We start from the raw sequence: 52,839 nt of genomic DNA on the forward strand, positions 1-52,839 counted from the left end.
CTGCGCGCCACCTTCTCCCGGGGGGAGAAGGGAGCGGAGTGGAGGTCTTGCCGCTGCATGGCGAGTTGCCGGTGGAGCAGCAGACCAAGGTGTTGCAGCCCGATCCGCAGGGGCGGCGGCGCGTGGTGCTGGCGACCAACGTCGCCGAGTCCTCGGTGACGCTGCCCGGGGTGCGCGTGGTGATCGACGCCGGGCTGGCGCGGGAGCCGCACTACGATCCCAACAGCGGCTTCTCGCGGCTGGACGTGACCGCCATCGCCCAGGCCTCGGCCGATCAGCGCGCCGGCCGCGCCGGCCGTGTCGCCAGCGGCTGGGCCTACCGGCTGTGGCCGCAATCGCAACGCCTGGAGGCGCAACGCCGCGCCGAGATCCTGCAGGTGGAACTGGCCGGGCTGGCGCTGGAACTGGCCGCCTGGGGCAGCGATGGCCTGCGCTTCGTCGATCCGCCGCCGGCCGGCGCACTCGCCGCCGCCCGCGAGCTGCTGCAGCGGCTCGGCGCACTCGCAGAGAGTGGTGCCATCACCGCCAGCGGCCGGCGCATGCTCGCGCTGGGCACGCATCCGCGGCTGGCGGCGATGCTGCTGGCCGCTGGCGATGCGCGCGCACAGGCACTGGCCTGCGACCTCGCCGCGCTGATCGAAGCGCGCGATCCGCTACGCCAGGGCGGCGATGCGCTGGCCGTGCGCTGGCGCGCCCTGGCCGCGTTCCGCCACGGCCGCGTGCCGCACGACGCCAACCGCAGCGCGCTGGCGGCGATCGATGCCGCCGCCAAGCAGTGGCGACGGCGCCTGCGCAGCGACGCCGCCGCGCCGGACAGCGTGGAGGCGCACGAACTCGGCGATCTGCTCGCGCACGCCTTTCCCGACCGCGTCGGCACGCGTCACCCCAGCGATCCGCTGCGCTACCAGCTGGCCAATGGCCGCAGCGTGCGCTTGTTCGACAACAGCGACCTGCGCGGCGAGCCCTGGCTGGTCGCCACCGAACTGCGCCACGAGGCCAAGGACGCGTTGCTGCTGCGCGCCGCGCCGGTGGACGAGCGCTACCTGCGCGCGCAGTTTCCGCAGCGCTTCGCACAGGAAGACGTGGTGCGTTGGGACCCGGAACGGCGCGCGCTCACGGCGCTGCGCGAAACTCGTTTCGATCGCATCGTGCTCGACTGCCGCCCCGCCGGCCGGGTCGAGCCGGCGCAGGCAGCCGCGGCGCTGACCGAGGCGGTGCGCGAATTGGGGCTGCAGGCGCTGCCCTGGAGCGAGAACCTGTCGCAATGGCGCGCACGGGTGGCGGGACTGCGCCAGTGGATGCCGGAACTGGAGCTGCCGGACCTGGGCGATACCGCGCTGCTGGCCAGCCTCGACGACTGGCTCCGCCCGGCCTTCGCCGGCAAGACCCGGCTCGATGCGCTGAGCGAGGACGAGCTGGGCGAGGCGCTGAAGGCGCGGCTGCCGTGGGACCGCCGCCAGGCCATCGACCGCCATGCCCCGATGCGCATCGCGGTGCCCTCGGGCATGGAACGGCGCATCGACTACAGCCTGGACCATGCCGGGCAGCCGCAGCCGCCGGTGCTGGCGGTCAAGCTGCAGGAACTGTTCGGCCTGGCCGACACTCCGCGCATCGCCGACGGCCGCGTGCCGCTGCTGCTGCACCTGCTCTCCCCCGGCGGGCGGCCGCTGCAGGTCACCCAGGACCTGCGCAACTTCTGGTCCAACACCTATCCGGAAGTGAAGAAGGAAATGAAAGGCCGCTATCCGCGCCACCCGTGGCCGGACGACCCCTGGACCGCCACCGCCAGCCATCGCGCCAAGCCGCGTGGCACCTAGCGGGTCTGGCGCACCGCATTCAGCGGGCAGACGAATCCGCGGCGCTGCGCTAACGCCCCGTATACGGTACGAGGGCGACACTGCAGCCCTTCATTCCTGCCAGTAGGGGACGCCCATGAGCAAGCTGACCATCATCACCGATCGCGCCCTGGATCTCGCCAGCCACGCCGGCGACAGCCTCAAGCACTTCGGCCCGCAGGCGAACAAGTGGCTGCAGTCGGGCAAGGCGATGGGCGCGCTCAAGGCGGGCGCCGCGATGGGTGCAGTGAAGACCGGCTCCAAGGTCGCGCGCACCGCCGTGCGCCGCAACCCGGCCATCGCGATCGCCGCTGCCGCCGTGGGTGTGGGTCTGCTCGGCTACGCCATCTACCGCAAGCGCCAGCGCGACAAGGGCGCGCCGATCGAAGGCAATGCGCAGCGCATCGAAGCCGCCAACAAGCGCGGCAACGTCGGTGCGCGCCGCAGCGCTGCCAGCACCCGCGGCACGCGCCGCAATGCCGCAGCGCAGGACGCCACCGAAGAGTGAGATCCGCGCACTGCCTCTGACGGCAGCCGCCGCATGCAACGCAGCGGCCGGGAGACATCCCGGTCGTTTTTTTATGGTTCGCCGCGCTTCTGCTTTTCCAACGCTGGAGCGGCTTCAGCTGCGACCGAGGCGTCACCGATGCGCTCCGGTCGCGGCTGACGCCGCTCCTGCGGGTCATTCGGCACAACACGCACTACAGCGCGCGCCAGGCCCCCGGCGCCAACCCGTCCAGGCGGTGCGCGCCCATCGCCGCACGCACCAGGCGCAGGGTCGGCAAGCCGACCGCGGCAGTCATCCGCCGCACCTGGCGATTGCGGCCTTCGCGCAGCACGACCTGCAGCCAGGCATCGGGCACGCTCTTGCGGAAGCGCACCGGCGGGTCGCGCGGCCATAGCGATGGCGCCGCCTCCAGCAACGTCACCTCCGCCCGCGCGGTTGGACCGTCGTTCAACAGCACCCCGTCGCGCAGGCGCTGCAGTTGCTCCGGTTGCGGCGTGCCCTCCACCTGCACCCAGTAGGTCTTGGGCTGTTTGTGCCGCGGATCGGTAAGACGGTGCGCCAATGCGCCATCGTCGGTCAGCAACAGCAGGCCCTCGCTGTCGTAGTCCAGGCGTCCGGCCGCGTACACGTCGGCGGGCAGGCCGAATTCGGCCAGGGTGCGCCGCGGCGGCGTGCTGCGGTCGGTGAACTGGCACAGCACGTTGAAGGGCTTGTTGAAGGCGATCAGCATCGACGGGAACGGCAGCGAACCTGCGCCGCACAGCGCGGCGCAGGCATTGTCCCATGCGCGCGCGGCGTGCCGCCTGCGCGCCGGCTCAACGCTTGACGAATTTCAGGGTCATCCGGTCGCTCTCGCCGATCGCCTGGTACTTGGCATCGTCGGCGGCCTCGTGCTGGTTGCTCGGCGGCAGCGTCCACACACCGCCCGGATAATCCTTGGTGTCGCGCGGATTGGCGTTGACCTCGCTCTTGCCGGCCAGCTTGAAGCCGGCCGCCTCGGCCATGGCGATCACCTGCGCCTGACCGACATAGCCGCTCTTGTCGTCGGCCGGCACGTCGGCCTTGGCACGGTGCTCGACCACGCCGAGCACGCCGCCGGGCTTGAGCACGTTGTAGAAGCCTTTGAACATGCCTTCGGCCTGGCCGGCCATGCGCCAGTTGTGCACGTTGCGGAAGGTCAGCACCAGATCGGCCGAGCCGGGCGGGCCGAACACCGGTGCGTTCGGCGCATAGGCCACGATGCGCGCGTGGTCGTACTGCGCCGGCGCCGCGGCGAACTTCTGCTCCAGGCCGGCGCGCGCCTTCTGCTGGTAATCGCGGCCGCGGCCTTCCGGCACGGCCGCCGGATCGACCACCGCGGCGATGTACTGCCCGCGCTCGCGCAGGTACGGCGCCAGGATCTCGGAATACCAGCCGCTGCCCGGAGTGACCTCGATCACCGTCTGGGTCGGCTTGATGCCGAAGAATGCCAGGGTCTGGCCGGGATGACGGTAGGCGTCGCGGGCGACGTTGGCGCGGTCGCGCCAGCTGCCGTCGATCGCCGTCTGCAACGCCGCGTCCGGCGCCGGCAGCGTCGCGGTGTCGGCAGGCTTGATCGCCTGCGCGGCAGGGGCGAGCAAGGCGGTGGCGACGGCCAGAGTACAGGCGCAGGCGAGCGAGGTTCGAAGCGTCATGGCAGGCATCCGCAAGAGGAGGTGGGGCGAGCCTAGCATGCGGCCCGACAAGCCCGAATGTTGCGCTCCCGTTAGCACGAATCACGCCGGCGGAACGCTGTTTTCGCGAGCATTGGCCGATCCTTCGACACCCGGCGACTATCCTGTCGCCTTTCCCCACAGTGGAGCGTTTTCCATGCTGCACACGCGCGAACTCGGCCGCTCCGGCCTGCATGCGGCACCGCTGGCGTTCGGCGGTAACGTGTTCGGCTGGAGCGCCGACGCCAAGACCTCTTTCGCCCTGCTCGATGCCTTCGTCGAGGCCGGCTGCAATCTCGTCGACACCGCCGACATCTACTCGGCCTGGGTCCCCGGCAATCACGGCGGCGAATCGGAAACGCTGATCGGACAGTGGCTCAAGCGCAGCGGCAAGCGCGACAAGGTGCTGATCGCGACCAAGGTCGGCAAATGGGCCGAACGCCCGGGCCTGTCGGCCGACACCATCGCCGCCGCCGCGGAGGACTCGCTGCAGCGCCTGCAGACCGACGTCATCGATCTGTACCAGGCGCACGCAGACGACGATTCGGTGCCGCTGGAAGCCACGCTGGCCGCGTTCGGGCGGTTGATCGAACAGGGCAAGGTGCGCGCCATCGGTGCTTCCAACTACAGCGCCGCGCGCCTGCGCGAGGCGCTGAACGTCTCCGCGCAGTACGGCCTGCCCCGCTACGAGACGCTGCAGCCGGAGTACAACCTATACGACCGCGCCGGCTACGAGGCCGAACTGGAGCCGCTGGTGCGCGAACAGGGCCTGGGCGTGCTGTGCTACTACGCGCTGGCCAGCGGCTTCCTCAGCGGCAAGTACCGTCGCGCCGAAGACGCGGGCAAGAGCAAGGCACGCGGCGCCAGCGTGGTCGCGCGCTATCTCAACGCGCGCGGCCTGCGCATCCTCGCCGCGCTCGACGACATCGCCGGCAAGCATGCCGCCACGCCCACGCAGGTGGCGCTGGCCTGGTTGATGGCGCGGCCCGGCATCGTCGCGCCGATCGCCAGCGCGACCAGCCTGGAGCAGTTGCAGGACCTGCTCGCCGCCGCACGCCTGCAGCTCTCGGCCGAGGACATCGCGCAATTGAATACCGCAAGCGAGGAAACCGCATGACCGCCCCCACCCACACCACCCGCATCGTCCTCGCCTCGCGCCCGCAAGGCGCGCCGGGCACCGACAACTTCCGTACCGAACAGGCCCCGATTGCGCCACCCGGCCCCGGCCAGGTGCTGCTGCGCAACCGCTGGCTGTCGCTGGACCCGTACATGCGCGGGCGCATGAGCGATGCGCCGTCCTACGCGCCGCCGGTGCAACTGGGCGAGACCATGGTCGGCAGCACCGTGGCCGAGGTGCTGCAATCCAATTCCCCCGACCACGCACCAGGCGATCTGGTGCTGGTGCAGAACGGCGGCTGGCAGACCCATCTGGTCGTCGACGGCGCCAGCCTGCGGCGCAAGCTCGACCCCAACTCGCCGCTGCCGCCGAGCACCGCGCTGGGCGTGTACGGCATGCCCGGCTTCACCGCCTACGCCGGCCTGCACGAGATCGGCAAGCCGCAGCCGTGCGAGACCGTGGCGGTCGCCGCGGCCACCGGCCCGGTCGGCGCCACCGTGGCGCAGATCGCCAAACTGCGCGGGGCCAAGGTCATCGCCATCGCTGGCGGCGCGGAAAAATGCCGCTACCTGCGCGAGGAACTGGGCGTGGACGTGGCCCTGGATCACCGCGCCAAGGACTTTGCCGAGCAGTTGCGCGCCGCCGCGACCGACGGCATCGACGTGTATTTCGAGAACGTCGGCGGCCACGTGTTCGATGCGGTGCTGCCGCTGCTCAACGATTTCGCGCGGGTGCCGGTGTGCGGCACCATCGCCACCTACAACGCCAACGGCGCCTTGCCGCCGGGGACGGACCGGATGCCGGCACTGATGGGCCAGGTGCTGCGCCAGCGCCTGACCCTGCGCGGCTTCATCGTCAGCGACTTCGTCAAGCTGTATCCGGAGTTCCTGCGCGAGATGGGCGCCTGGCTGGCCGACGGCCGCGTACGCTACCGCGAGCACGTGGTGGACGGTCTGGAAAACGCGCCGCAGGCCTTCATCGACATGCTGAGCGGCGGCAACTTCGGCAAGCTGGTGGTGCGGCTGGGCGACTGAGGCGACAGGTCTGAGGCAGGGTCGCCGGTGGAAGGAACTTCGGTCCCGACCCACCGAGTCACGCCCACCGACCCTCGCACGTCGCGGCTGAAGCCGCTCCCACAGGTGCAGGCACCGGCATTGTCGGGACCTGCACTGTGGGAGGGACTTCAGTCCCGACGCGCCGAATCCGCCCGATCGTGCCGCATTCCAATCTCCGCACGTCGCGGCTGAAGCCCCTCCGACATGTTTCATGACGCGGGCGATCGGCCATCTCGCCACACCGCGGCATCGACGCCCGCGGATGCAGCCACTACCATCGGACGCATCGCCGCCGCCGCCGCTTCCATGTCCGAGTCCCCGCGTCCCCCTCGCGCACGCCGCACCGCGCGTGCCGCCACCGCTCCCACCCCGCCCGAGCGCGGCCTGGCCGCGGAGCTGATGCGGCGCATCGGCGAATGCGAAGGCGATCCGAACTTCATGACCTCGCTGGCGCGCGGCCTGGCCGTGCTCAGCGCCTTCGGCCAGCACAGCCGCGACGTCAGCATGGCTCAGCTCAGCGCCGACACCGGCATCCCGCGCGCGGCGGTGCGGCGCGTGCTGTACACGCTGGAGAAGCTGGGCTATGCCGGCACCCACGGCCGCGGCTACGTGCTGCTGCCGCGCGCGCTGGGCATCGGCAGCGGCTACCTGTCCACCGCCGCGCTGTCGGTGGCGGCGCAACCGGTGCTGGACGCGCTGCGCGACACCTTGCACGAGTCCTGCTCGCTGGGCGTGCTCGACGGCGACGACCTGCTGTACGTGGCGCGTGCGGAAACCGTGCGCATCATGTCGATCGGCCTGCGTGCCGGCAGCCGCCTGCCGGCGTACTGCACCTCGATGGGCCGGGTACTGCTGGCGGCGCAGCCGGGCGACACCTTGAACAGCTATCTGGAGCGCAATCCGCTGCGCCCGCGCACCGAGCGCACCGTCACCGACCGCGCGCAGTTCCAGGCCCTGCTCGAGCGCGTGCAGCGCGACGGCTACGCGGTGGTGGACCAGGAACTGGAGATCGGCCTGCGCTCGGTGGCGGTGCCGGTGCGCAACCGCCAGGACCGCGTGGTCGCCGCGCTCAACGTCGGCAGCTCGGTGGCGCGGATGACCCTGGGCAGCCTGCAGAGCACGGTGTTGCCGGCACTGCGCTACGCGGCGCAGCAGTTGAGCCGCGTGCTGGACTGACCCGCATCCGCCCCTGCTGGGCACCTTCCTCCGGTGGAAGAAGGAAGAGCCAAAGCCCCTCTCCCCCCGGGAGAGGGGTTGGGGTGAGGGTACGGCGCGCGAAGCGCCGCGCGGATCCGGCTTGCGTGAGGCACCGTCGCAGGACCTACAGCAGGCACACTTCGTCCCGTGCACGACGCGGTCGGCGCTCAACCGTGGGCCGCCGCCATCCTCTGCCGCGACAGCAGCGCCGCGCTCAGTCCGCAGCGTTCGCGCCGCCCTCAGCCGCCTGCTCGGCCAGGATCGGCGCGGCCAGGGCGAAGGCGTGGTTGGCCGCGGGCACACCGCAATAGATCGCCGCCTGCAGCAGCACTTCCTTGATCTCGTCGGCGCTGACGCCGTTGTTTCGCGCGGCGCGCACGTGCAGCTTGAACTCTTCGTCGTGGCCGCGCGCCACCATCATCGCCAGGGTCAGCAGCGAGCGCGTGTGCCGCGGCAGGCCCTCGCGGGTCCACACCGTGCCCCAGGCGGTGCGGGTGATGAACTCCTGGAATTCCTCGGTGAACGGCGTGCGTGCGGCCAGCGAGCGGTCGACATGGGCATCGCCGAGCACCGCGCGGCGCACCTGCAGGCCGGCGGCGTAGCGTTCGTTCTCGTGCATCGGGGCGACTCCTGAAACGTGGGGAAAAACGGGTACTGGCTACTGCAGCAGGAAGCGCAGCAGCGCGTCGTTGAAGGCGTGCGGCGACTCGACGTTGCACAGGTGGCGGCCGTGCACCTCGGCATCCTCGCCCTGCGCCACCTGCGCGGCGATGGCCTGCAGATCGGCCGGCGGACACACCGGATCGTCGTGCCCGGCCACGGCCAGCACCGGCACACGGATCTCGCCCAGGCGCGCGCGGAAGTCGGCCTCGGCCAGCGCCTGGCAGCAGCCGATGTAGGCCTGCGCATCGGTAGCGCGGAAGCTGTCCAGGATCGCCTCGACGGTCGCCGGCTGCGCTTCGGCGAAGGCCGGGGTGAACCAGCGCGTGCGGGTGCCTTCGCACAGCGGCGCCAGGCCTTCGGCGCGCACTTGCTCGATGCGCGCCTGCCAGCTCTCGGCGCTGCCGATTTTGGCTGCGGTGGCGCACAGGGTGAGGCTGAGCAGGCGCTCGCCCGCGTGCAGGCCCAGCCACTGTCCGGTCAGCCCACCGATCGACAGGCCGCAGAAATGGCTGCGCTCGATCGACAGCGCATCCCAGAGCGCCACCACGTCGCCGCCGAGGTCGGCGATGGCATAGGGCGCCGGCGGGGTGGTGGACGCGCCATGGCCACGACGGTCGTAGCGCAGCACGCGGAAGTGCGGCGACAGCGCGGCAATCTGCGCGTCCCACATGTGCAGGTCGGTGCCGAGCGAGTTGCACAGGGTCAGCCACGGACGGCCTTCGCTGCCGTCGATGCGGTAATGCAGACGATGCGTGGGCAGGTCGAGGATGGGCATGGGCGGCGCTCGCAGGGAAAGTGGAAGGGGCCACGGCGGCACGCAACCGCGCGGCACCGACAAGTCTAGAACGTGGCGCCGACACTGCGGCAGACAGGCACGGCGCGGCGCCTCACCCGCGCGCCTGCGCGGCGAGCACGCGCTCGATCCACACCGCTGCCATGCCGCGCCAGCTGTCGCTGGCGAACAGCGCATCCAGATCCGCCGGCGCCAGCACCGCGGTCACCTGCGGCTCCTCGGCCAGCACCGCGCGCAGGTGCTGCTGCGTGGCCAGCGCGCGGCGCACCGCGGTTTCCACCAGCGCGTGCGCGGCGGCCTTGCCCAGATGCGCGGCCAGGGTCACCGCCACCGCCTCGGCGTAGAGCAGGCCGCCGTGGCTGTCCAGATGCGCGGCCATGCGCGCGCGGTCCAGCTCCAGGCCCTCGACCAGCACCCGCACCTGGGCCAGGCTGCCGGCGCTCAGGCGCACCAGTTCGGGCAGGGTCTCCCATTCGGCATGCCAGCCGCCGACCGCGCGCTCGTGTTCCTGCGGCAGCGCCGCGAACAAGGTCGCCAGCAGGCCCGGCGCGCGCGTGGCCGCGGCGATCGCGACCACGCAGCCGACCGGATTGCGCTTGTGCGGCATCGCCGAGGAGCCGCCCTTGCCCGCCGCCGCCGGCTCGAACGCCTCGGCCACTTCCGACTGCATCAGCAAGGCCACGTCGCGACCGATCTTGCCGAGGCTGCCGGCGAGCAGCGCGAACGCCGCGCCGATCTCGCCGATACGATCGCGCGCCGCGTGCCAGGGCAGCGCCGGCAACGGCAGCCGCAATTCCTCGGCCAACGCCTCGGCCACGGCCAGGCCCTGCGACTGCAGCGCAGCCAGGGTGCCGGCGGCACCGCCGAACTGCAGCACCAGGGCATCCTCGCGCAGCGCCTGCAGGCGTCGGCGGCTGCGCTGCAGCGCGTCCAGCCAACCCGCGGCCTTCAGCCCGAAGGTCACCGGCACCGCCTGCTGCAACAGGGTGCGCCCGGGCAGCCCGGTGTCGCGCTCGCGCTGCGCCAACGCCGCCAGCGCCGTGCACAGCGCGTCCAGTTGCGCTTCCACGTGGTCGAGCGCGGCGCGCAGTTGCAGCACCGCGCCGCTGTCGATGATGTCCTGGCTGGTCGCGCCCCAGTGCACCCAGCGCGCGGCGTCTTCATTGGCGGCGGCGACCTGCGCGGTGAGCGCCTTGACCAAGGGAATGGCCGGATTGCCGGCCAACGCGGTGGCGGCGGCCAGCGCCGGCAGGTCGTAGCGCGCAGCATCGCAGGCGGCGGCGATCGGCGCCACCGCGTCGGCCGGGATCACGCCGCAGCGTGCCTGCGCGCGCGCCAGCGCCGCTTCCACGTCGAGCATGGCCTGCAGGCGCGCGCGGTCGTCGAACAGCGCATCGACGGCCGGATCGCCGAACAGCGGACGCAACAGGGACTCGGAGACGCTCATCGGTTCGTAGGCGGTGGAGAGATCATGCAGCGTAACCGCTGCAGCCTGTGCGGGATGTCGCTGCGCTCAGTAGCGGAAGAACACAGTCTCGTGCTCGCCCTGCATGCGCACGTCCCACTGGTAGCGGTTGGGCGCCTGCGGTTGCGCGACCAAGGTGGCGCGGCGCTCGGCCGGCACCTGCGCCAGGATCGCGTCGCCGTCCAGGTCGTCGTCGCCGAAGTACAGCCGGGTCGGTGCGGCGCGCAGCAGGCCGCGCATGAACACCAGCACCACCAGGTGCGGCGCCTGCAGGCCCTTGGGCCCGGCGACGCGGCCGGGCTTGACCGTGCGGAAGGCGAAGCGCCCCTGCGCGTCGGTCGGTACCCGGCCCCAGCCATGGAAGGCCGGATCGTGGTCGCCGCGGCGCGGATCGGCGGCATGGTCGTAGATGCCGGCGGCATCGGCCTGCCAGATCTCCAGCAGCGCATCGCCGACCGGTGCGCCGTTGCCGTCGAACACGCTGCCGACGATCTCCACGTGGGTGCCCTGCGCCTGTGGCGGCGCGATCTCGGTGCGGTACAGCGGTTCCAGCCCGATCCGGTAGTAGGGACCGACCGTCTGCGAAGGGGTTGCCTGGAAACTCATCGCCTCACTCCCAAGGGGTCTGCTTGCGTCCGCGCAGGACGATGTCGAAACGGTAGCCCAGCGCGAACTCGTTGGCGGTGGTCTCCCAGTCGAACGCGGAGACCATGCGCTCGCGCGCCTTCGGGTCCTCCACGCAGTTGAAGATCGGGTCGAACGCCAGCAGCGGATCGCCGGGGAAATACATCTGCGTGACCAGGCGCTGGCCGATGCCGTCGCCGTGCAGCGAGAAGTGGATGTGCGCCGGGCGCCATGCGTTGTAGTGGTTGCGCCACGGATAGGCGCCGGGCTTGATGGTGGTGAAGCGGTAGCGGCCGTGGTCGTCGGTCAGCACCTGGCCGGTGCCGGTGAAGTTGGGATCCAGCGGCGCGTCGTGCTGGTCGCCGGCGTGCAGGTAGCGGCCGGCGGCATTGCATTGCCACACCTCGACCACGCTGTTGCGCACCGGCTTGCCGTTCTCGTCGAGCAGGCGCCCGCTGACGATGATGCGCTCGCCCAGCGGCGCGCCGGGAAAGCCGGCGGTGAGATCGGCGGCGTGTTCGCCCAGGGTGGTGCGGTCCAGGGTCGGGCCGGTCGCTTCGGACAGGGTCAGCGGGATCGCGATCGGATCGCGGGTCGGGCCGCGCGCGCCGGTGGAGGCGTAGGGCGGGTGCAGGTAGGCCGGCTGCGTCCCGGGGTACGGGCGCCGATAGCCGAGCAGGGGATCGATGGGGGTATCGTCGCGCATCGTGCGGTCTCGCTGGCTCCACGCGGAGCCGGTTGGCTGGAAGAATGATGCAGGCGTATGCGGCGCAGCGTCGATGGCGCGAGCGGCTACAGCCGCTCGATCGCCAGCGCCACGCCCTGGCCGACGCCGATGCACATGGTCGCCAGACCGCGGCGACCACCGCTGGCCTCGAGCTGGCGCAGCAGGGTCAGGGCGAGGCGCGCGCCGCTCATGCCCAGCGGATGACCGAGCGCGATCGCGCCGCCGTTGGCGTTGACGTGTGCGGCATCGTCGGCGACGCCGAGTTCGCGCAGGCAGGCCAGGCCCTGCGCGGCAAACGCCTCGTTGAGTTCGATCGCATCGAAGTCGCCGATGGACAGCCCCAGCCGCGCCAGCAGCTTGCGCGTGGCCGGCACCGGGCCGATACCCATGTAGGCCGGCTCCACGCCGGCGCTGGCGAAGCCCAGCACGCGTGCACGCGGGGTCAGGCCCAGCGCCTGCACCTGCGCGTCGCTGGCCAGCAGCAGCGCGGCGGCACCATCGTTGATGCCCGAGGCATTGCCGGCGGTGACGGTGCCGGGCTGGCGGAAGATCGGCTTGAGCCTGGCCAGCGCCTCAAGGGTGGTGTCGGCGCGCGGATGCTCGTCGACGCTGACCTCGACGGTCTCGCCACGCTTCCTGCCCGGCGCGGTCACCGGCACGATCTCGCCGTCGAAGAAGCCGGCGGCCTGCGCGGCGGCGGTGCGCTGCTGGCTGCGCAGGGCGAAGGCGTCCTGGTCCTCGCGCGAGATGCCGTAGCGTGCGGCTACGTTCTCGGCGGTCTCGCCCATCAGCTCCACGCCGTACAGTTGCTGCAGCTTCGGATTGACGAAGCGCCAGCCCATGGTGGTGTCTTCGAGCTGCTGGTTGCGGGCGAAGGCGCTGTCGGCCTTGCCCATCACCCACGGCGCGCGCGACATCGACTCGACGCCGCCGGCGATGGCCAGGCCCAGCTCGCCGGCGCGGATGCCGCGCGCGACGGTGCCGATGGCATCCAGGCCGGAACCGCACAGGCGGTTGACCGTGCTGCCCGGCACGCCGAACGGCAGGCCCGCCAGCAGCAGGCTCATGCGCGCGACATTGCGGTTGTCCTCGCCTGCCTGGTTGGCGCAGCCCAGGTAGACGTCGTCGAGTTGCGCCGGATCCAGCTGCGGCTGCCGCGCCTGCAGCGCCTGCAGCGGCACTGCGCCGAGGTCGTCCGCACGCACCCCGGCCAGGGCGCCGCCGTAGCGGCCGATCGGCGTGCGAATGCCGTCGATGATGTAAGCCTCGTTCATGCCGCCTCCGTGGAATCGGCCAGGGTCAGCGCCAGCCCGGTGGCCTGGCGCAGGTCGTCCAGGCTCACGTCCTCGACCAGTTCGAGCACGCGCGCGCCGTCCGGCCCGAGCGCGAACACGCCCAGGTCGGTGTACACCCGCGACACGCAGCGCAGCCCGGTCAACGGATAACTGCAGGCGTTCACCAGCTTGGGCTCGCCGCGCTTGGTCAGCAGTTCCATCATCACGTAGACCTGCTTGGCGCCGATCGCCAGGTCCATCGCGCCGCCGACCGCCGGGATCGCATCGGCCGCGCCGGTGCTCCAGTTGGCCAGGTCGCCGTGCACCGACACCTGGAACGCGCCGAGCACGCACACGTCCAGGCGCCCGCTGCGCATCATCGCGAACGAGTCGGCGTGGTGGAAATAGCAGCCGCCGGTCAGCAGTGTCACCGGCTGCTTGCCGGCGTTGATCAGGTCCAGGTCCTCCTGGCCCGGCGGCGGCGCCGGCCCCATGCCGAGCAGGCCGTTCTCGCTGTGCAGGAAGATCTCCTTGTCCGCCGGCAGGAAGTTGGCCACCGCGGTCGGCAGGCCGATGCCCAGGTTGACGTAGGCGCCCTCGGGGATGTCGCGCGCCACCCGTGCGGCCAGCGCGTTGCGGTCGATGCCGCGCCCGTTCAATGCGTGCATGCGCCCTCCTGTGCGGTGGCCACCGCCACCACCCGTTGCACGAAGATGCCCGGCGTCACCACCGCTTCCGGGTCCAGTGCGCCGAGTTCCACCACTTTCTCCACCTGCACGATCGCGCAGGTCGCGGCCATCGCCATCAGCGGGCCGAAGTTGCGCGCGGTCTTGCGGTACACCAGGTTGCCCCAGCGGTCGCCGTGGTGCGCCTTGATCAGCGCGAAATCGGCGCGGATCGGATACTCCAGCACGTAGTGGCGGCCGTCGATCTCGCGGGTCTCCTTGCCGGCGGCCAGCTCGGTGCCGTAGCCGGTCGGGGTGAAGATCGCACCCAGGCCGTTGCCGGCCGCGTGGATGCGCGCGGCCAGGTTGCCCTGCGGCACCAGCTCCAGTTCCAGCTCGCCGGCGCGGTAGGCCGCGTCGAAGTGCTGCGAGTCGCTCTGCCGCGGGAACGAGCACACGATCTTGCGCACGCGCTTGTGCTTGATCAGCGCGGCCAGCCCGGTCTCGCCGTTGCCGGCGTTGTTGTTGACGATGGTCAGCTCGCGCGCGCCCTGCGCGATCAGCGCGTCGATCAGCGCATCGGGCATGCCCGCAGTACCGAAGCCGCCGATCATCACCGTGGCGCCATCGTGGATGTCGGCCACTGCGTCGGCGCACGAAGCCAGGGTCTTGTCGATCATCGGCGCCGCTCCACCGTCGCCGGCCGGGGGCGCAGCGCGCGTCGGCGCAAGCGCATTACAAGGTCTGCCACGACATCCTCCTCCAGGTCGGTCCGGGAGGCCACGTTAGGCCGGCACTGGCGGGCGGTCAATCCGATTATCGGATGCACAGTTCGATAAACGAACAATTTAACGATGTGGCAACGGCGCGCCGGCTCATCCCTGTTGTATACATTCGGCCATCGCCGCGTATCGGGCGATGGCGTAAAGGCAGCGCCCGCTCGCCCTCCGCCCGCAACACGCAAGGATCTTCCCCCAGCCTGTTGTATACACAATCGAGGTCGCCGCCATGCAGTCGTCCACTCCGGCATTTCCGCTCAATGCCTGGTACGCCATCGCCTGGGATCACGAGGTCAAGCACGCGCTGCTGCCGCGCAAGGTGTGCAATCTGGACATCGTGCTGTACCGCACCAGCAGCGGCCGCGTGGCCGCGCTCGAGGACGCCTGCTGGCATCGGCTGGTGCCGCTGTCGATGGGCCGGCTGCGCGGCGACGACGTGGTCTGCGGCTACCACGGCCTGGTCTACGACGCGAACGGGCGCTGCGTGCACATGCCCTCGCAGGACACGATCAACCCTTCCGCCTGCGTGCGCCGCTTCCCCACCGTGGAACGGCACCGCTACGTCTGGGTGTGGCCGGGCGACGCGGCGCTGGCCGACCCCGCGCTGGTGCCGGACCTGCACTGGAACGACGACCCGGCCTGGGCCGGCGACGGCCGCACCATCCACGTCAAGTGCGACTACCGGCTGGTGCTGGACAACCTGATGGACCTGACTCACGAGACCTTCGTGCACGGCTCCAGCATCGGCCAGGACGAGGTCGCCGAGGCGCCGTTCGACGTGGTCCACGGCGAACGCAGCACGGTGGTCTCGCGCTGGATGCTGGACATCGACCCGCCGCCGTTCTGGGCCTGGCAGATCGAACATGCGCACGGCTACCGCGGCAAGGTCGACCGCTGGCAGATCATCCGCTTCGAGGCGCCCTGCACCATCGCCATCGACGTCGGCGTGGCGGTGGCCGGCAGCGGCGCGCCGCAGGGCGACCGCTCGCGCGGGGTCAACGGCTACGTGCTCAACACCATCACCCCGGAAACCGATCGCACCTGCCACTACTTCTGGGCATTCGCGCGCAACCATTCGTTGCACGAGCAGTCGATCACCACGCGCCTGCGCGACGGCGTCAGCGGTGTGTTCGGCGAGGACGAGCTGATCCTGGAAGCGCAGCAGCGCGCCATCGACGCGCATCCGGATCACGTGTTCTACAACCTCAACGTCGATGCCGGCGGCATGTGGGCGCGGCGGCTGATCGAGCGCATGGTCGCCGCCGAGCAGCGCAACCAGGACCTGCAGCTGCGCATGGTCGGATGAACCGCCGCCAGGATCCCGGAGCCACCGCCATGTCCGCCGCGCATCCGTTCCGCTCCAGTGCCGCGCAGACCACCCGCGCCCTGCTGGAAGTGCGCGAGCTGATCCTGGCCGGCGCCCTGCCCGCCGGCGAGCGCTTGTCCGAGGTTGCGCTGGTGGAGCGCCTGGGCGTCTCGCGCACGCCGGTGCGCGCCGCCCTGCAGCGGCTGGCCGAGGAAGGCCTGGTGCAGCCGCTGCGTGGCGGCGGCTACGCGGTGCAGGCGTTCGACGAGGCCGATGTGGACGACGCCATCGAACTGCGCGGCACCCTGGAAGGGCTGGCCGCGCGCCGCGCGGCCGAGCGCGGTGCCGAGCCGGCCTTGCTCGCGCGGGCGCAGGCGTTGCTGGCGCAGATCGACGCCGTCCTGGCGACGCGACCGCTGAGCGAGGAGGCCTTCGCCCACTACGTCGACGGCAACGCACAGCTGCACGCGCTGCTGTTCGAGATGGCCGGCAGCGCGCTGCTGTCGCGCGAGTTCGCGCGGGTAGCGCAGTTGCCGTTCGCCTCGCCGAGCAGCTTCGTACTCGAACGCAGCCAAGCCGCCACCGTGCTGTCGATCGCGCAGGACCAACACCGTCAGGTGCTGGACGCGATCGTGCGCCGCGAAGGCGCGCGCGCCGAAGCGCTGATGCGCGAACACGCGCGGCTGGCGCAGCGCAACGCCCATCACGCCCTGCACGACCAGAACGCGCTGGGCCAGATCCCCGGCAGCCGTCTGCTGCGGCGCCGCCCACCCGCCTGATCGCGGCGCACAGACGCCCGTCTCCCCTTCCCGCCTGCCGGACCCCGCCATGCGCAAAGACACCCAGTGGACCATCGCCCGCGTCGTCGCCGTCGCCACGCCGTGCCAGGACGTGCGCGAGATCGTCCTCGATCCCGGTCGCGCCAGCCGCCCGTTCACCGTGGGCAGCCACCTCGACGTGCGCGTGCGCATCGGCGAGGCCTGGCACGAGCGCTCCTACTCGCTGGTCGGCGAGCCCGCCGCAGACGGCCACTACCGCATCGCGGTGCGCGCGGTGCCGGGCAGCCGCGGCGGGTCGCGCGCGATGTGGACGCTGGCGCCAGGCGACCAACTGGAGATTTCCTCGCCCAACAACCACTTCGCGCTGGACGAGACCGCCGAGCACATCGTGCTGGTCGCCGGTGGCATCGGCATCACCCCGATACTGGGCATGGCGCAACGGCTGGCGCGCGGGCGCATCCCGTTCCAGCTGCTCTACGCCGGCCGCAGCCGTGCCAGCATGGCCTACCTGGAGCATTTGCAGGAGCTGCTGGGCGAGCGCCTGCGGCTGTTCTGCCCGGAGCATCTGGGTCAGCTCGAGCTGGCAGCGCACCTCGCGCAATGGCCTCGCAACGCCGACGTCTACGCCTGCGGCCCGCTGCCGCTGCTGGACGAACTGCGGCAACGCTGGCGCGACGACGGCCGCGCCCGCGCGCGCCTGCACTTCGAGACCTTCGGCAACAGCGGCAACGCACCAGCGCAGCCGTTCGTGGTGCAGGTGCCGGCGCTGGGCAAGACCGTGCAGGTCGCCGAGAACGAGTCGCTGCTGGACGCGCTGAGCGCGGCCGGCGTGGAGGTCATGGCCGACTGCCGCCGCGGCGAATGCGGCCTGTGCGTGGTCGAGGTGCTGGACGCGGCCGCGCCGCTGGACCACCGCGACGTGTTCCTCAGCGACGAGCAGCGCCACAGCAACCGCAAGCTGTGCGCCTGCGTCTCGCGCGCGCTCGGCGGCAGCGTCAGCATCGACACCGGCTACCGCGCCGACGCGTTCTGACGCCTGCGCGCTTTCCCCTCGCAGCGCGCAGGCGCCGTCCACGCGGGTGGACGGCGCCTGCCAGCGATCAACGCGCGCGACGCGACCTCACTTGGTCGCCGCGTCCCAGTGCTCCTGGATCTTGCCGTTCTGGATGCGGAACATGTCGAACCAGGTGGTCGTGTAGGTCTTGCTGGCGTCCTTGGGATCGGGCAGCGTGCGCACCGACACCAGGGTCACGTAGTCGCCCTCGGCCAAGATCGCCACCAGCGGCAACTGCACCCGCGGCTGGATCGGCGTCGGCTTGACGAAGGAGGTCAGGAACGCCAGGAACGCATCGCGGCCATTGGCCACGTTCGGGTTGTGCTGGATGTAGTCCTTGGCCATGTACATCGGCGCATATTCGGTGTGCCCGGCTTCGAACACGATGCGCCAGAAGTCGTAGACCAGGCGCTTGTTGGCGCTGGTACGCCAGTCCTCGCCGTGCAGCAGCTGCGCGTGGTTGGGATTGGCGGTGACCGCGGTCTGCGCGAACGCGGACGCGGCCGGGAGCGCAAGCAGCAGCGCCAGCAGACAGGCCTGAAAACGGATCTTCATGGAAGACTCTCCGGTGGGGGAACAGGGGGAATGCGCAGTGCCGCTGCGCTACCGCGATGCGCGGCAACGTCGGCACCGGCGCGGCTGCAGCGTAGCAACGCGCCGTGCCTGCGCGAGGCGGGAAATCGCGAAAAGCACGCGAATTTACCGGCTTTTTTCCTGGTCTGGGAGAATCGCCACAGTTACCTCGACCTCAGAAATGGCGCGGCCGCCACGTACCAAAACGTTCGTATGCGTGGCATGGCGCAGCGACGCACCGACGGTCAACGTCGTCGTCGATAGGCCTTTTGATCGCCGTCATCGATCGCAACGATCGACGGCTCTTCTGTCGAGAATGGGGCCAGTAATTCTGGATTGGAAAATCGCGGAGACGCGCACGATCGACGAGCGCAGAGGGATTGGGACGCGCCTTAGCGAATCGACAATCCCGATTCCCAGGCTTTCCAGCAGCCGAATGGCTGATCATCCCAGCCCTAGACCGCCAACGGCAATCCCGCGTAGTTCTCGGCAATGGTCGCGCGACCGGCAGCGCTGCCGAGCAGGTAGTCCAGTTCCGCATCGTGCAGGCGCCGGCTGAACGCGTCCTCGTCCGGGAAGCGATGCAGCATCGTGGTCATCCACCAGGAAAAGCGCTCGGCCTTCCACACGCGCTGCAGGGCCAGTTCCGAATAGCGCTGCAGCGGCGCGTCGCTGCGCTCCTGCTGCGCCTGCGCGAACAGGTGCGCGAGCAGGCCGACGTCGCCGGCAGCGAGGTTCAGGCCCTTGGCGCCGGTCGGCGGCACGATGTGTGCGGCATCGCCGGCCAGGAACAGGCGGCCGTACTGCATCGGTTCGGCGACGTAACTGCGCAGCGGCGCGATGCTCTTCTCCAGCGACGGACCGGTGACCAGCGCCTGCGCCACGTCGTCGGGAAGACGCCGACGCAGCTCGTCCCAGAAGCGATCGTCCGACCAGTCCTCCACCCGCTCGTCCGCCGGCACCTGCACGTAGTAGCGGGTGCGGGTGGGAGAACGCATGCTGCACAGCGCGAAGCCACGCGCATTGCGCGCATAGATCAGTTCGTCGGCCACCGGCGGGGTGTCGGCCAGCACGCCCAGCCAGCCGAACGGATAGATCCGCTCGTACACACGCAGCACCTCGGCCGGAATCGCGCGGCGGCTGACCCCGTGGAAGCCGTCGCAGCCGACCACGTAGTCGCAATCCAGGCGCTGCGTGACGCCATCCTGCACGAAGCTCAGCCACGGCTGCAGCCCGGCGATGTCGTGCAACTGCACATCCTCGACGGAATAGAGGGTGGCGGCGCCGGCGGCGCGGCGTGCGTCCATCAGGTCGCGGGTCACTTCGGTCTGGCCGTAGACGGTGACCGCACGGCCACCGGTCGCCGCGCTCAGTTCGATGCGTTCGCGGCGCTGCTCCAGCGCCAGCTCGAAGCCATGGTGGACGATGCCTTCGCGCTGCATGCGCGCGCCGGCACCGGCGGCGCACAGCAGGTCGGCGGTGCCCTGCTCCAGCACGCCGGCACGGATTCGCGACAACACGTGCTCGGGCGTCTGCCGCTCGACGATGACGGTGTCGATGCCGTGGCCGTGCAGCAACTGCCCGAGCAGCAATCCGGCCGGGCCGGCGCCGACGATGGCGACCTGGGTACGCATACGTCCTCCGATGGATGGGACAGACCCACAGTGTTCCGCTTGCGGCGTGCCGAGGACATGGATCATCGCGACCGATTCCGGTATTTTTCGCCGATGCCCCGCACTGCCTCCGCCGCTGTCGCGTCGCCCGCCACGGTCCCGGCCTTTCGCCTGTACGGCGAGACCGGCGACAGAGGGACATCGGACCTGTTGCACTGGGAATCCATCGCCGCGCGCAGCCGCCTGCACGACTGGCACATCCGCCCGCACCGCCACGGCGATCTGCTGCAACTGCTGTACCTGCAACGCGGCAGTGCCGGCCTGCACTTGGACGGAACGCAGCAGCGCCTGCGCGGGCCATGCCTGCTGCTGTTGCCGCCGCTGTGCGTGCACGGCTTCCGTTTCCAGCGCAACGTGCGCGGCCATGTCGTGACCGTGTCGGCGCCGCTGCGGCAGCGCCTGGCGGCGCAATGGCCCAATCTGGACGAAGCGCTGGCCCGGCCGCTGTGCCTGCCCGCCGGCGATCAGCAAGCGATGCTGGACGCCTGCTTCGCCGCCATCGCCGCCGAACACACACAGCACCGCCCCGGCCGCGAGCCGATGCTGCAGGCGCTGGTCACGCAGGCCTTGCTGTGGGCGGCACGCGGCGCGCTGGCGGATGCCCATCGCGATCCGCACGATGCCGACCGCGGTGCGCGCCACGTGCGCGCCTATACCGCGCTGATCGACGCGCATTACCGGGAACATTGGCCGCTGGCCCGCTATGCCGACCGGCTCGGGCTGAGCCGCAGCCATCTCAACGCGCTGTGCCGGCGCCTGGCCGGCGCCTCGGCGCTGGAGTTGTTGCAACGCCGGATCATGCTTGAGGCGCGGCGCAGCCTGGTCTACACCACCTTGACCGTGCAGCAGCTGGCCGAAGTCCTGGGTTATGCCGATGCGGCGTATTTCAGCCGCTGCTTCCGCCGGCATGCGGGGTGTTCGCCGATCCAGTTCCGGCAGCGGGCGCAGGGGTGACACGACCCGCAGCCAGTACGGAGATCGCGGTGCGGTCGCTTTACTGTGGGAGGGACTTCAGTCCCGACGCGTGATCGATGATCGACCAGTCCCGCTTCGTTCGTCGCGGCTGAAATGGCGAGTCACCGCAGAAGCGTCGGGACTGAAGTCCCTCCCACAATGCAGTGTCGGCGCCGGTGCCGGTGCCAGGGCCCTATTGGCCGCGCGTAGCTCAACACGCACGCAACGGAACAATCATCTCTCCCGCAATCAATGCATCCACGAGCACAACCGGGCGCCACATCGACGCCCGGCGACTTGTCCTCAGAACGGATACTGCGGCGCGCCGTCCTGGATCGTCACCCACTGCCAGTGCGTGTACTGGCCCCAGTCGGCCGGGCCGCCCATGCTGGTGCCGTTGCCGGAGGCACCGGTGCCGCCGAACGGGTTGGTGACTTCGTCGGCCACGGTCTGGTCGTTGATGTGCAGCAGGCCGGTGTGCAGGCGCTCGCCCAGCGCCATCGCGCGGCCGACCGAGGCCGACAGGATGCCGGCCGACAGGCCATATTCGGTCTGGTTGGCCAGCGCCACCGCCTCGTCGTCGCTGTCGAAGGCGATCAAGTTGGCGACCGGGCCGAACACTTCCTCCTCGAACGCCGGCATGCCCGGCTGCACGTTCGACAACACCGTGGCCGCATAGAACAGGCCCTCGTGGGTGCCGCCGGCCTCGACCACGGCGCCCGCCGCCACCGAGGCATCGACCACGTCCTTGACGTGCTGCAGCTGGCGCTGGTCGATGATCGGACCGAGCGCCACGTGGGCGGTGGCCGGATCGCCAACCGGCAGGTGCCGCGCCTTCTCGGCCAGGCGCCGGGTCAGCTCCGCGGCGATGCTGCGCTGGACCAGCACGCGACCGGTGGCCATGCAGATCTGGCCCTGGTGGAAGTATGCGCCGAAGGCGATCGCCGACACCGCCTTGTCCAGATCGGCATCCTCGAGCACGATCAACGAGTTCTTGCCGCCCAGTTCCAGCGCGGTCTTCTTCAGGTGCTTGCCGGCCAGTTCGCCGATACGGCGGCCGGCGGCGGTGGAACCGGTGAACGCGATCATCGGCACGCCAGGCGCCTCGACCAGCGCCTGGCCGGCATCCGCACCGCCTGGCAGCACGTGCAGCAGGCCCTTCGGCAGGCCGGCCTGCTGCAGCACCTCGGCGATGACGAAACCGCCGGCGTACGGCGTACGCGGATCGGGCTTGAGCACCACCGCGTTGCCGACCGCCAGTGCCGGCGCCACCGAACGCAGCGACAGCACCAGCGGGAAGTTGAACGGCGAGATCACCCCGACCACGCCCAACGGCAGGCGTCGCGCCAGGCTCAGTCGGCCCGGCGCGGTCGGCAGCACCTGGCCCTGCGCCTGCAGCGGCATCGCCGCGGCCTGCTGCAGCAGCACGATCGCCTCGCGCACCTCGTGCTCGCCCTTGGGCAGGATGCCGCCGGTCTCGCGGGCGATCAGCGCCGCGGCCGCGGCCGCATGCTGCTGCAATACCTGCGCGGCGCGATGGAACACGGCCGCGCGCTCGCGCGGCGGCGTGGCCGCCCAGGCGCGTTGCGCCTCGCGCGCCTGCGCCACCGCCGCGGCCACGTCGGCGGCATTGGCCTGGCCGACGCGGTGCAGCGGCGTGCCGCTGCCCGGTTCGATCACCTCGAGGACGCCGCCCTGGGCGGCGACCCACTCGCCGTTGAAGATGCGCTCGCTCCAGGTGGATGCGGCGGCCAGAGGTTCGGTGCTGTGCATGCTGTGTGCTCTCGTGGAAAGAGGAAGAAAGAGTGGTTCAGAGGGCGGTGGCGGCCAGGCCGCCATCCACCGGCAGGTTGACGCCGTTGATCCAGCGCGCCGCATCGGAGGCGAGGAACACCACCGCTTCGGCGACCTCGTCGGCATAGGCAGGACGCTTCATCTTTCCGGCATCGGCCTGGACCCGCTCGGGCCCGAGCATGGTGACGAAATCGCCCAGGATCGGCGTGAACACCGGACCGGGCGCGACGCTGTTGACCCGCACCGAATGCGCGGCGAACCAGTCGCGCGAGCGCAGCAGCGTCCACACGATCAGCGCTTCCTTGAAGTACTGGTAGCAGGTCGCCTGCGGCACCGGATGCGCCGCCAGCCAGTCGCTGCCGGCGGCGTAGCTGTCGGCGGCGGCCAGCTGCTTGTGCAGGTCCAGCCGCTGCGGCCACTCGGCGCCGAGGATGGAGGCGATGTTGATGATGCTGCCGCCGGGCACGATGCGCGGCAGCAACGCCTGGCTGAGGTGGCGCAGGCCCAGGTAGTTGACCTTCGCCACCACGTCCACTGGCGCGGTGCCGGGCACGCCGGCGATGTTGGCCAGCGCATCGATGCGCTCGGGCAGCTGCGCCACCAGCGCGTCGATCGAGGCCGGGTCGCCCAGATCGGCCTGGTGGAAGCCGTGCAGGGTCATGTTGACCGGCTGGCGGTCGATGCCGATTACGGTGGCGCCGTGGAAGCGCGCCAGGCGCGCGACCTCGGCGCCGATGCCGGAGGCCACGCCGGTGACGAGGATTGTCTTGTTGTGCAGGTTCATGGCAGCGCGTGTCCGTTGCGAAGTTGGTCAGAAGACGTGGATGTACTGGACGTTGACGTTGTGGCCGGAGGGCGCGTTCTTGACCTCCACCGGCATGTAGAAGTTGGCGTTGAAGATGTTCTTCTGGTCGATCCGCCAGGACAGGCCGGGGCCCAGGTAGAACTGGGTCTGCTTGCTGTCGGCGACGCGTTCGCCATTGGTGCGGTTGTCGCGCAACTGCTTGAGGTAGTAGCCGTTGATGCCCAGGTGCAGGTCCTTGACCACTTCCAGCGAACTGGCGAAGTTGAGCCAGGCGGCGTCGCCGGCCTGGCCGTTGCGGAACACGAAGCCGTCCCCCTGCGGCACGTTGGAGGCCTTGTCGGCGCGGAAGTTGTAAATGTAGTTAAGCCGTCCGCTGATTTCCCAGCGCGGCGTCGGCAGGATGCTGAAGGCCCAGCTCGGCAGCACCGACCAGTAGCCCGCGCCCTGGTTGACGTCGCGGTTGCGGTCGAACTTGCCGATCGGCGCCAGCACATCCAGTTCGAAGCGTTGCGAGAACACCGGGCGGCCATTGCGGATCACCGGTGCCATCTGCAGGTAGGGGCCGATGGTCAGGTCGCCCAGGCCGGCGCCGTTATCGCGCAGCGCCACCGGGCTGTCGTACGCGAACGACGTATCCAGATCGACCAGCGCCGCCAGTGCGGTGATGCCGAGGGAGCCGCCGAACAGCTTGTAGTCGCTGAGGTAGGCGACCTGGGTCACCCACACCGAGGAGCCGATGTGCGGATCGCGAAACACAGGCACGTCGTCGCCGTGCGCGTCCTTGATCGCGTCGAAGTCGTAGCGGCGCAGGTACTGGATCGCGCTCCAGCCCGGGTTGGGCTTGCTGAAACCGTCGAAGAAGCTGGTGCCGCCGGTATTGATGCCGGTCGGCAGGGTGGCGCTCTGCGGCACCGATTGCGCGGCCGCCGGGGCGACCCAGGCGATGGCCAGCACGGCGAGCAGAGCCAGGCGCGCACGGGCACGCGGCGACGAGGGGACACGGTAGCGGACACGCTTCACGGGCAGGCACTCCAAGCGAAAGGGGAACGGCGGGGTGCGGGGGGACAGGAACGCGAACACGCAGCGCGCGCAGGGCGCGACCACGCGGCGACGCACGCCATCAGCGGGACGCTGGAGGCGGGTCGGGAATCAGCGAGAAAGAAGGGCGGACGGCAAGAACCAGCCGCGCCGCAGGGGGCCGCTACAGGCGGTCGAGCGCGTCCAGCCGGTCCAGCGCCTGCAGCAGCGCGCGTGCCGAGGTCGCGCCGAGCGCGGTGCCGAGCTGCTGCTCCATGCGCACCACTTCGGCTTCGGCCTGCGCCAGCAGCGCCGTGCCGGCGGTGGTCAGATGCAGATGCTGCATGCGCCGGTCCTGGCGCCCGCGCACCTGCCGCAGCAGTTTGCGCTTGACCAGGCGCGCGACCACGATCGCCAGGTTCGGCGGCGACACGCTCAACACCTCGCCCAGCTGCCGCTGGTTGATGCCGGGATTGGCGTCCACCAGCACCAGCAGCGAATACTCCACCGGCTTCAGCTCGAAGGCGCGCACGCAGTCCTGGAACAGCCGCCGCACCTGCAGTTCGGTGCGGGTGATGCGGTAGCCGATCAGGCTGGTCAGGCGTCGCTGGTCCACGCTGTCCGCCGTGTGCGGATCGGCGGGCAACGCGCTGTTGGACATCTCGGGACTCGGTTTCGAACTCACTGCGCTTCCTGCATGGGGCGTCCTGCGGCCAGGTCACGGCGGCTGCGCACGCATCCGTCGGCGCCGGCCGGCGGTGCCGTCGCCATTGCATTGTAGGGGCATGGCCGCGCATGGTCACAACGCCGCGTCCACGCGCCGCAGCAGCGCCCGGTACGGCGCGGCGGCGGTCCACAGGCACAGCGCGCCGAGCAGCGCCGCACCCATGCACACCACGCCCAGCGACAGCCCGACCTGGCGCTCGTCGGCGAGTACGTGGTCGGTGCCCAGCGCCACCAGGTACGGCCCCAGGCCCAGCCCGATCAGGTTGACCAGCAGCAGGTAGATCGAGGTGACCTGGCCGCGCAGGCGATTGGGGGTGACCGCCTGCAGGATCGCCGGCGCCAGTGCTACCGGCATGCCCAGCACGAACGTGGTCAGCGCGATCGCCGCCAGCGCCGGCCACGGCCCTGGTGCCACCGCGAACAGCGCACTGCTGATCACCAGCAGCACGGCGCCGACCAGCGAGATCTTCAGTGCCGCGTCGCGGCTGCCGCGTGCGGCCAGGCGGTCGGCCAGAAAGCCGCTGAACAGCATGCCGGCGATGCCGAAGGTGAGGATGATGATGCCGTAGGCCGGGCCGATCTCGCCCGGGGTCCACTGCCAGCGGCGGATGAAGGTGGCCGGCAACCAGGCGGTGATGCCGAAGGTGATCATCGCGATCACGCCGTTGGCCAGGAACAGCGCCACGTACACCCGCGCGTTGTCGCGCAGGTGTCTCAGGTCCGGGCGCACGCTCGGCACCGCGGCGGCCTGCTCGCGCCGCGCTGGCTCGCGCACCGTGGCCATCAGCGCGATCACCGCCAGGCCGGGCAGCGCGACCAGGATGAAGGCCGCCTGCCAGGGCCGGAAGCTGCCCAGCAGCGGCAGCAGCACCGTGCTCTCCTTGCTGGTGGCCGCGATCACCAGGCCACCGACGATGAACGCCGCCGCCGAGCCGATGTAGACGCCGGAGGTGTACACGCTCATCGCCCGCGCGCGCTTTTCCGGCGGGAAGTAGTCGGCCAGCATCGAGTACGCCGCCGGCGACAGCGAGGCCTCGCCGACACCGACGAACACCCGCGCCAGGAACAGGGTGAAGAAGCTGGTGACGTAGGCGCCGGCGGCGGTCGCCGCGATCCATACCACCACGCCGAGCACGATCAGGTTGCGGCGGTTGCGGCGGTCGGCGACGCGGCCGAGCATCACCCCGATCAGCGTGTAGAACACCGCGAAGGCGAAGCCGTGGACCAGGCTGAAGGCCGAGTCGGACAGCTGCAGGTCGCGCTTGATCGGCTGCACCAGCAATCCGAGGATCTGCCGGTCGACGAAGGACAGCGTGTAGGCCAGCAACAGCACGATGGTGACGTACCACGCATACAGCGGGCGGTACGGCGCAGACGATGGCAGCGGATCGCGCATGGAAAGGCTCCGGCTCAGAAGCGCAGGGTCAGGAAGGGGGCGATGTAGAAGTAGTCGCGGCCGCGCACCGGTCCCTCGCGCAGGAACGGCCCGGCCTGGGTGTAGTGGGCGTACACGTCCAGGCTGGCGAAGGCGTTGAAGCGGTACTTCACCCACAGCACCGAGCGCGTGCCGATGTCGCGCGCATCGTTGGCGTCGCCCGGCTGCAGCACCCGCCAGCCGGCCGCGTACACGCCGTCGTGCAGGCTCTGCCGCTGCAGCTTGAGCACGTACATGTCGATCCACAGCCGCTCGCTGGGACGCAGCACCAGTTCCGGGCCGATGGCGCGCACGTTGCTGCTGATCATGCTGCCGTCGAACACCGAGGCGCGCGCGTACAGGCCATTGAAGGTGTTCAGTTCGCCATCGCGCGGATCGCGGTCGCCGGAAGACACCTCCATGCGCCAGCCCAGGCGCGGCGACCACGTCGTCGTGGCGAAGGTGTAGCCGCCGAACAGCGTGCCCTGCCAGGCGCGCACGCGCTGGCCGGCGAAATGGCCGCGCTGGCCGATCAGTTCCAGATCGTAGTCCCAGCCCTGCACGGCGCCGCTCAGGCGCGTGGACAAGGTGTGCCGACGCTCCTCGCCGACCACGCCGCCATAGCGGCGCCCGTCCTGCACGGTGTCCAGGTACAGCGTCTCCAGCAGCGCCGCCTTCGGCTGGCTGGGCGACAGCGGCACTTCGGCGTGCGCGCCCCACAGGCGCTGGTCGCGGTTGGCACGGTCGTCGAAGCTGCCGGTGCGGGTCAGCACCGGGCGTCCCCACAGCAGGCCGCCGCTCCAGCGCGGCTGCCGGGTCAGCAGCCGCACCGCATCGAACGGCATGCGCGAGTTGGCCGGATCGCGCGGGTCGAGCAGGCGCTGCCAGGCGTAGGCGATCTGCTGGCGGCCGGCGCGCAGGCGCCAGGCCGGCGCCTTCTGCCCGTCGGACAGTTCGACGAACCCCTGCGCCAGGTCCAGCGGGTTGCGGTCGGTGGCCTGCACGGGCCGTGTCTGCAGGCCAGCCACGCGGCTGTCGGCGAGTTCGCCGAACAGACGCACATACGCCGACGGCCGGTAGTCGGCCCACAAGCGCAGGCGCTGCTGCGCATAGCCGTGCGGATCGGTGGCGAAGCGACCGAAGCCGGCGTGCTCGCGGTAGTCGTACAGCGTGCGGCTCTCGCCGCCGAGGCTGAGCCAGCCGTCGCCGAGCGGCAGGTACTTCCACTTCTCCCAGCCCTGGCGCGGACGCTCGGCCAGCGCCGAATAGTCTTCCTGATCGGCCAGCAGCTTGCCCTGCGGGCCGTTGGGTTCGGCATCGGCCTGGGCGCAGCCGACGCTGCACAACATTGCCAGGCACACGCTACGGGGCGCACGGCGTGCGCGCGCATGAGGCACAGTCATCGATTCCCTCCCAAGTCTCGAAGCCAGTGATGCGAAGGAGCGCGGTCCGCTATCCGGTCGCGCGGCCGAGTGGTGCGGTCATGACGGCGGCGCCGCCACCGCGCCCGGCGCGGTGCCGGCATACAACTGCTCGACCAACGCCGCGCGCGCGCGCAGCACGTTGCGCTGGTTGATCGACCCCTTGTCGGTGATTTCGCCCGCCTCCAGGTTCGGCGGCTGCTCCAGCCACGCCGCGCGCGCGACATGGCTGGCGCTGCCGGTGGCGCTGCGGTTGAGCGTGTCGAGCAGGCGCTGCAGCCAGGCGCGCACCGGCGGCGCCTGCAACACCTGCGCCGTCTCGGCCTGCGCCGGCAGCCCGGACAGCGCCTGCAGCGCGTCCAGCCGCGGGAACAGCAGCAGGCCGATGGCGTCGCGGTCGGCGCCGGTGACCACTACGTCCTGCACGTACGCGGCGCCTTCCATCAGCACCCGCGTGCGCAACGGGCCGACGCTGACGAACACGCCGGAAGACAGCTTGAAGTCCTCGGCCAGGCGCCCGTCGAACAGCAGGCCGCGCTCGGGATGCTGCGGATCGATCGGCTTGAGCGCGTCGCCGGAGCGGTAGAAGCCTTCCTCGTCGAAGGCCTCGGCGGTCTGCTGCGGCGCGTTCCAGTAACCCGGCATCACGTGCGGCCCGCGGAAGCGCGCTTCCAGCTTGTCGCCGACCGGCACCAGCTTGACCTCGCAGCCCGGCGCCGGCACGCCGACGTCGCCAGGCGTATTGCTGGTGCCGTGGGTAAAGGTGCACGACGGCGCGCATTCGGTCATGCCCAGACCGGCGAGCATGCGGATGCGCTCGCCGCAGTGCGCCTCGGCGATGCGTTCCAGGCGGTCCCACACTTCCTGCGACAGCGCCGCGGCGGCGAAGAAGAACATGCGCATGCGCGACAGGAACGTCTCGCGCAGCGCCGCATCCTGTTCTAGCGCCTGCGCCAGTTGTTCCCAGCCGCGCGGCACGCTCAGGTACACGGTGGGCGCGATCTCGCGCAGGTTGCGCAAGGTCTGCTCGAACAGCGCCGGGGTCGGCTTGCCGTCGTCGAGGTAGAAGCTGCCGCCGTTGTACAGGGCGATGCCGATGTTGTGGCTGCCGCCGAAGGTGTGGTTCCACGGCAGCCAGTCGACCAGCACCGGCGTCTGCCCCAGCACCGGGAAGGTCTGCAGCAGCATCTGCTGGTTCGCGCACAGCATGCGCTGGGTGGTGATCACTGCCTTGGGCAGCAGGGTGGAGCCGGAGGTGAACAGGAACTTGGCGATGCTGTCCGGGCCGCAGGCGGCGAAGGCGGCATCGGCCGCGTCCAGCGCACGCGGCGCCAGCAGATCCTCGAAACGCAGGCAGGCACGATCGCCCACGGTACCGCGCATGCACACCGCCGGGACATCGGTGGGGAACACCGCTGCGATCGCCGGGGCGAACGCAGCGCCGTCGCTGGCGAACAGCAGGCCCGGACGCAGCACCTCGGCCACATGCCGCAGCTTGGCGAAATCGCGCGACAGCAACGCATAGCCCGGCGACACCGGGCAGTACGGGATGCCGGCGTACATCGCCGCGAACGCCAGTTGCAGGTGTTCCAGATCGTTGCCGGACAGGATCGCCAGCGGCCGTTGCGCCGACAGGCCCATGTCCAGCAGGTGCGCGGCGATGCGGCGGGTGCGCTCGAGCATCTGCGCGTAGCTCAGGCGCCGCCACTGCCCGGCTTCGTCGCGCTGCGCCACGAAGGTGGCATCGGGGGCGTGCAGCGCCCAGTGCTGCAGGCGCTGCAGCAGGTGCCTGGGCAGCGGCGCCAGCGGTTCGCGCGCGCGCAGGCGCAGCACGCCGCCGGCATCGCGGTGGACCTCGGTATCCGCGTGGCTCAGTCCGACAGGACGGTAGCGCGCGGCGGTGGCAACGGACTCAGCGGCATTCATCGGAACCATCCGGGGGAGAGAGACGGCACGGCGTGCGGCAACGCCGCCGCGGCCCCCGCGGGGCCGCAGGCGACGCGACGGGTCAGCGCTTGTAGGTCTGCAGACCGGGCTTGATGGTTTTGTCGTCCAGGAATTGCTTCAGGCCCTGTTGCCGGCCCTTCTCGGGATCGCGGTGATTGGACTGGTCGACCTTGGCGTACAGGTAGTCCTCGTTCTGCTCCCAGGTCAGCTCGCGGCAGCGCTTGAAGCCGTGCTTGGCGAAGCGCAGCACCACCGGGTTCTTCTGCTGCAGTTCCTGCGCCAGCTTGGTCACTTCCTCACGCAGCTGCGCGCGCGGCACGCTGGCGTTGACCAGGCCCATCTGCGCCGCCTCGGTGCCGGTGAAGGTGCGCCCGGTCATGATGTAGAGCATGGCGTTGCGGTGGCCCATGGTGTCGGCGACGGCCTTGCTGACCAAGTTGCCCGGGGGAATGCCCCAGTTGATCTCCGACAGCCCGAACACCGCCTCGTCCGCGGCGATGGCCAGGTCGCAGGCGACCAGCGGCGAGAACGCGCCGCCGAAACACCAGCCGTTGACCGCGGCGATGGTCGGCTTGCTGTAGAAGCGCAGCAGGCGCCACTGCCACTGCGAGCAGTCGCGGCGCATGCGCTCCTGCACGATCTCTTCCTTGCCGTCGGTCTCGCGGAAGTATTCCTTCAGATCCATGCCGGCCGACCAGGATTCGCCGGCGCCGGTCAGCACCAGCACCTCGGCGCTGCTGTCCAGCTCCAGCGTCTCCAGCACGTCGATCATTTCGCGATTGAGGGTGGGACTCATCGCGTTGCGCTTGTCCGGCCGGTTCAGGGTGACCCAGGCGATGCCTGCGTCGATCTCGACCTGGACGGTCTGCCAGCGGTCTTGGTAGCTGCTCATGGATAGGCCTGCATGGAGAGGGGGGAGAGAGAGAGCGGATCACTTAGGTCTGATAATAGTTATAGATCATCATTATTTCTGCGCAAGCTGCAGTGCAGCATGGCGGGCGGCGCTGTGGCGGGAGCATGGCGGCACGCCCATGGGCGGGGTGACAGCAACCGCGATACGGATTGCTTGGACTCGCGAAGGGAGCAAGCCATCCCAGGACCTTGGATCCGCCGCCACGTCGCCGCGAGTCTTCACGCCCGGTGAACGCAATGCTCACAGGGGACGTTCAGTCCCGGGTTAGCATCCAGCCCACAGGGGTTCCGTCGACACCGGGGTGATGTGATGCACACCGTCTCCGCGCTTGACCAACCGACCCACGCTCGCGTCAGCATCGATCTGGACGCCGAGATGGCGTACTGGCAGCAGGCCCATGCCGAGGGCCGTCTCGGCCGCCAGGGCTTCGCCGACTACGCGCAGCTGCTGAAGATCGGCTATGACGTGTACCTGGCCTACCCGCGCGCCAACGAGGCGCAGCTGTACCGCGTGCTGCAGGACGCTTATCACCAGTGCGCGCCGATGCTGTCGGTGCCGTGGGACGAGGCGCGCTGGCTGGTGCGGCATGCCTGGCAGCACCTGGCGCATTCGGGGCGTTGTCACTGAGGAGCGCCTCGCGCAGCGGGGCATCTCGTCGTTGCCCGCGTAGGATCGGCTTCAGCCGCGACGGGCGTTACCGAGAATGCCTGTCGCGGCGCACGCCGCTGCTACGCTGCGTCTTCGGTCGCGATGGAAGGCGCCCCCGAGGCGCCGTCTCCCGGCGCAGCGGCGACAACCGGATAGCAGCCCATCGCGCGCACGGCACACCGCGGCTTGCGCCGCGTGTTGCTGTTGCACGCCTCCGGCACCGCATGCGCCTCAACGCGACGAAGCGGGTGGCGAGGCGCTGTGCTCCTTCGCTTCCAGGCGCCCATGGAACGCGTTCGATCCCTTGCCGGGCGCCGTCGCCGCCTCGCCCTCGCTGCGCTTGAGGCGCTGCTTGCGCTGTTCGACCACGCGGCTGGCCAGGGCCACGCGGCGCCCGATCACCATGTCGGTCAGCCAGTCGATCAGGTGGCGCGTATAGGCGGCCTGGTGCGCCTTCTCGGTCAGCGCGTGATCGGCGCCGGCGATCATGCGCGTGGTCAGCGAGCGCGCGTTGGAGAACGCTGCCGCGTAGTTGTGCAGTACCTGGCTCGGCACGATGGTGTCGCGTTCGGCCTCCACCAGCAGCACATCGCCGCGATAGCGTTGGCAGGCCGCCAGGGCGCGGTTGTCCGCCGGCGTCACAACGCGGTTGCGGTAGGGCATCAGATCGGGATCGCGGTTCAGCGCGACTTTCGGACCATCCCAGTGCGCGTCCTTGTATAGCGCCGGCGAGCGCAGGGCCAGCCACTCCACCGCCCGCTCCAGCGTCAGCAACGCGGCCAGGTAGCCGCCGTAGCTCAGCCCAACGACCGCGATCGCGTCCGGATCCACGTGCGGCGACGCCGCCAGGCGATCGTAGGCGGCCTTGATGTCGTCCAGGTTCTGCGCGCGCGTCACCGTCTCGCGCATCGCGGCCAGGCCTTCGTGGCCACGTAGGTCGAAGGTCAGGCACACGCAACCCAGCCCCGCCGCCTCGCGCGCGCGCACCAGGTTGTGATGCTGGTTGCCGCCCCAGCCGTGCACGAACAGCACGCCGGGCAGGCGGCTGGTCGGGGTCAGCAAGGTGCCGCTGAGCGCCGCGCCGTCGACCGGGATGTCGATGCTGGACAGTTCGGCTTCCATGGTCAGGTCACGCTGCGCATGTAGCGGTACTTGGTCAGCAGGCCGGTGCGCGGCTCTTCGCCCACGTAGTACACCTGCGCCCCGGCCGGCGGCGGCGGATGCGCGCCATAGCGCTCGACGGTGGCGGCGACCACGCGTTGCAGCGCCGGCGACTGCTGGAACGCAGCGACCGCGGCCAGTTCCGCCGGCGTGGCGCCGCCGACGCGCCAGGATTGCTCGAGGACGCCGCAGGCGATGCTGCCATCGGCAAGCAGCCCCTCGATCACGTCGTAGTTGCGGCGCGACGCATAGAAGCCCGGATAGGCCGCAGCCACCAGCCGGTCGTAGTCGCGTGCCTTCAGCACCGCGGTGCGCTGGCGCGGCGGCAACGGCTGCTCCAGCAGTGTGTCGAGGGTGCCGCGGATCACCTGCAGTTCCGAGCCGCCGTACGCCTCGCGGCCGCTGCCGTCGCGGGTGACCGACTGCGTGCCGCAGTAGGCGATGGTCACGCCGGCGCAGTGGGTTTCGCCGACGCTGAAGGTGGTCGGCTGCTGCAGGTGCCGTTCCAGCACCACCCCATGCTCGCGCAACGCGTGCGCGGGCAGTGTCGCCAGCGCCGCATCCAGCGCCTGCGCGTCGCCGAGCAGCACCTGCCCGAGCCCACCGACGCCATGCGGCAGCTTCAGCCGCACCGGGCCGCCGTCGCACAAGCGCGCGTACGCGCGCCGGGCATCGGCAGCGCTGAAGGCGGCGTAGCCCGGCAGCGTGGCGGACGCCAGCGCCGCGCCCAGGTCGGGCTGCCACCCGTCGGGTGACTGCGCATCGATCTCGATCAGCGGATGGCTGATCGCCTTGGTGGCGACGAAGGCGTACGGCACCACGCCGCCCAGCAGATCGGCCGCCGCGTGCACGCCGATCTGCTCGGCCTGCGCGGTGGTCAGGGTGTCGTCGGGCACGCAGAACGCACCCGCACCGGCGGCACAGCGCTCGTCGTGCACGGGCAGGTGCATCAGCCGCCCCACTTCGGCGACCACCCAGGCATGCGTGGCTGCCTCGTGGCCCCCGGACACGGTCTCCCGCACCTGGCAGGCGCGGACATTGGCATGCACGGTGGATCGGGCCATGCGGAACGCTCCGTGCGGATCGGAAAGACGCGCTGCCTCAGCCATGGGCGTACCACTGCAGCAGCAACACGGCGGCCGCGGCCAGCGCCAGCAGCGCGGCAACCACGCGCAGCCAGCGGCTGCCGCGCAGTTGCCGCCACCAGGCAGCGGCTTCGGACGTGCCGCTGGCATCGCGCGCGCGTCGATGCTGGGGCGCGGACGCGGAAGGAGGGGCCGCAGAGTGGCGGTCGTCGTGACGCATGGCGCAAGGCTGTCGCGCGGGCTGTCGCATGGGGGTGAACGCGATGTGGTGCGCGTGTCATCGCGCGAAAACAAGGGCCGGCCGCGTCCGGTCAACCGCATCGTCGCGCAGGCGATGCGCTTCGCGCTTGCGGTAAAGACGACTCAGTGCGAGCACACAGCCAGTGCGAGCAATAGCGTCATCACGGTCGATCGTCAGCGCAGCAGCGCACGAACGCTGTGGTCGACACCGTGCTCAGGCCGCAGCCGTCGCCGTGGCATGGTGGGTGGGCAAGCGGGCATCGATCCGGTGCTTGCCGGCCAGCGCCTGCATGCCCTGCAAGGTGGCCTGCACCGCGCTGGCATAGCCGCTGCGCCACAAGTCGGCGCGCGACTGCCGCGATGCCGCCGCATTCAGTGCCAGTGCGAAGGCCTGCACGCGCGGATCGGCCAGCGCGGCGCGCTCCAGGAAGGGCTGCTCCGGGGCGATGACGTCGACCGGGGCCAGCCAGGCGTCGGCGACCAGTTCGGCCACGCCGGCGCGGTGCGAGAGCTGGTGCATGGCAGTGAGCGTCTCGTGCAGCATTTCCAGGCACGCCCATTGCCACAGCGCGGCCTTGTACTGCGGGTCGGCCTGGTCGAGGGCGGACAAGGCGCCATCCACATGATCGATGCGAAGATCCTGCATGGCCGACTCCACGATACGGCATTGCGATCCGCACATTCTGCGCGGCGAAAGTGAGCGCAACGTGAGTCGTGCGGCGGCGGCAGCGTACAGGCGGTCACAGCGGGCGCGGCGGCAGCCATCGCGTATACTGGCCGCGCGCCTGCTCGCGCCGCTCTCTCACTACGCGCTTCCCATGACGCCACCCTGACACCCGCAGCTTGCATCGGCCCGCCTCGACGGCAGGCCGCAAGTTGTTGGTTTTCCATTGCATACAGCGAGCGCTGCCCTGCGACAGGGCGGTGTCGGGAGCGTTTACCTTGAAATTTTCCTCTTCCCTGCGCCAGTCCTGGTGCGGCAATCTCCGTGGCGACGTGCTCGCCGGCCTGGTCGTGGCATTGGCGCTGATTCCCGAGGCGATCGCGTTCTCGATCATCGCTGGCGTCGATCCCAAAATCGGCCTCTATGCCGCCTTCTGCATCTGCGTGACCATCGCCTTCGCCGGCGGGCGCCCCGGCATGATCTCCGCCGCCACCGGCGCAATGGCGCTGCTGATGATCGGCCTGGTCAAAGAGCACGGCGTGCCCTATCTACTCGCGGCCACGCTGCTGACCGGCGTGCTGCAGATCCTGGCCGGGCTGTTCAAGCTCGGCGCGCTGATGCGCTTCGTCTCGCGCTCGGTGATCACCGGCTTCGTCAATGCGCTGGCGATCCTGATCTTCATGGCACAACTGCCCGAACTGATCGGCGTGCCCGTCCCGGTCTACCCGCTGGTCGCGCTGGGTCTGCTGCTGATCTACGGCCTGCCTTGGCTGTCGCAGCGCAGCTTTCCCGGCATCGGCCTGTGGTTGCTGGTGCTGGGCGCCGCCTTGACCGCAGGCAGCATGGCGCCGTGGATGCTGCTGCCGGTCGCCGTGGGTGGCGCCGCGGCGCTGCTGTTCGGGCACCGCTGGACGCGCGGCCTGGCCGTGCCGCCGCCGTTGGTGGCGATCGTGCTGCTGACCGGGCTGGCACTGTACTTCGGCATCCACGTGCCCACCGTCGGCGACAAGGGACAACTGCCCGATCGCCTCCCCAGCCTGCTGCTGCCGGCCGTGCCGTGGACGCTGGAAACGCTGCGGATCGTGTTCCCGGTCGCGGCGACGATGGCCGTGGTCGGCCTGCTCGAGTCGATGATGACCGCACAGATCGTCGACGACATGACCGACACGCCCAGCGACAAGAACCGCGAATGCGTGGGCCAGGGCGTGGCCAACATCGTCAGCGGCCTGTTCGGCGGCATGGCCGGCTGCGCGATGATCGGGCAATCGGTGATCAACGTGAAGTCCGGCGGGCGCGGCCGGCTGTCCGCGCTGGTCGCCGGCAGCGTGCTGTTGCTGCTGGTGGTGTTCGCCGGCGCCTGGGTGCGGCAGATCCCGATGGCCGCACTGGTGGCGGTGATGATCATGGTCTCGGTGGGCACCTTCAGCTGGCGCTCGCTGGCGCAGTTGCGCACCCACCCGACCAGCTCCAGTGTGGTGATGCTCGGTACCGTCGCGGTGACCGTGGCCACCCACGACCTGGCGCGCGGCGTGCTCACCGGCGTGTTGCTGTCGGCGCTGTTCTTCGCGCGCAAGGTCGGGCGCATGCTGCACATCGCGCGCAGCGAGGACGCCGATGGCGGCCACACCTACCGCATCCGCGGCCAACTGTTCTTCGCCTCGGCCGGCGGCTTCGCCGTTGCCTTCGACTTCGCCCACGCGCCGGCACGGGTCACCCTGGACCTGAGCGACGCGCACGTCTGGGACATCAGCGCCATCGGCGCGCTGGATCAGGTGGTGATGAAATTCCGCCGCCACGGCGCGCAGGTCCAGGTGCTGGGACTGAACCCGGACAGTGCGGCGATGGTCGGGCGGCTGGGCAGGCACCAGCGCGACGATGTGGAAAGCGTTTCACTGCATTGAGGCCCGGCCGGGACGATCGTGGCGGCACGGCGCAGCGCGCGGTCACGCCGCACGCCGTCCCGCGTGCCGACATGGCGACGACATCGGCCGATTAGCATCGAACTGCTAACGGCCATGCAGGAGATCCGCCGATGTCACTGGACCACTGGCAACTGCCGCCACACGACTGGGTGCCCAACCACCCGTTCCTGCCAGTGCTGCACTACCGGCAGTGCGTCGGCACCCTCGACGCCGACGGCTTCGAACGCCGCTTCGCCGCGCACGGCTGGCCGCCGCAATGGCGCGACGGCATCTACGACTACCACCACTACCACTCCACCGCGCACGAGGTGCTGGGCGTCGCCCGCGGCAACGCCCGTGTGCTGCTCGGCGGCCCGGGCGGTATCGAGGTCACGCTCGCGGCCGGCGACGCACTGCTGCTGCCGGCCGGCACCGGCCATTGCCGGCTGTCGGCCAGCGCCGACTTCATGGTCGTCGGCGCCTATCCGGACGGCCAGGACTGGGACATCTGCCGTCAGGCGCCCGACGCCGCGATGCTGCAACGGATCGCGCAGGCGCCGGTTCCGTGCATCGATCCGCTGTTTGGGGCGGAGGGGCCGTTGCTGGAGCAGTGGGAGAGGTCAGCGCTATGAGACATCCGCCTGCCAGACATCACCGCCCGGATCAAACTCGGCAGTGGCAAGCATCTGCGCACGCCAACCAAAGCCACACACTGCCAAAGGGCTTTCATGCAGGCCATCCAGACCAAATGCTTGCTCGATGTCCACCTCGTTGATTGCCGACGTGACAAAGGCACCCCATTTGGCCTGAGTGGCGCATAGATACAACAACTGCGATAGATGCCCGATGTCAAGCAACAGAGCACGGTATGCCTTCGGGTGATGGCGGTATTTCCAGAATATCCGAGCATAGCGCGGCACCATCACCACTAGTACCGGCGCGTCCGCAAACCAGTACTGGCCGGCAACCGCGGTACGTGCCAATTCACCAAGCGCCATTTCTGGTGGAGGCAGCGGCTCAAGTGCATGCTCAACCGGGTTGTAGTGATACACGCCAGGCGCGAGCCCATCCACCCGTTGGATCAGCAAATAGCACTCGGTAGCATGTAGACCGCCAGCAGAGGGCGCATTCTTCTTCAGGAAGGCCGCCATGTCGTTCGCCTCGATCCTGGCACGCGCGCCGAAGACTCGCTGCAGCAACTGCGAAAACTCCGCTAGTGGCAGTGGCCGCGCCGTGTCGAAATTTCGGCAAGTCGCACGGCGGGCAAGTAAGGCGTCGAACGCGTCTTCCGCCTGGCGAGGCAAAGGCAAGCGCACTTCGGGCGCACAGCGCGAATCCACTTCGGAAGGCGGCGGGCCGAGCTTTTCACACAGACCGGCCGCCGTCGTCAGCCCGTTGGCTTCCATCGACGCCACACTGTCGCTTCCCTGCCAGCGACCGAATCTGTGGGACAAGGCTGCGGGGCCCCACCAGTACGTGGCGCGCATGGCGGCATCGCGACCGGCAAAGCCATCCTGAGCGATGTCATCCTCGCGAACCAGGAGACCGATCTCGATCAGTCGGATCGCCTCCTCGGGCAAGGTGCTTGCCTCGGTCCATTCGACTGCACACAGCGAGCCCAGCAACTCCCGCTCGCTGGCCTCGACCTCCAACTCGACTTCAAGATGGGGAGCCAAGGCGATCCAGCGCCTCTCTCGCCGTAGACCGTTGCCCCCTGCGAGCAAGGAGGCCAGATCGAACCGGCCAACGTCGCGCGGCTCCAGAAACAGATGAAAGCAGCGGCGTACACGCATATCCGGAAATCCGTTCAATTAGGCGGCGATGATGCCGATAGAGAGTTGCCGCAGTCCCTTTTGTGGCCCCCATCCCACCGCTCTTTGGAGACCAATCCTGCCATGAATGCCGCCAACCATGATCCGTTGCCCGCCGATATCGCCGACCGCCTGCTCGAACTGCTGAGCACGGACGACGCCTTCCGTACCACATTCCAGGAGAATCCCGCTGCGGCGCTTGCCAGCCTGGGCTACGCCCCGGCGGCCCAAGCACTGGCCAATGATGCGAGCCCGCCCAAGCAAGGCGCTCCGTTCTATTGCATGACCTCGCAGCAACTGGCCTCGAAGGAAGAAATCGCACAGGCGCGAGCGGAGCTGGTCAGCCATCTGACCGTGGATGGCAATCACCACGTCATCTTCTGCTTCGAAGCAGGCAAGGTCGCTTCGAGCGTTTCTCTCAAGTAAGGCGGCATGGCGACGCTCGGCCACGCGGCCCGCAGCGCCTGCATCCTCCGCGTTGCATCCGGAACCCTGTCCAGACGCGACAGGGTTTCGGCAGCCCACCGCTCAGCCATTCGCGTATCGGCGACATTCAAGCTTTGCAATGACTGCGCGGCCGATGCCTCTCCGTAGGCGAGTCCACGATGGCTGCCGATCCACTCAGCCTGTTCAAGTGCCTGACGGTAATCGCCCGCTGCCTGCAAGGTGAGGTACAAGGCCACTCGCCCCTGCAACAGGTCATCGTCGCGCGGAGCCAATAGCTCCAGCGCCCTCGCGTAGTCGCCGCCGAGGCGATAACGACCTGCTTGCACGATCCTCGTCAACTTGACGAGTACAGGGTCCGCGGTCGCTTCAGTCCATGGCGCAGTTGCCTTCAATGCACGCGATGACAGGCTGTCATCTCCCAAACGCTGCGCCAGGTGGGCGACAGCAAGGATCAGGGCAGCACGATCAGCGGCATAAGGTTGACCAGGAGCGGCCCGACCCAATCGTTGCAACTGACCGTCTTGCCATTGTCTCAACCGCGGCAACACGTCGGCTGCCTGCTGCGTCATGGCTTGGATCGATAGGTCCACGAATCCGAACTGTGCTCGGGTGAAGTCGTTGGCGGAACCGCTGGCTTCAATCGCCTCGCGCACCTGCGTGGTGACCGCAGCCCAGTCTCCCCGATCCACCTTGGTCGTGATCAGGTCCAAGTGAGGCACAAGATCGTCATCCGGATAGCCGCTAGGGGGAATCGAACGAAGCTGCGCTTCCGCTTCAGGATAGTTGCCCTGGAGCGCAAGCACATTCGCCAGCCTGCGCGCAGGACCGCTCTTGCCCTTCAATGCGAACTCCGTGAACTGGGCCTTGGCCCGTCGCAACTGCCCTTTTACGAGATAGACGCGACCAATATCGTCGATCGCTATCGATTGATACGGATCCTGTTGCGTGTCTGCAGCAACTGCATGCGACAACGCCTCATCGAAGCGATTGGCCTGGAACAAATGCCAGAACGCATTCCCGTGCCCAGAAAAATTGTCGGGATACAGGCGTGATAGCTGTTGCCATCCGCTGAGCGCCGCAGGGCTGTCCTTCAATTCGTCCGTCCATGCGCTGAGGTACAGGCGATCCCGCGCAGGCAGCCGGTCTGAGAACTGCGTCGCGCGCGCTAGATAAGGCAACGCTGCCGCCCTATCAGATGTCGCCGCAAGCACTCGGGCAATCCCGAGATACGCCAGGGAGAACTGTGGATCCAGGTCGGTCGCGGCCCGGAAACTCTGCTCGGCCTGTTTCCATTTTCCAGCAGCAGTGGCTTCCACGCCGAGCGCATAGGCGCGCAGTGCGTCGAGGTTGGACGTGGTGACCTGGGGGAGCGGCTTGGATGCCTGCTCCACCGACTGCATGGCCTCCCCGAGTTCGCGCCGTAGCTGCCCACTAACTGCGTCTACCGACGCCAATACCGAATCCAGACCACGCCCGGTCCTGGATTCGGTATAAACCGTCGCCTGCGTCACCGGATCAATCAGTTCGGCAGTGACCTGGATGCGCCCACCTACTTCAGCGACGGTCGGCAATATCACGGCACGTGCGCCGTCGCGCAATGCGATTTCCGACGCGAGTGCCCGATCCACGCGGCTGTTGGGATGACGCTTCATCCTCGCCAAGGTATCCCGCACCTTTAGATCGCTCAGCAGATTCACATAACGCGACTGTTCAAGGCTGATCCGGAATGCCTGATCCAACGATTCGTCGAGCACTTGGTCGCCGGTCAGATTCCGCAAATCCCCCACCACCACCCAGTCGCGTTCGGCGAAGGCGATGGCCGGCTGCGGGCGGGTGACGAACCAGGCGCCGACGGCGAACGCGGCGATCAGCGCCGCTTCCGCCGCCAGCGCCGCCGGCCGCCGCCACAGCGGGATGTCGCGCCAGGCCTTGGGCGTGGGCTTGGGCGCGCGCAGCGGGGTGTGGCCGATCTCGCCGACTTCGTAGATCTCCAGCGGGGTCGGCACGCCCTTGAAGCGCCAGCGGCCGTGCGATTTCCACAGCAGGCGCTCGCCGCGTTCGCCCAGCTCGCGCGCGGCGCGGTGGGTCAGCGACTCGGCCACCGCCGAGAGCAGGATCTGCCCGGGCCGGGCCAGGGTCATCAGCCGCGCCGCGGTCGGCTTGGCCAGGCCTTCCACTTCCAGTGGCTTGGCGCCCACCTGCACGGCCGCATCGCTGTTGCGCCAGGTCAGCACTTCGCCCACGTGCAGGCCGGCGCGCACCTTCAGGTCGAGCTTGCGCTGCGCGCCCAGGTCGCGCAGGCCGCGGCTGTAGTCCAGGGCGAACCCAAGGCCGTCGATCGGCCGTTCGAACAGCAGCAGCAGGCCATCGGAGCGGTCGATCAGGCGGCCGCGCCAACGCTGCTGCAACTCCAGCACCAGCGAGTCGTGCCGCTTGAACAGGTCGGCCGCATTGGCGTCGCCGAGCTTTTCCACCAGCGCAACCGAATCGCACAGGTCGGTCAGCAGCAGGGTACGAAGCTGCGGGACCTCGGGCTGCGGTGCGGTGGCATCATCGGTCATGGCGGCGGCTCGGCGGGGACGCGGTAGCTCAGCAGGGGGCGGAGGCGAGGTCGTGCCAGTACAGCCGGTTGCCGCCCTGGCGCTTGGCTTCGTACAGCGCCGCGTCGGCGTTGGCGTACCAGTCGTTCCAGTCCGAATGCGGATCGACGCGGCTGATGCCGATGCTGACCGGGCAGATGTGCGGCGCCGGGTGCGGCACGCCCAGCAGGTTCTGCACGGTGGCGAGCACGAACTCGCCGATGCGGCGCAGGTCCTCGACCGTGCCGGCGGCCACCAGCAGGCAGAACTCGTCGCCGCCCAGGCGGCACGCCGTGTCGTCCGGCCCGGCCACCGAGCGCAGGATGTTGGCGACGTTCTGCAGCACACGATCGCCAACCAGGTGGCCGTGGGCATCGTTGATGTGCTTGAAGCGGTCGCAGTCGATCAGCAGCAGGCCCGGGCCGGGCGAGCGGCCATCGCGGCGACACTCCTGCAGACGCAGGATCAGTCCGCGGCGGTTGTGCAGACCGGTCAGTTCGTCGGTCCGCACCAGCTCCTCGGTCTGGCTGAGCTGGTGGGTGGTGGCGTAGAGGTTGTCCAGCGCCGCTTCCAGGTCGCGGTTGCGCCGACGCAGCTGACGGATCAGGGTCTGCTCGTTCATCACCACGCGCATGATCGTGCGGCGCAGGAAGTAGGCGACCACGCCCGGGTCGCGCTCGACCAGGCGCTGGAAGTCGTCGTGGTCCAGTTCCACCAGGGCGCCGTCGCTGGCGGCGAGCGCGTCGGCGCTGCGCATGTGGTTGCCGATCAGCAGGCCCAGCTCGCCGAAGAACTCGCCATGGCCCAGATGCTTGACCACCAGGTCCTCGCCGAAATCCAGATCGATCACGCCGCTGGTGATCACGAACATCGCGCTGCCGCCGTCGCCGCGGCGGAACAGCACGTCGCCGGCGCGCACCGTCCGGGCGCGACCGAACTCGGAAAACAGACGCAATTCTGCGGCGGTCAGCACCGCCAGCTCGTTCGGCTTCGGAGCGACCGCAGCGTTGGAAATTGTGCCGCGTGCGGTGGATGCGGCGCTGTCGCAGCTCATCCGGCCCCCTAATGTGACGTCGCTGGCCCTGTCCGCGGAGCATAGCACCTACACGCCGCCCTCACGATACGTTTCACAGGCAATCTCGCTCCCGCGAGAGACGTCGCAGCCGCCGCTGCGGCGATCTGTCGCACGCGGTAGACAGCGCCGTTCCGCCGACGGCAGCGCATGAAAAAAAGCCCGGGCGAACCCGGGCTTCCCACCTCCTGCCAGGGAGGGGCGATCGATCGGCGCGCCTGGCTGCAGGTCAGGCCGCTTTCTCGCCATGGAACTGCTCTTCCTCGGTCGAGCCCTTCAGCGCGGTGGTCGAGGACTGACCCTGCTGGATTGCCTGGGTCACCGCATCGAAGTAGCCAGTGCCGACCTCGCGCTGGTGCTTGACCGCGGTGAAGCCGCGGTCGGCGGCGGCGAACTCGGCCTCCTGCAGTTCGACGAAGGCGCTCATCTGCCGGCGCGCGTAGCCATGCGCCAGGTTGAACATCGAGTAGTTCAGCGCATGGAAGCCGGCCAGGGTGATGAACTGGAACTTGTAGCCGTAGCTGGCGATCTCGCGCTGGAACTTGGCGATGGTGGCGTCGTCCAGGTTCTTCTTCCAGTTGAAGCTGGGCGAGCAGTTGTAGGCCAGCAGCTTGCCGGGGAACTTGGCGTGGATGGCCTCGGCGAACTTGCGCGCGAACTCCAGGTCCGGCTTGCCGGTCTCGCACCAGATCAGGTCGGCGTAGGGCGCGTACGCCAGGCCGCGGCTGATCGCCTGGTCCAGGCCCTTGTGGGTGCGGAAGAAGCCCTCGACCGTGCGCTCGCCGGTGGTGAACGGGCGATCGTTGGGGTCGATGTCGCTGGTCACCAGGTCGGCGGCCTCGGCGTCGGTACGCGCCACCAGCAGGGTCGGCACGCCCATCACGTCGGCGGCCAGGCGCGCGGCGTTCAACTTCTCGATCGCCTCGCGGGTCGGCACCAGCACCTTGCCGCCCATGTGTCCGCACTTCTTCACCGAGGCCAACTGGTCCTCGAAGTGCACGCCGGCCGCGCCGGCCTCGATCATCGCCTTCATCAGTTCGAAGGCATTGAGCACGCCGCCGAAGCCGGCCTCGGCATCGGCCACGATCGGCTGCAGGAAGTCGATCTCGTCCTTGCCCTCGGCGTGGTGCAACTGGTCGGCGCGCAGCAGGGTGTTGTTGATGCGCTTGACCACCGCCGGCACCGAGTCGGCCGGGTACAGCGACTGGTCCGGGTACATCTGCCCGGCCAGGTTGGCGTCGGCGGCGACCTGCCAGCCGGACAGGTAGATGGCGTTGAGCCCGGCCTTGACCTGCTGCATCGCCTGGTTGCCGGTCAGCGCGCCCAGCGCGTTGACGAAATCCTTTTCGTGCAGGTACTTCCACAGCTTCTCGGCACCGAGCCGGGCCAGCGAATGCTCCACGTGCACCGTGCCGCGCAGGCGCACCACGTCGGCGGCGGTGTAGTTGCGGGTGATCCCGGCCCAGCGCGGATCGGTGTCCCAGTCGCGCTGGATCTGTTCGGCGGTCTGCAGCGTGGTGCTCATCTGGCGTTCTCCTCGAAAAAATGGATGCAGCGATGAAACGGTGGGGGTGTGCCGGATAACGAGCTTGGAAGGCTCGGCAGGGATCAGACGCAGGGACATCGCTCTCACGATTCCCCATTCCCGACTCCCCACTCCCGGCTTCAATCAATCAACTGATAGGCCGGCAAGGTGAGGAAGTCGGCCAACTCCTCGTCGCGCGTCAGCCGATCCAGCAGCGCGATGGCCTCGTCCACGCGCGCCCCGCCCGGCAGCAGCGCGCGCTCGCCCAGCCGTGCCGGCAACTGCCGCAGGCAGGCGTCGAACAGGGCGAAGTCGATGGCGGTGCCGTCGTCCAGGTGCAGGCCGCCCACGTGCAGCCACTGCCACAGCTGGCTGCGGCTGATCTCGGCGGTGGCGGCGTCTTCCATCAGGTGGTGGATCGGCACGCAGCCGTTGCCGTCCAGCCACGCCGCCAGGTAGCGCACGCACACTTCGATGTTGCCCTCGAAGCCGGCGCGGGTGACGGTGCCGGTGGACGGGGCGATCAGCGTGTCGCGGTCGGCCTGCACGTCATCGCGGCGCACCGCGTGCTGGTTCGGCGTGCGCATGTGTTCGTCGAACACGGCGCGGGCGATCGGGATCAGCGCCGGGTGCGCCACCCAGGTGCCGTCGTGGCCGGCGGTGACCTCGCGCAGCTTGTCCGCGCGCACCCGCGCCATCGCCTGCTCGTTGGCCGCCTCGTCGTGGCCGATCGGGATCTGCGCGGCCATGCCGCCCATCGCATGCGCGCCGCGGCGGTGGCAGGTGCGGATCAGCAGTTCCGAATAGGCCTTCAGGAAAGGCTGGGTCATGGTCACCTGGCCGCGTTCGGGCAGCACCCGGTCCGGATGCCGGCGGAAGGTCTTCAGGTAGGAAAAGATGTAGTCCCAGCGGCCGCAGTTCAGGCCGACGATGCGCCCGCGCAGCGCATGCAGGATCTCGTCCATCTCGAACACTGCCGGCAGCGTCTCGATCAGCACGGTGACCTTGATCTGGCCCTGCGGCAGGCCGAGCATATCCTCGATGTGGGCCAGCGCGGTCTCCCACAGTGCCGCTTCCTCCATCGACTGCAGCTTGGGCAGGTACAGGTACGGACCGCGGTCCTTGGCCTGCAGCGCGCGGCCGTTGTGGAAGGCGAACAGCGCCGCATCGAACAGGCCGCCGGCCAGCGGCTGGCCATCGACCAGCACGTGCTTCTCGTCCAGGTGCCAGCCGCGCGGGCGCACGATCAGCACCGCCTGCTCCTCGTAGGGCCGCAACGTATAGCGCTTGCCCGGGCTGCCGTCGCGCGCGGCCGGCGCGGTGAAGGTCAGGGTCCCGGCCACCGCCTCGGCCAGCGCGCGCTGGCCGGCGACCAGGTTGCGCCAGGTCGGCGCGGTCGAATCCTCGAAGTCCGCCATGTACACCTTGGCGCCGGAGTTCAGCGCGTTGATGACCATCTTCGGATCGGTCGGGCCGGTGATCTCGACCCGGCGGTCCTGCAGCGCCTCGGGCAGCGGCGCCACCTGCCAGTCGCCCTCGCGGATCGCGCGGGTGTCGTCGCGGAAGTCCGGCAGGCCGCCGGCGTCGAAGAACGCCTGGCGCTCGCGCCGCGCGGCCAGCCGCGCCTGCCGCTCCGGCTCGATCGCCCGGTGCAGCGACACCAGCAGGGCCAGCAGCGGCGGCGGCAGCAAAGCGTCCTGACCGGCCAGCGAGGCGGTCAGGGCGATGCCCGGCGTGGAGCGCATGGACGGGTCGGGAGCGGTGGCGAAAGCGGGGGCGGACATGTGGGGATTCCTTGATGTTTCCGGGGCTCCACCGTGCTGCCGACGCATGTATTTGACAAAGCAGTTTTGTCAATGCTTTATATAAGTAAGCCTTATATCCATCACGTCATGGCTACGGGTAACGCCGCAACCCCGCGATTTCCCTACAAATCCGACCGGCTCAAGCCGCTGCGCGCGTTCTGCCAGACGGTGCGCCTGGGGGCGGTGTCGCGGGCCGCGGAGGCCTTGTTCGTCAGCCAGCCGGCGGTGACCCTGCAGTTGCAGGCGCTGGAACGCGAACTGGGCGTGGTGCTGTTCGAGCGCAGCGGCCGGCGCCTGGTGCCCAGCCGCGAGGGCCAGTTGCTGTACGAGATGGCGCAGCCGCTGGTGGAGAGCCTGGACCGGCTGGAGGCGGATTTCCGCGAGAAGGCGCGCGGGCTGGACGCCGGCGAACTCAACGTCGCCGCCAACAGTTCCACCATCCTCTATCTGCTGCCGAAGATCGTGGAGGCCTTCCGCGCCCGCCACCCGCAGGTGCGGCTGACCCTGCACAACGCGATCAGCGCCGACGGCACCGACCTGCTGCGCGAGGACGCGGTGGACCTGGCGGTCGGCTCCATGCTCGACGTGCCGGCCGACCTCAGCTACGCCCCGGTGTACCGCTTCGAGCAATTGCTGATCGCCCCGCACGACCATCCGCTGGCCCGCAAGCCGAAGCTGACCCTGGAGGACCTGTCGCCGTACCCGCTGATCCTGCCGCCGCGGCGCCAGGTCACCTACCGCCTGGTCGACCTGGTGTTCCAGCAGGCGCGCGTGCCCTACACCGTGGCGCTGGAGGTCGGCGGCTGGGAAGTGATCAAGCAGTACGTGGCGATGGGCATGGGCGTGTCCATCGTCAGTTCGATCTGCCTCACCGACGCCGACCGCGCGCGCCTGGCCACCCGCGCCCTGGGCGACTACTTCCCGGCGCGCAGCTACGGCGTGGTGGTGCGCAAGGGCAAGTACCTGTCGCCGCAGGCACGCGCCTTCATCGAGCTGATCCAGCCGGACCTGTTCACCCCGCGCGGCTACGACGAGAGCGGGCCGTCGGAGCGGTAGCCGCGCACGGCCGCGCGTCAGCGGCGCGCTTGGGCTCTGCTACCGTGGCGGCACGCCCGCTGCACACCGACCGCCCGTGTCCCTGCCCTCCCGCTACGCCGAAGCCGACGCCCCACCGGCGCTGCGCGACCGCCTGCGCTGCAGTTGGCGATTCCGCCAGGGCGAAGCCGAGACCGCCGCGACGCAGGTGCTGCCGGATGGCTGCGTCGACCTGATCTGGGACGGCCGCGCCCTGTTCGTCGCCGGGCCGGACCGCCGCGCCACCGATGCCAGATTGGCGCCAGGCAGCGTGCTCACCGGCGTGCGCCTGGCCGCCGGTGCCGGCGCCAGCCTGCTCGGCGTGCCGCTACACGCCATTGCAGACCAGCGTGTGCCGCTGGAGGCGCTGTGGGGCGTCCGCGGCCGCGACTGGCAGGCACGGATGGAAGACACCGCCGATCCGCTGACGGCTTTGCACACGCTGTGCGCGAGCCGGCCGCTGCATCGCGACTCCGCGATGGCCTGGCTGTTCGCACAACTCGCCGGCGACGCAATGCCGCGGCTGGACTCGCTGACCCATGCACTGGGCGTCAGCGAACGCACCTTGCGGCGACGCAGCCACGACGCGTTCGGCTACGGCGCCAAGACCCTGGAGCGCATCCTGCGCCTGCAACGCTTCCTGGGCCTGGTCCGCCAGCATCCCAGCCTGACCGCGGCCGCCCTCGAGGCCGGCTACGGCGACGCCCCGCACCTGGTGCGCGACAGCCGGCAACTGACCGGCCTGCGCCCGCGCGACCTGGTGCAGCGGCACGCGCGCTGAGCTGGCCGTTTTCGCCAAGTCGGCAGCCGCACCGTGGTCGATACTGGCGCCCCGTCCAAAGGAACCGTTCATGTCCCGCGCCGAGCAGCATCACCGCATCGACTATCTGGAATTCGCCGTCGCCTCGATCGCCGCGGCAAAGGCCTTCTACGGCCAGGCCTTCGACTGGACCTTCCAGGACTACGGCCCGGACTACTGTGAATTCCGCGACGGCCGCCTGAGCGGCGGCTTCTTCCACGGCACGCCGCAACCCGGCGGCGCCCTGGTGGTGCTGTACTCCAACGACCTGGCCGCCACCCAGGCGCGCATCGAAGCCGCCGGCGGCCGCATCGTGCGCCCGCTGTTCGACTTCCCAGGCGGACGCCGCTTCCACTTCGCCGACCGCGACGGCTACGAGCTGGCGGTGTGGTGCGAGGGCTTCTGACGGCACCGCGGCACCAGCAGGTTGCCTCCGCAGGAGCGGCTTCAGTCGTGACGGGCACTCCCGGTAACGCCTGTCGCGGCTGAAACCGTTCCTACGGATCAGGTCGCGTCATTGCGCGCGGTGCCTTACAGCCGCGCCCACTCGAATCCCTCGCTGCGGCGATAGAACACCGCCAGCGCCTTGCCGTAGACGCTGTCGGCATCGACGAAGCCGAAATAGCGGCCATCGAAACTGTCGCCGCGATGATCGCCCATGACCAGCAGTTTGCCGGGCGGCACCCGCACGTCGTGCAGATCCGGGCCGCCACCCGCGTCCATATCCAGCCGCGCGATGCGCGCACCGAAGCGCTCGGCATCGCCCGCCGCGCCCACCTGCAGCGGCTGGCCATTGATGGCGAGATGGCCGTCGCGCACGTCGACGCGATCGCCCGCCACCGCCACCACGCGCTTGATCAGGCGGGTGCCGTCGTGCGGCGAGTCGAACACCGCCACATCGCCGCGCTGCGGCCGGCCGCGTTCGAACACGCGGTATTCGGTGAACGGCAAGCGCAGCCCGTAAGCGCTCATGTCCACGGCAACGCGATCGCCGGGCTGCAGGGTTGGCTGCATCGAGCCGGAGGGCACCACATAGTGATTGGCGAAGGACGACCGCGCGGCGGTGAGCAGCAACAGCATCACCACCATCGGCACCAGCTCCTTGCGGGTCCAGCGCGCGGCGCGCTGCAGGCGGGTGGCATGCGGATCGGCGTGGGTCATGGGGCACCTGGGATGAGCGAGGGCGGCACGGGATGTGTCATCGCGACAGTGCGCGCTCGGCGGCTCGCGGGGCCAGTGACGAAAGGCATGGCGATAGTGCGCTGGGGGACGCCGCGCGCCGAGAGAGGCTATGTGCAGGCGAAGACCCAATGGTGAGGGTCATGCCACCCGAGAAAAAGCGGTCAACTGCATTGAGCCAGACATTGTGGCGTGAGGCACGGACGCCTCGGCGGAAAGGAAACCCTCACATCTTTCTGAGCTCCCTGCACGGAGCCTCAGAAACGCAGCGCAATCGCAGGCCGAACAGCCCCCCGATTCACCTCCGTATAAGTAGCTCAGAAATGATCGGAGTTTGCATTGACACTGCGCAGCATTCTAACTGCCATGTAGGCCGCATCGTCAATTGTTCGAGCGCGAAACCTCCTGCCATTCCGCGCCGTCGCACACCAGCGTCAACGTAGAATTGGCCGCGACGGTGAAATTGGATGCCAACCTGAGGTTCTGACTGTTATCGATGACGGTAAGGACGTCGTTGAACTTCAGTGTCAGCTGATGCCCGGCGAAGGTCGCGGTGATGCCGCCGATATTGCTCGTTCCGGTCACCACCACGTAGCAGTGAAACGGTTGGACCGTGATGGTCGTCGCCGATGCGACCGTATGCGACGTCGCATCGAATCCGTGTGCGTAGGACAGCGTGCCAGAAGTGAAATCCATGCCGTTGTCGATCACGTTTCCGCTCATCGATACTTCGCGTGCAAGTCCACCCAGAAAAACTGCCTTGGGGGAATTGCCATCGAAGCGGCAGCCGGTCAGCAGCGGGCCTGGAGATGCAGCAGCGGAAGGCGAGTACATGTAGCCATAGCGGTAGTTTGCGGTTGGCGCGCCGTTGCTCTGGAAGCTGCAACCCACGAACTGCACACTGCCGGTGCACGCCTGGTAGACACCGGCGGCCGCATTGGAAAAGAACCGGCAACCGGTGAACTGGATGCCCGAATACGATCCCATGTCGTCCATGAACAGGCCGCACGCATCCTGGCTGCCGCCCTGCAGCTTTCCTGCCGACGCGAACCAACACCCCACGAAGCTCCATTGCTGCTTCGTGCCAGCGCCGGTGAGCGTGACGCAATTGGAGTTTCGCGTTGCATCGAAGAAGCAACTGGTCAGGTAGAAATTCGCCGCCCGCACCTCGGCATCCGCCAGCAGGTCGCCATTGACGAACCCGCCCACATCGGTGTCCAGCATGTAAAGCGCGTCGATGTCGTGCGTCTGTATGCCCCACAACGCGACGGGAGCGGATTGGGCGATGTCGTCGTTGCCACGGAGGAAGCACCCGATCACATGCATGTTCGCGCCGGATCCGGAGGTCCCCTTCGTGCCAAGCAGCAGTGCGGTACCAGCGCCGGAGGGGTTCACGATCTTGACCCGTTGCAGTTCGACTTCCTCGAACCCCAGGAAGTTCAGGCCATTGAACCAGTTCGCAACTTTCACATCCATGATGATCGAGCGGCGCTCCATCGAAAATCGGAACATCGCTCCCGCGGTCTTGGACACCGTCGACCCAACCGTGAAGTTGGAGAATTTCCTGTACTTGCGATCGGCATTCGAATAGAACAGATCTGCCGTAGCCGATGTCGTTCGCACGAGCGTGTTGTCCTGCCCGAAACCATCGATCCACAGGTTATCGACACCGGAGATGTCGATGGGACCGCTGACATCGTACTCGCCGCTAGGCACGTACAGCTTGCCGCCGCCAAGATCGGAGAAGTGGGCAATGGCACGATTGAAGGCGGGAAGCCAATCCTGCCCGTCGCCTTGTTCGTAGAAGTCGCGAAGACTCGCGGTACCCGCCGGGTCCTGTTGCGCTGCAGGCGCACTCGTTTGCTCCGCGGCTTGAGCTTGATCGTGTTCTGGAAGGTTCATGTCGGCTCCTCGTCTCGCGCGGGTTACATTGCGTTCTTCTTCGCCGGCCAAGTCCGATGCTTCGGCACGTTCGTCGCTGTACGGGTTGGCTCATCGGTTCCGCAGCAGACAGGCGCCACCCAATACCAAAAAACGGGATGGCCGCAAGGCCATCCCGTTCTCCACACACCCGGTCGGCGCAGCGCCGATCAGTTCTTCAGACCACGGTTTTCCAGCAGCGGCTCGACGCTGGGGTCCTTGCCGCGGAAGTCGCGGTACAGGGTGGCCAGGTCGACGGTGTTGCCGCGCGAGAGGATCTTGGCGCGGAAGATGTCGCCGTTGGCGCGGGTCAGGCCGCCGTGCTCCTTGAACCACTGGAACGCGTCGTCGTCGAGCACTTCCGACCAGAAGTAGGCGTAGTAGCCGGCCGAGTAGCCGCCGCCCCAGATGTGGTCGAAATAGGTGGTGCGGTAGCGCGGCGGCACTTCCGGCAGGTCCACCTTGTACTTCTTCAGCGAGTCGGCCTCGTACTTGTCCACGTCCTGCAGCGGCGCGTCGGCCGGCAGGGTGTGCCAGGACAGGTCGAGCAGCGCCGCCGACAGGTACTCGGTGGTGGCGTAGCCCTGGTTGAAGGTGCGCGACTTCTTGATCTTCTCCACCAGGTCGGCCGGCATCGCTTCGCCGGTCTGGTAGTGCTTGGCGTAGTGCGCGAACACCTTCGGATCCGACGCCCAGTGCTCGTTGAACTGCGAGGGGAACTCGACGAAGTCGCGCGAGGTGGCGGTGCCGGCCAGGGTCGGGTACTTCACGTTGGAGAACATGCCGTGCAGCGCATGGCCGAACTCGTGGAACATGGTGGTGACGTCGTCGAAGCTCAGCAGCGCCGGCTGGCCGGGAGCGGGCTTGGTGAAGTTGCAGACGTTGTAGACCACCGGCTTGGTGCCGGTCAGGCCGTTCTGGCCGACGAACTCGTCCATCCAGGCGCCGCCGGACTTGCTGTCGCGCTTGAAGTAGTCGGTGTAGAACAGCGCCAGCGACTTGCCGTCCTTGTCGAACACTTCATAGACCTTCATCCCGTCGTGGTAGGTGGGGATGTCGGTGCGTTCCTTGAAGGTGAGGCCGTACAGCTGGTTGGCGGCGTAGAAGACGCCGTTCTGCAGCACGTTGTCCAGTTCGAAGTACGGCTTGATCTGCGCTTCGTCGAGGTCGTACTTGGCCTTGCGCACCTGCTCGGCGTAGAAGTCCCAATCGGCGGCGGTGAGCTTGAAGCCGCCCTTCTGCGCGTCGATCACCTTCTGCATCTCGGCCGCTTCGCTGCGCGCCTTGGCGGTGGCGGCGGGCACGGTGTCGGTGAGCAGCTTCAGCGCCGCGGCCGGGGTCTTGGCCATCTGGTCGCTGAGGCTGTAGGCGGCGTAGCTGTCGAAGCCGAGCAGCTTGGCCTTCTGCGCGCGCAGCTGCGCCAGGCGCTGCACGGTCTGGCGGGTGTCGTTGGCATCGCCCTTCTCGGCGCGCGACTGCGAGGCGGCCATCACCTGCTGGCGCAGGTCGCGGTCCTTCAGCGAGGCCAGCACCGGCTGCTGGGTGGTGTTCTGCAGGGCCAGCAGGTACTTGCCGTCGAGCTTGCGCGCGGTGGCGTCCTGCGCGGCCGAAGCGATGTCGCCGTCGGACAGGCCGTCGAGCTTGGCCTTGTCGTCCACCACCACCGCACCGGCGGCGGCGGCCGCGACCAGCTTGGTGTGGAACTGCGTGGCCAGGGTGGTCTCTTCGACGTTGAGCTTGCGCAGGGTGGCCTTGTCGGCGTCGGACAGCTGCGCGCCGGCGCGCACGAACTCCTGGTATTCGTACTCGACCAGGCGCTTCTGCTCCGGGTCGAGGGTCAGCGTGTCGCGCTGGTCGTACAGGCTCTTGATGCGCGCGAACAGCTTCGGGTCGAGGCTGATCTCGTCCTGGTGCGCGGCCAGCTTGGGCGCGATCTCTTCCTGAATCTTCTGGCGGGCATCGTTGGTGTCGGCCTGGACCAGGCCGAAGAAGATGCGCGACACGCGGGTCAGGGTCTCGCCGCTGCGCTCCATCGCTTCCAGGGTGTTGGCGAAGGTGGCCGGTTCCGGGTTGTCGGCGATCTTGCGGATCTCGGCCAGGTGCTGCTTCATGCCCTCTTCGAAGGCCGGCAGGTAGTCGCTGTCCTTGATCTTGTCGAAC

48 protein-coding genes are annotated in these 52,839 nt (G+C 69.1%); 16 read left to right on the forward strand and 32 right to left on the reverse strand.

The window, feature by feature from the left end; translation table 11 throughout:
- Positions 1 to 1,817 (forward strand): ATP-dependent helicase HrpB (gene hrpB, locus CEK68_RS07585; RefSeq protein ID WP_152239027.1); only part of this gene is annotated, 1,817 nt, incomplete at its 5' end.
- Between the two features lie 115 nt (positions 1,818 to 1,932).
- Positions 1,933 to 2,343 (forward strand): hypothetical protein, encoded by a 411-nt coding sequence (locus CEK68_RS07590; RefSeq protein ID WP_017908157.1) that lies wholly within the window; start codon positions 1,933 to 1,935, stop codon positions 2,341 to 2,343.
- Positions 2,344 to 2,536: 193 nt separating this feature from the next.
- Here the strand turns inward: CEK68_RS07590 and CEK68_RS07595 are convergent, their stop codons facing one another.
- Positions 2,537 to 3,073, reverse strand: a complete 537-nt coding sequence (locus tag CEK68_RS07595; protein WP_152239028.1) for a pseudouridine synthase — start codon at positions 3,071 to 3,073, stop codon at positions 2,537 to 2,539.
- Positions 3,074 to 3,158: 85 nt separating this feature from the next.
- On the reverse strand, positions 3,159 to 4,016 hold the full coding sequence (locus CEK68_RS07600) for a class I SAM-dependent methyltransferase (RefSeq protein ID WP_010343706.1): 858 nt from the start codon (positions 4,014 to 4,016) through the stop codon (positions 3,159 to 3,161).
- A gap of 175 nt (positions 4,017 to 4,191) precedes the next feature.
- Between CEK68_RS07600 and CEK68_RS07605 the strand changes: the two genes are divergently transcribed.
- The 3 genes from CEK68_RS07605 to CEK68_RS07615 all read left to right on the forward strand — a co-directional run bounded on the left by CEK68_RS07605 (position 4,192) and on the right by CEK68_RS07615 (position 7,382).
- A complete protein-coding gene (locus CEK68_RS07605; RefSeq protein ID WP_152239029.1) occupies positions 4,192 to 5,151 on the forward strand; it encodes an aldo/keto reductase in 960 nt (319 codons plus the stop codon).
- Positions 5,148 to 6,185: an NADP-dependent oxidoreductase gene (locus CEK68_RS07610; RefSeq protein WP_152239030.1), complete on the forward strand. Its 1,038-nt coding sequence runs from the start codon at positions 5,148 to 5,150 to the stop codon at positions 6,183 to 6,185. Before CEK68_RS07605 ends, CEK68_RS07610 begins: the two co-directional genes overlap by 4 nt.
- Positions 6,186 to 6,512: 327 nt before the next feature.
- Entirely contained in the window at positions 6,513 to 7,382 is an 870-nt protein-coding gene (locus tag CEK68_RS07615; protein WP_152239031.1) for an IclR family transcriptional regulator C-terminal domain-containing protein, read from the forward strand.
- A 235-nt stretch (positions 7,383 to 7,617) separates the two neighbouring features.
- Here the strand turns inward: CEK68_RS07615 and pcaC are convergent, their stop codons facing one another.
- The 8 genes from pcaC to CEK68_RS07655 form a co-directional block, all read right to left on the reverse strand.
- On the reverse strand, positions 7,618 to 8,022 hold the full coding sequence (gene pcaC, locus CEK68_RS07620) for a 4-carboxymuconolactone decarboxylase (protein WP_152239032.1): 405 nt from the start codon (positions 8,020 to 8,022) through the stop codon (positions 7,618 to 7,620).
- 39 nt (positions 8,023 to 8,061) lie between these two features.
- A complete protein-coding gene (gene pcaD, locus CEK68_RS07625; RefSeq protein WP_152239033.1) occupies positions 8,062 to 8,841 on the reverse strand; it encodes a 3-oxoadipate enol-lactonase in 780 nt (259 codons plus the stop codon).
- 112 nt (positions 8,842 to 8,953) lie between these two features.
- Entirely contained in the window at positions 8,954 to 10,306 is a 1,353-nt protein-coding gene (locus CEK68_RS07630; protein WP_152239034.1) for a 3-carboxy-cis,cis-muconate cycloisomerase, read from the reverse strand.
- A 66-nt stretch (positions 10,307 to 10,372) separates the two neighbouring features.
- On the reverse strand, positions 10,373 to 10,930 hold the full coding sequence (gene pcaG / locus CEK68_RS07635; RefSeq protein ID WP_017916007.1) for a protocatechuate 3,4-dioxygenase subunit alpha: 558 nt from the start codon (positions 10,928 to 10,930) through the stop codon (positions 10,373 to 10,375).
- Positions 10,931 to 10,934: 4 nt separating this feature from the next.
- Positions 10,935 to 11,654, reverse strand: a complete 720-nt coding sequence (gene pcaH / locus CEK68_RS07640) for a protocatechuate 3,4-dioxygenase subunit beta (RefSeq protein ID WP_017908147.1) — start codon at positions 11,652 to 11,654, stop codon at positions 10,935 to 10,937.
- A gap of 86 nt (positions 11,655 to 11,740) precedes the next feature.
- A complete protein-coding gene (gene pcaF / locus CEK68_RS07645; RefSeq protein ID WP_152239035.1) occupies positions 11,741 to 12,949 on the reverse strand; it encodes a 3-oxoadipyl-CoA thiolase in 1,209 nt (402 codons plus the stop codon).
- The gene (locus CEK68_RS07650) at positions 12,946 to 13,617 is read right to left on the reverse strand and encodes a 3-oxoacid CoA-transferase subunit B (RefSeq protein WP_193314136.1); all 672 of its coding nucleotides are present in this window, start codon (positions 13,615 to 13,617) and stop codon (positions 12,946 to 12,948) included. The genes pcaF and CEK68_RS07650 overlap by 4 nt, the downstream gene beginning before the upstream one ends.
- The gene (locus tag CEK68_RS07655) at positions 13,605 to 14,294 is read right to left on the reverse strand and encodes a 3-oxoacid CoA-transferase subunit A (RefSeq protein WP_017911717.1); all 690 of its coding nucleotides are present in this window, start codon (positions 14,292 to 14,294) and stop codon (positions 13,605 to 13,607) included. Before CEK68_RS07655 ends, CEK68_RS07650 begins: the two co-directional genes overlap by 13 nt.
- Positions 14,295 to 14,622: 328 nt before the next feature.
- Between CEK68_RS07655 and CEK68_RS07660 the strand changes: the two genes are divergently transcribed.
- Genes CEK68_RS07660 through CEK68_RS07670 form a run of 3 tightly spaced genes read left to right on the forward strand, consistent with a single transcriptional unit; the run spans position 14,623 to position 17,511 of the window.
- Positions 14,623 to 15,699 carry an aromatic ring-hydroxylating dioxygenase subunit alpha gene (locus CEK68_RS07660; RefSeq protein ID WP_017916012.1) on the forward strand — a complete coding sequence of 359 codons (1,077 nt, stop codon included), beginning with the start codon at positions 14,623 to 14,625 and terminating at the stop codon, positions 15,697 to 15,699.
- 29 nt (positions 15,700 to 15,728) lie between these two features.
- A complete protein-coding gene (locus CEK68_RS07665) occupies positions 15,729 to 16,478 on the forward strand; it encodes a GntR family transcriptional regulator (protein ID WP_152239036.1) in 750 nt (249 codons plus the stop codon).
- 49 nt (positions 16,479 to 16,527) lie between these two features.
- Positions 16,528 to 17,511 carry a PDR/VanB family oxidoreductase gene (locus tag CEK68_RS07670; RefSeq protein WP_152239037.1) on the forward strand — a complete coding sequence of 328 codons (984 nt, stop codon included), beginning with the start codon at positions 16,528 to 16,530 and terminating at the stop codon, positions 17,509 to 17,511.
- Between the two features lie 87 nt (positions 17,512 to 17,598).
- On the opposite strand, the gene CEK68_RS07675 is transcribed toward CEK68_RS07670, so the two are convergent.
- Both CEK68_RS07675 and pobA read right to left on the reverse strand, forming a co-directional pair.
- Positions 17,599 to 18,087, reverse strand: a complete 489-nt coding sequence (locus CEK68_RS07675) for a nuclear transport factor 2 family protein (protein ID WP_152239038.1) — start codon at positions 18,085 to 18,087, stop codon at positions 17,599 to 17,601.
- A gap of 473 nt (positions 18,088 to 18,560) precedes the next feature.
- Positions 18,561 to 19,739, reverse strand: a complete 1,179-nt coding sequence (gene pobA, locus CEK68_RS07680) for a 4-hydroxybenzoate 3-monooxygenase (protein WP_152239039.1) — start codon at positions 19,737 to 19,739, stop codon at positions 18,561 to 18,563.
- 93 nt (positions 19,740 to 19,832) lie between these two features.
- On the opposite strand from pobA, the gene CEK68_RS07685 reads away from it, so the two are divergent.
- Entirely contained in the window at positions 19,833 to 20,732 is a 900-nt protein-coding gene (locus CEK68_RS07685; RefSeq protein WP_017916016.1) for a helix-turn-helix domain-containing protein, read from the forward strand.
- A gap of 303 nt (positions 20,733 to 21,035) precedes the next feature.
- On the opposite strand, the gene CEK68_RS07690 is transcribed toward CEK68_RS07685, so the two are convergent.
- The 8 genes from CEK68_RS07690 to CEK68_RS07725 all read right to left on the reverse strand — a co-directional run bounded on the left by CEK68_RS07690 (position 21,036) and on the right by CEK68_RS07725 (position 30,748).
- Positions 21,036 to 22,505, reverse strand: coding sequence for a benzaldehyde dehydrogenase (locus CEK68_RS07690; protein WP_152239040.1), 1,470 nt, complete (start codon positions 22,503 to 22,505; stop codon positions 21,036 to 21,038).
- A gap of 37 nt (positions 22,506 to 22,542) precedes the next feature.
- Positions 22,543 to 23,310, reverse strand: coding sequence for a coniferyl-alcohol dehydrogenase (locus CEK68_RS07695; RefSeq protein WP_152235708.1), 768 nt, complete (start codon positions 23,308 to 23,310; stop codon positions 22,543 to 22,545).
- Positions 23,311 to 23,337: 27 nt separating this feature from the next.
- Positions 23,338 to 24,300, reverse strand: coding sequence for a transporter (locus CEK68_RS07700; protein WP_152239054.1), 963 nt, complete (start codon positions 24,298 to 24,300; stop codon positions 23,338 to 23,340).
- 232 nt (positions 24,301 to 24,532) lie between these two features.
- The gene (locus CEK68_RS07705; RefSeq protein WP_148828161.1) at positions 24,533 to 25,009 is read right to left on the reverse strand and encodes a MarR family transcriptional regulator; all 477 of its coding nucleotides are present in this window, start codon (positions 25,007 to 25,009) and stop codon (positions 24,533 to 24,535) included.
- A 138-nt stretch (positions 25,010 to 25,147) separates the two neighbouring features.
- The gene (locus CEK68_RS07710) at positions 25,148 to 26,470 is read right to left on the reverse strand and encodes an MFS transporter (protein ID WP_043094141.1); all 1,323 of its coding nucleotides are present in this window, start codon (positions 26,468 to 26,470) and stop codon (positions 25,148 to 25,150) included.
- Between the two features lie 14 nt (positions 26,471 to 26,484).
- Positions 26,485 to 27,837 carry an alginate export family protein gene (locus CEK68_RS07715; RefSeq protein WP_152239041.1) on the reverse strand — a complete coding sequence of 451 codons (1,353 nt, stop codon included), beginning with the start codon at positions 27,835 to 27,837 and terminating at the stop codon, positions 26,485 to 26,487.
- Between the two features lie 132 nt (positions 27,838 to 27,969).
- Entirely contained in the window at positions 27,970 to 29,835 is a 1,866-nt protein-coding gene (locus CEK68_RS07720; protein WP_152239042.1) for a feruloyl-CoA synthase, read from the reverse strand.
- 82 nt (positions 29,836 to 29,917) lie between these two features.
- Positions 29,918 to 30,748: a p-hydroxycinnamoyl CoA hydratase/lyase gene (locus CEK68_RS07725; RefSeq protein WP_017908079.1), complete on the reverse strand. Its 831-nt coding sequence runs from the start codon at positions 30,746 to 30,748 to the stop codon at positions 29,918 to 29,920.
- Between the two features lie 330 nt (positions 30,749 to 31,078).
- Between CEK68_RS07725 and CEK68_RS07730 the strand changes: the two genes are divergently transcribed.
- Complete coding sequence (locus CEK68_RS07730) at positions 31,079 to 31,396, forward strand: hypothetical protein (RefSeq protein ID WP_017908078.1); 318 nt, start codon at positions 31,079 to 31,081, stop codon at positions 31,394 to 31,396.
- A 252-nt stretch (positions 31,397 to 31,648) separates the two neighbouring features.
- Here the strand turns inward: CEK68_RS07730 and CEK68_RS07735 are convergent, their stop codons facing one another.
- From CEK68_RS07735 to CEK68_RS07750, 4 genes are all read right to left on the reverse strand, one after another.
- On the reverse strand, positions 31,649 to 32,539 hold the full coding sequence (locus CEK68_RS07735) for an alpha/beta fold hydrolase (protein WP_017914842.1): 891 nt from the start codon (positions 32,537 to 32,539) through the stop codon (positions 31,649 to 31,651).
- Between the two features lie 2 nt (positions 32,540 to 32,541).
- Positions 32,542 to 33,642 carry a DUF3182 family protein gene (locus CEK68_RS07740; protein WP_152239043.1) on the reverse strand — a complete coding sequence of 367 codons (1,101 nt, stop codon included), beginning with the start codon at positions 33,640 to 33,642 and terminating at the stop codon, positions 32,542 to 32,544.
- A 37-nt stretch (positions 33,643 to 33,679) separates the two neighbouring features.
- A complete protein-coding gene (locus tag CEK68_RS07745; protein WP_152239044.1) occupies positions 33,680 to 33,883 on the reverse strand; it encodes a hypothetical protein in 204 nt (67 codons plus the stop codon).
- Positions 33,884 to 34,117: 234 nt separating this feature from the next.
- Entirely contained in the window at positions 34,118 to 34,549 is a 432-nt protein-coding gene (locus tag CEK68_RS07750; RefSeq protein ID WP_017914839.1) for a hypothetical protein, read from the reverse strand.
- 314 nt (positions 34,550 to 34,863) lie between these two features.
- On the opposite strand from CEK68_RS07750, the gene CEK68_RS07755 reads away from it, so the two are divergent.
- Both CEK68_RS07755 and CEK68_RS07760 read left to right on the forward strand, forming a co-directional pair.
- Entirely contained in the window at positions 34,864 to 36,468 is a 1,605-nt protein-coding gene (locus CEK68_RS07755; RefSeq protein WP_152239055.1) for a SulP family inorganic anion transporter, read from the forward strand.
- Positions 36,469 to 36,599: 131 nt separating this feature from the next.
- Complete coding sequence (locus CEK68_RS07760; RefSeq protein ID WP_152239045.1) at positions 36,600 to 37,100, forward strand: cupin; 501 nt, start codon at positions 36,600 to 36,602, stop codon at positions 37,098 to 37,100.
- Here CEK68_RS07760 and CEK68_RS07765 read toward each other — a convergent pair.
- Positions 37,095 to 38,261: a putative peptide maturation dehydrogenase gene (locus CEK68_RS07765; protein ID WP_148830018.1), complete on the reverse strand. Its 1,167-nt coding sequence runs from the start codon at positions 38,259 to 38,261 to the stop codon at positions 37,095 to 37,097. The genes CEK68_RS07760 and CEK68_RS07765 overlap by 6 nt on opposite strands.
- 102 nt (positions 38,262 to 38,363) lie before the next feature.
- On the opposite strand from CEK68_RS07765, the gene CEK68_RS07770 reads away from it, so the two are divergent.
- Positions 38,364 to 38,705 (forward strand): NHLP-related RiPP peptide, encoded by a 342-nt coding sequence (locus CEK68_RS07770; protein ID WP_148830015.1) that lies wholly within the window; start codon positions 38,364 to 38,366, stop codon positions 38,703 to 38,705.
- On the opposite strand, the gene CEK68_RS07775 is transcribed toward CEK68_RS07770, so the two are convergent.
- From CEK68_RS07775 to aceB, 4 genes are all read right to left on the reverse strand, one after another.
- Entirely contained in the window at positions 38,645 to 41,287 is a 2,643-nt protein-coding gene (locus CEK68_RS07775) for a putative peptide modification system cyclase (protein ID WP_152239046.1), read from the reverse strand. The two genes, CEK68_RS07770 and CEK68_RS07775, sit on opposite strands and share 61 nt — an antisense overlap.
- Before the next feature lie 28 nt (positions 41,288 to 41,315).
- Positions 41,316 to 42,359, reverse strand: a complete 1,044-nt coding sequence (locus CEK68_RS07780) for a GGDEF domain-containing protein (RefSeq protein WP_017908068.1) — start codon at positions 42,357 to 42,359, stop codon at positions 41,316 to 41,318.
- A 247-nt stretch (positions 42,360 to 42,606) separates the two neighbouring features.
- Entirely contained in the window at positions 42,607 to 43,902 is a 1,296-nt protein-coding gene (gene aceA / locus CEK68_RS07785) for an isocitrate lyase (protein ID WP_017908067.1), read from the reverse strand.
- Between the two features lie 140 nt (positions 43,903 to 44,042).
- On the reverse strand, positions 44,043 to 45,686 hold the full coding sequence (gene aceB, locus CEK68_RS07790) for a malate synthase A (protein WP_152239047.1): 1,644 nt from the start codon (positions 45,684 to 45,686) through the stop codon (positions 44,043 to 44,045).
- A gap of 108 nt (positions 45,687 to 45,794) precedes the next feature.
- Between aceB and CEK68_RS07795 the strand changes: the two genes are divergently transcribed.
- From CEK68_RS07795 to CEK68_RS07805, 3 genes are all read left to right on the forward strand, one after another.
- Positions 45,795 to 46,763 (forward strand): LysR family transcriptional regulator, encoded by a 969-nt coding sequence (locus CEK68_RS07795; RefSeq protein WP_152239048.1) that lies wholly within the window; start codon positions 45,795 to 45,797, stop codon positions 46,761 to 46,763.
- Positions 46,764 to 46,839: 76 nt separating this feature from the next.
- The gene (locus CEK68_RS07800) at positions 46,840 to 47,562 is read left to right on the forward strand and encodes a helix-turn-helix domain-containing protein (RefSeq protein ID WP_152239049.1); all 723 of its coding nucleotides are present in this window, start codon (positions 46,840 to 46,842) and stop codon (positions 47,560 to 47,562) included.
- A gap of 70 nt (positions 47,563 to 47,632) precedes the next feature.
- Positions 47,633 to 47,986: a VOC family protein gene (locus tag CEK68_RS07805; protein WP_152182337.1), complete on the forward strand. Its 354-nt coding sequence runs from the start codon at positions 47,633 to 47,635 to the stop codon at positions 47,984 to 47,986.
- A 125-nt stretch (positions 47,987 to 48,111) separates the two neighbouring features.
- Here CEK68_RS07805 and lepB read toward each other — a convergent pair whose 3' ends face one another.
- The 3 genes from lepB to dcp form a co-directional block, all read right to left on the reverse strand.
- Positions 48,112 to 48,741 carry a signal peptidase I gene (gene lepB, locus CEK68_RS07810; RefSeq protein ID WP_152239050.1) on the reverse strand — a complete coding sequence of 210 codons (630 nt, stop codon included), beginning with the start codon at positions 48,739 to 48,741 and terminating at the stop codon, positions 48,112 to 48,114.
- A 399-nt stretch (positions 48,742 to 49,140) separates the two neighbouring features.
- Positions 49,141 to 50,661 carry a glycosyl hydrolase family 28-related protein gene (locus CEK68_RS07815; RefSeq protein WP_152239051.1) on the reverse strand — a complete coding sequence of 507 codons (1,521 nt, stop codon included), beginning with the start codon at positions 50,659 to 50,661 and terminating at the stop codon, positions 49,141 to 49,143.
- 188 nt (positions 50,662 to 50,849) lie between these two features.
- A partial coding sequence (dcp, locus tag CEK68_RS07820; protein WP_152239052.1) for a peptidyl-dipeptidase Dcp occupies positions 50,850 to 52,839 on the reverse strand: 1,990 nt, incomplete at its 5' end.

The organism is Xanthomonas sp. LMG 12461 (genome assembly GCF_009192935.1).
Lineage (GTDB): Bacteria > Pseudomonadota > Gammaproteobacteria > Xanthomonadales > Xanthomonadaceae > Xanthomonas_A > Xanthomonas_A sontii.

What these genes read in the sequence shown, in the direction of transcription:
- CEK68_RS07740 (WP_152239043.1), bottom strand. Translation starts at nt 33,642, where the DNA reads ATGGCCCGATCCACCGTGCATGCCAATGTCCGCGCCTGCCAGGTGCGG.
- CEK68_RS07735 (WP_017914842.1), bottom strand. Translation starts at nt 32,539, where the DNA reads ATGGAAGCCGAACTGTCCAGCATCGACATCCCGGTCGACGGCGCGGCG.
- aceB (WP_152239047.1), bottom strand. Translation starts at nt 45,686, where the DNA reads ATGTCCGCCCCCGCTTTCGCCACCGCTCCCGACCCGTCCATGCGCTCC.
- CEK68_RS07730 (WP_017908078.1), top strand. Translation starts at nt 31,079, where the DNA reads ATGCACACCGTCTCCGCGCTTGACCAACCGACCCACGCTCGCGTCAGC.
- CEK68_RS07775 (WP_152239046.1), bottom strand. Translation starts at nt 41,287, where the DNA reads ATGACCGATGATGCCACCGCACCGCAGCCCGAGGTCCCGCAGCTTCGT.
- CEK68_RS07600 (WP_010343706.1), bottom strand. Translation starts at nt 4,016, where the DNA reads ATGACGCTTCGAACCTCGCTCGCCTGCGCCTGTACTCTGGCCGTCGCC.
- CEK68_RS07665 (WP_152239036.1), top strand. Translation starts at nt 15,729, where the DNA reads ATGTCCGCCGCGCATCCGTTCCGCTCCAGTGCCGCGCAGACCACCCGC.
- CEK68_RS07770 (WP_148830015.1), top strand. Translation starts at nt 38,364, where the DNA reads ATGAATGCCGCCAACCATGATCCGTTGCCCGCCGATATCGCCGACCGC.
- CEK68_RS07750 (WP_017914839.1), bottom strand. Translation starts at nt 34,549, where the DNA reads ATGCAGGATCTTCGCATCGATCATGTGGATGGCGCCTTGTCCGCCCTC.
- CEK68_RS07660 (WP_017916012.1), top strand. Translation starts at nt 14,623, where the DNA reads ATGCAGTCGTCCACTCCGGCATTTCCGCTCAATGCCTGGTACGCCATC.
- CEK68_RS07675 (WP_152239038.1), bottom strand. Translation starts at nt 18,087, where the DNA reads ATGAAGATCCGTTTTCAGGCCTGTCTGCTGGCGCTGCTGCTTGCGCTC.
- CEK68_RS07745 (WP_152239044.1), bottom strand. Translation starts at nt 33,883, where the DNA reads ATGCGTCACGACGACCGCCACTCTGCGGCCCCTCCTTCCGCGTCCGCG.
- CEK68_RS07590 (WP_017908157.1), top strand. Translation starts at nt 1,933, where the DNA reads ATGAGCAAGCTGACCATCATCACCGATCGCGCCCTGGATCTCGCCAGC.
- CEK68_RS07685 (WP_017916016.1), top strand. Translation starts at nt 19,833, where the DNA reads ATGCCCCGCACTGCCTCCGCCGCTGTCGCGTCGCCCGCCACGGTCCCG.
- CEK68_RS07725 (WP_017908079.1), bottom strand. Translation starts at nt 30,748, where the DNA reads ATGAGCAGCTACCAAGACCGCTGGCAGACCGTCCAGGTCGAGATCGAC.
- pcaG (WP_017916007.1), bottom strand. Translation starts at nt 10,930, where the DNA reads ATGAGTTTCCAGGCAACCCCTTCGCAGACGGTCGGTCCCTACTACCGG.
- pcaD (WP_152239033.1), bottom strand. Translation starts at nt 8,841, where the DNA reads ATGCCCATCCTCGACCTGCCCACGCATCGTCTGCATTACCGCATCGAC.
- pcaH (WP_017908147.1), bottom strand. Translation starts at nt 11,654, where the DNA reads ATGCGCGACGATACCCCCATCGATCCCCTGCTCGGCTATCGGCGCCCG.
- CEK68_RS07605 (WP_152239029.1), top strand. Translation starts at nt 4,192, where the DNA reads ATGCTGCACACGCGCGAACTCGGCCGCTCCGGCCTGCATGCGGCACCG.
- CEK68_RS07795 (WP_152239048.1), top strand. Translation starts at nt 45,795, where the DNA reads ATGGCTACGGGTAACGCCGCAACCCCGCGATTTCCCTACAAATCCGAC.
- CEK68_RS07610 (WP_152239030.1), top strand. Translation starts at nt 5,148, where the DNA reads ATGACCGCCCCCACCCACACCACCCGCATCGTCCTCGCCTCGCGCCCG.
- pobA (WP_152239039.1), bottom strand. Translation starts at nt 19,739, where the DNA reads ATGCGTACCCAGGTCGCCATCGTCGGCGCCGGCCCGGCCGGATTGCTG.
- CEK68_RS07595 (WP_152239028.1), bottom strand. Translation starts at nt 3,073, where the DNA reads ATGCTGATCGCCTTCAACAAGCCCTTCAACGTGCTGTGCCAGTTCACC.
- CEK68_RS07615 (WP_152239031.1), top strand. Translation starts at nt 6,513, where the DNA reads ATGTCCGAGTCCCCGCGTCCCCCTCGCGCACGCCGCACCGCGCGTGCC.
- pcaF (WP_152239035.1), bottom strand. Translation starts at nt 12,949, where the DNA reads ATGAACGAGGCTTACATCATCGACGGCATTCGCACGCCGATCGGCCGC.
- CEK68_RS07805 (WP_152182337.1), top strand. Translation starts at nt 47,633, where the DNA reads ATGTCCCGCGCCGAGCAGCATCACCGCATCGACTATCTGGAATTCGCC.
- CEK68_RS07655 (WP_017911717.1), bottom strand. Translation starts at nt 14,294, where the DNA reads ATGATCGACAAGACCCTGGCTTCGTGCGCCGACGCAGTGGCCGACATC.
- CEK68_RS07670 (WP_152239037.1), top strand. Translation starts at nt 16,528, where the DNA reads ATGCGCAAAGACACCCAGTGGACCATCGCCCGCGTCGTCGCCGTCGCC.
- CEK68_RS07650 (WP_193314136.1), bottom strand. Translation starts at nt 13,617, where the DNA reads ATGCACGCATTGAACGGGCGCGGCATCGACCGCAACGCGCTGGCCGCA.
- pcaC (WP_152239032.1), bottom strand. Translation starts at nt 8,022, where the DNA reads ATGCACGAGAACGAACGCTACGCCGCCGGCCTGCAGGTGCGCCGCGCG.
- CEK68_RS07630 (WP_152239034.1), bottom strand. Translation starts at nt 10,306, where the DNA reads ATGAGCGTCTCCGAGTCCCTGTTGCGTCCGCTGTTCGGCGATCCGGCC.
- CEK68_RS07760 (WP_152239045.1), top strand. Translation starts at nt 36,600, where the DNA reads ATGTCACTGGACCACTGGCAACTGCCGCCACACGACTGGGTGCCCAAC.
- CEK68_RS07780 (WP_017908068.1), bottom strand. Translation starts at nt 42,359, where the DNA reads ATGAGCTGCGACAGCGCCGCATCCACCGCACGCGGCACAATTTCCAAC.
- aceA (WP_017908067.1), bottom strand. Translation starts at nt 43,902, where the DNA reads ATGAGCACCACGCTGCAGACCGCCGAACAGATCCAGCGCGACTGGGAC.
- CEK68_RS07715 (WP_152239041.1), bottom strand. Translation starts at nt 27,837, where the DNA reads ATGTTGTGCAGCGTCGGCTGCGCCCAGGCCGATGCCGAACCCAACGGC.
- CEK68_RS07765 (WP_148830018.1), bottom strand. Translation starts at nt 38,261, where the DNA reads ATGCGTGTACGCCGCTGCTTTCATCTGTTTCTGGAGCCGCGCGACGTT.
- CEK68_RS07695 (WP_152235708.1), bottom strand. Translation starts at nt 23,310, where the DNA reads ATGAACCTGCACAACAAGACAATCCTCGTCACCGGCGTGGCCTCCGGC.
- CEK68_RS07705 (WP_148828161.1), bottom strand. Translation starts at nt 25,009, where the DNA reads ATGTCCAACAGCGCGTTGCCCGCCGATCCGCACACGGCGGACAGCGTG.
- lepB (WP_152239050.1), bottom strand. Translation starts at nt 48,741, where the DNA reads ATGACCCACGCCGATCCGCATGCCACCCGCCTGCAGCGCGCCGCGCGC.
- CEK68_RS07720 (WP_152239042.1), bottom strand. Translation starts at nt 29,835, where the DNA reads ATGAATGCCGCTGAGTCCGTTGCCACCGCCGCGCGCTACCGTCCTGTC.
- CEK68_RS07815 (WP_152239051.1), bottom strand. Translation starts at nt 50,661, where the DNA reads ATGAACCTTCCAGAACACGATCAAGCTCAAGCCGCGGAGCAAACGAGT.
- CEK68_RS07690 (WP_152239040.1), bottom strand. Translation starts at nt 22,505, where the DNA reads ATGCACAGCACCGAACCTCTGGCCGCCGCATCCACCTGGAGCGAGCGC.
- CEK68_RS07710 (WP_043094141.1), bottom strand. Translation starts at nt 26,470, where the DNA reads ATGCGCGATCCGCTGCCATCGTCTGCGCCGTACCGCCCGCTGTATGCG.